Source organism: Idiomarina sp. A28L, from assembly GCF_000218785.1.
Taxonomy (GTDB): Bacteria; Pseudomonadota; Gammaproteobacteria; order Enterobacterales; family Alteromonadaceae; genus Aliidiomarina.
Genome location: NZ_AFPO01000012.1, coordinates 229,569 through 287,239, shown reverse-complemented (window position 1 = coordinate 287,239; position 57,671 = coordinate 229,569). Strand labels below are relative to the sequence as shown.

The 57,671-nt window shown below is 46.2% G+C and carries 54 protein-coding genes (2 of these 54 cut by a window edge); 37 read left to right on the top strand and 17 right to left on the bottom strand.

Translation table 11 applies throughout. The features are described from left to right. Nucleotides 1-1,073, bottom strand: partial view of a malic enzyme-like NAD(P)-binding protein gene (locus A28LD_RS05915; protein ID WP_007420161.1) — the 5' portion only. It extends 172 nt beyond the left edge of the window; the window shows 1,073 of its 1,245 coding nt (coding positions 1-1,073); it begins with the start codon at nt 1,071-1,073; its stop codon lies off the left edge, out of view. 293 nt (nt 1,074-1,366) lie between these two features. Here A28LD_RS05915 and A28LD_RS05910 point away from each other — a divergent pair, with 293 nt between their 5' ends. From A28LD_RS05910 to A28LD_RS05885, 6 genes are all read left to right on the top strand, one after another. Further along, nucleotides 1,367-2,359 (top strand): class I SAM-dependent methyltransferase, encoded by a 993-nt coding sequence (locus tag A28LD_RS05910; RefSeq protein WP_007420160.1) that lies wholly within the window; start codon nt 1,367-1,369, stop codon nt 2,357-2,359. Nucleotides 2,360-2,599: 240 nt separating this feature from the next. Then, nucleotides 2,600-3,427, top strand: coding sequence for a DUF6689 family protein (locus tag A28LD_RS05905; protein WP_007420159.1), 828 nt, complete (start codon nt 2,600-2,602; stop codon nt 3,425-3,427). Nucleotides 3,428-3,433: 6 nt separating this feature from the next. Continuing rightward, nucleotides 3,434-4,267 (top strand): FHA domain-containing protein, encoded by an 834-nt coding sequence (locus A28LD_RS05900; protein ID WP_007420158.1) that lies wholly within the window; start codon nt 3,434-3,436, stop codon nt 4,265-4,267. A 94-nt stretch (nt 4,268-4,361) separates the two neighbouring features. Further along, complete coding sequence (locus A28LD_RS05895) at nt 4,362-7,622, top strand: serine/threonine-protein kinase (RefSeq protein ID WP_007420157.1); 3,261 nt, start codon at nt 4,362-4,364, stop codon at nt 7,620-7,622. Next, complete coding sequence (locus tag A28LD_RS05890; protein ID WP_007420156.1) at nt 7,576-8,277, top strand: sensor histidine kinase; 702 nt, start codon at nt 7,576-7,578, stop codon at nt 8,275-8,277. The genes A28LD_RS05895 and A28LD_RS05890 overlap by 47 nt, the downstream gene beginning before the upstream one ends. Then, nucleotides 8,274-8,927, top strand: a complete 654-nt coding sequence (locus A28LD_RS05885; RefSeq protein WP_007420155.1) for a response regulator transcription factor — start codon at nt 8,274-8,276, stop codon at nt 8,925-8,927. The genes A28LD_RS05890 and A28LD_RS05885 overlap by 4 nt, the downstream gene beginning before the upstream one ends. Before the next feature lie 87 nt (nt 8,928-9,014). Here the strand turns inward: A28LD_RS05885 and rpmE are convergent, their stop codons facing one another. Continuing rightward, nucleotides 9,015-9,227 carry a 50S ribosomal protein L31 gene (gene rpmE, locus A28LD_RS05880; RefSeq protein WP_007420154.1) on the bottom strand — a complete coding sequence of 71 codons (213 nt, stop codon included), beginning with the start codon at nt 9,225-9,227 and terminating at the stop codon, nt 9,015-9,017. 250 nt (nt 9,228-9,477) lie between these two features. Between rpmE and priA the strand changes: the two genes are divergently transcribed. The 6 genes from priA to hslU all read left to right on the top strand — a co-directional run bounded on the left by priA (nt 9,478) and on the right by hslU (nt 17,274). After that, nucleotides 9,478-11,685, top strand: a complete 2,208-nt coding sequence (gene priA, locus A28LD_RS05875) for a primosomal protein N' (protein WP_007420153.1) — start codon at nt 9,478-9,480, stop codon at nt 11,683-11,685. 159 nt (nt 11,686-11,844) lie between these two features. Further along, complete coding sequence (gene argS / locus A28LD_RS05870; RefSeq protein WP_007420152.1) at nt 11,845-13,593, top strand: arginine--tRNA ligase; 1,749 nt, start codon at nt 11,845-11,847, stop codon at nt 13,591-13,593. A gap of 17 nt (nt 13,594-13,610) precedes the next feature. Further along, complete coding sequence (locus A28LD_RS05865; RefSeq protein ID WP_007420151.1) at nt 13,611-14,201, top strand: SPOR domain-containing protein; 591 nt, start codon at nt 13,611-13,613, stop codon at nt 14,199-14,201. Between the two features lie 282 nt (nt 14,202-14,483). Beyond that, nucleotides 14,484-15,272, top strand: coding sequence for a hypothetical protein (locus A28LD_RS05860; RefSeq protein WP_007420150.1), 789 nt, complete (start codon nt 14,484-14,486; stop codon nt 15,270-15,272). A gap of 118 nt (nt 15,273-15,390) precedes the next feature. Then, a complete protein-coding gene (hslV, locus tag A28LD_RS05855; protein WP_007420149.1) occupies nt 15,391-15,930 on the top strand; it encodes an ATP-dependent protease subunit HslV in 540 nt (179 codons plus the stop codon). Between the two features lie 3 nt (nt 15,931-15,933). Then, a complete protein-coding gene (gene hslU / locus A28LD_RS05850; RefSeq protein ID WP_007420148.1) occupies nt 15,934-17,274 on the top strand; it encodes an HslU--HslV peptidase ATPase subunit in 1,341 nt (446 codons plus the stop codon). A 56-nt stretch (nt 17,275-17,330) separates the two neighbouring features. Here hslU and A28LD_RS05845 read toward each other — a convergent pair whose 3' ends face one another. Further along, nucleotides 17,331-19,217, bottom strand: coding sequence for a diguanylate cyclase domain-containing protein (locus A28LD_RS05845; protein WP_007420147.1), 1,887 nt, complete (start codon nt 19,215-19,217; stop codon nt 17,331-17,333). Beyond that, nucleotides 19,214-21,280: a putative bifunctional diguanylate cyclase/phosphodiesterase gene (locus tag A28LD_RS05840; protein WP_007420146.1), complete on the bottom strand. Its 2,067-nt coding sequence runs from the start codon at nt 21,278-21,280 to the stop codon at nt 19,214-19,216. Before A28LD_RS05840 ends, A28LD_RS05845 begins: the two co-directional genes overlap by 4 nt. 202 nt (nt 21,281-21,482) lie before the next feature. On the opposite strand from A28LD_RS05840, the gene rraA reads away from it, so the two are divergent. Beyond that, a complete protein-coding gene (rraA, locus tag A28LD_RS05835) occupies nt 21,483-21,968 on the top strand; it encodes a ribonuclease E activity regulator RraA (RefSeq protein WP_007420145.1) in 486 nt (161 codons plus the stop codon). Between the two features lie 8 nt (nt 21,969-21,976). Further along, a complete protein-coding gene (locus tag A28LD_RS05830) occupies nt 21,977-22,999 on the top strand; it encodes a formimidoylglutamase (RefSeq protein WP_007420144.1) in 1,023 nt (340 codons plus the stop codon). Between the two features lie 11 nt (nt 23,000-23,010). On the opposite strand, the gene hutI is transcribed toward A28LD_RS05830, so the two are convergent. Continuing rightward, nucleotides 23,011-24,246: an imidazolonepropionase gene (gene hutI, locus A28LD_RS05825; protein WP_007420143.1), complete on the bottom strand. Its 1,236-nt coding sequence runs from the start codon at nt 24,244-24,246 to the stop codon at nt 23,011-23,013. A gap of 136 nt (nt 24,247-24,382) precedes the next feature. Between hutI and hutC the strand changes: the two genes are divergently transcribed. The 3 genes from hutC (at nt 24,383) to hutH (ending at nt 28,394) form a co-directional block, all read left to right on the top strand. Then, nucleotides 24,383-25,090 carry a histidine utilization repressor gene (gene hutC / locus A28LD_RS05820; protein WP_007420142.1) on the top strand — a complete coding sequence of 236 codons (708 nt, stop codon included), beginning with the start codon at nt 24,383-24,385 and terminating at the stop codon, nt 25,088-25,090. A gap of 63 nt (nt 25,091-25,153) precedes the next feature. Next, nucleotides 25,154-26,827 (top strand): urocanate hydratase, encoded by a 1,674-nt coding sequence (gene hutU / locus A28LD_RS05815; protein ID WP_007420141.1) that lies wholly within the window; start codon nt 25,154-25,156, stop codon nt 26,825-26,827. A 40-nt stretch (nt 26,828-26,867) separates the two neighbouring features. Next, on the top strand, nt 26,868-28,394 hold the full coding sequence (hutH, locus tag A28LD_RS05810) for a histidine ammonia-lyase (protein ID WP_007420140.1): 1,527 nt from the start codon (nt 26,868-26,870) through the stop codon (nt 28,392-28,394). Between the two features lie 78 nt (nt 28,395-28,472). Here hutH and A28LD_RS05805 read toward each other — a convergent pair whose 3' ends face one another. Next, entirely contained in the window at nt 28,473-29,420 is a 948-nt protein-coding gene (locus A28LD_RS05805; RefSeq protein WP_007420139.1) for a bifunctional GNAT family N-acetyltransferase/hotdog fold thioesterase, read from the bottom strand. Nucleotides 29,421-29,564: 144 nt separating this feature from the next. On the opposite strand from A28LD_RS05805, the gene A28LD_RS05800 reads away from it, so the two are divergent. From A28LD_RS05800 to trhA, 7 genes are all read left to right on the top strand, one after another. Next, nucleotides 29,565-30,635 (top strand): virulence factor BrkB family protein, encoded by a 1,071-nt coding sequence (locus A28LD_RS05800; protein ID WP_007420138.1) that lies wholly within the window; start codon nt 29,565-29,567, stop codon nt 30,633-30,635. A 1-nt stretch (nt 30,636) separates the two neighbouring features. Continuing rightward, complete coding sequence (gene dtd, locus A28LD_RS05795; RefSeq protein ID WP_007420137.1) at nt 30,637-31,074, top strand: D-aminoacyl-tRNA deacylase; 438 nt, start codon at nt 30,637-30,639, stop codon at nt 31,072-31,074. A 140-nt stretch (nt 31,075-31,214) separates the two neighbouring features. After that, nucleotides 31,215-31,427, top strand: coding sequence for a DUF2061 domain-containing protein (locus tag A28LD_RS05790; RefSeq protein ID WP_007420136.1), 213 nt, complete (start codon nt 31,215-31,217; stop codon nt 31,425-31,427). A gap of 33 nt (nt 31,428-31,460) precedes the next feature. Beyond that, nucleotides 31,461-32,264: an SDR family NAD(P)-dependent oxidoreductase gene (locus A28LD_RS05785; protein WP_007420135.1), complete on the top strand. Its 804-nt coding sequence runs from the start codon at nt 31,461-31,463 to the stop codon at nt 32,262-32,264. A gap of 142 nt (nt 32,265-32,406) precedes the next feature. Beyond that, entirely contained in the window at nt 32,407-32,703 is a 297-nt protein-coding gene (locus A28LD_RS05780) for a YqaE/Pmp3 family membrane protein (RefSeq protein ID WP_007420134.1), read from the top strand. A gap of 169 nt (nt 32,704-32,872) precedes the next feature. Then, nucleotides 32,873-33,133, top strand: coding sequence for a DUF3081 family protein (locus tag A28LD_RS05775; protein WP_007420133.1), 261 nt, complete (start codon nt 32,873-32,875; stop codon nt 33,131-33,133). A gap of 163 nt (nt 33,134-33,296) precedes the next feature. Beyond that, nucleotides 33,297-33,941: a PAQR family membrane homeostasis protein TrhA gene (gene trhA / locus A28LD_RS05770; RefSeq protein WP_007420132.1), complete on the top strand. Its 645-nt coding sequence runs from the start codon at nt 33,297-33,299 to the stop codon at nt 33,939-33,941. A gap of 54 nt (nt 33,942-33,995) precedes the next feature. On the opposite strand, the gene A28LD_RS05765 is transcribed toward trhA, so the two are convergent. From A28LD_RS05765 to typA, 4 genes are all read right to left on the bottom strand, one after another. After that, the gene (locus A28LD_RS05765; protein ID WP_007420131.1) at nt 33,996-34,211 is read right to left on the bottom strand and encodes a TIGR02450 family Trp-rich protein; all 216 of its coding nucleotides are present in this window, start codon (nt 34,209-34,211) and stop codon (nt 33,996-33,998) included. A gap of 57 nt (nt 34,212-34,268) precedes the next feature. Continuing rightward, nucleotides 34,269-34,532 (bottom strand): type II toxin-antitoxin system RelE family toxin, encoded by a 264-nt coding sequence (locus tag A28LD_RS05760; RefSeq protein ID WP_007420130.1) that lies wholly within the window; start codon nt 34,530-34,532, stop codon nt 34,269-34,271. After that, nucleotides 34,519-34,752, bottom strand: a complete 234-nt coding sequence (locus A28LD_RS05755; protein WP_007420129.1) for a ribbon-helix-helix domain-containing protein — start codon at nt 34,750-34,752, stop codon at nt 34,519-34,521. Before A28LD_RS05755 ends, A28LD_RS05760 begins: the two co-directional genes overlap by 14 nt. Nucleotides 34,753-35,050: 298 nt before the next feature. Beyond that, nucleotides 35,051-36,886 (bottom strand): translational GTPase TypA, encoded by a 1,836-nt coding sequence (gene typA / locus A28LD_RS05750; RefSeq protein ID WP_007420128.1) that lies wholly within the window; start codon nt 36,884-36,886, stop codon nt 35,051-35,053. A gap of 203 nt (nt 36,887-37,089) precedes the next feature. On the opposite strand from typA, the gene A28LD_RS11935 reads away from it, so the two are divergent. The 9 genes from A28LD_RS11935 (at nt 37,090) to A28LD_RS05705 (ending at nt 48,044) form a co-directional block, all read left to right on the top strand. Next, entirely contained in the window at nt 37,090-37,788 is a 699-nt protein-coding gene (locus A28LD_RS11935) for a DsbA family protein (RefSeq protein WP_007420127.1), read from the top strand. Between the two features lie 312 nt (nt 37,789-38,100). Further along, nucleotides 38,101-39,510, top strand: coding sequence for a glutamate--ammonia ligase (glnA, locus tag A28LD_RS05740; RefSeq protein WP_007420126.1), 1,410 nt, complete (start codon nt 38,101-38,103; stop codon nt 39,508-39,510). Between the two features lie 122 nt (nt 39,511-39,632). Continuing rightward, nucleotides 39,633-40,742 carry a nitrogen regulation protein NR(II) gene (glnL, locus tag A28LD_RS05735; protein WP_007420125.1) on the top strand — a complete coding sequence of 370 codons (1,110 nt, stop codon included), beginning with the start codon at nt 39,633-39,635 and terminating at the stop codon, nt 40,740-40,742. Beyond that, entirely contained in the window at nt 40,739-42,184 is a 1,446-nt protein-coding gene (ntrC, locus tag A28LD_RS05730) for a nitrogen regulation protein NR(I) (RefSeq protein ID WP_007420124.1), read from the top strand. Before glnL ends, ntrC begins: the two co-directional genes overlap by 4 nt. Before the next feature lie 206 nt (nt 42,185-42,390). Then, nucleotides 42,391-43,086 carry a response regulator transcription factor gene (locus A28LD_RS05725; RefSeq protein WP_007420123.1) on the top strand — a complete coding sequence of 232 codons (696 nt, stop codon included), beginning with the start codon at nt 42,391-42,393 and terminating at the stop codon, nt 43,084-43,086. Between the two features lie 2 nt (nt 43,087-43,088). Beyond that, nucleotides 43,089-44,462, top strand: coding sequence for a sensor histidine kinase (locus A28LD_RS05720; protein WP_007420122.1), 1,374 nt, complete (start codon nt 43,089-43,091; stop codon nt 44,460-44,462). Between the two features lie 95 nt (nt 44,463-44,557). Then, entirely contained in the window at nt 44,558-45,700 is a 1,143-nt protein-coding gene (locus A28LD_RS05715; RefSeq protein ID WP_007420121.1) for an alpha/beta fold hydrolase, read from the top strand. A 12-nt stretch (nt 45,701-45,712) separates the two neighbouring features. Further along, complete coding sequence (locus A28LD_RS05710; protein ID WP_007420120.1) at nt 45,713-46,177, top strand: tRNA (cytidine(34)-2'-O)-methyltransferase; 465 nt, start codon at nt 45,713-45,715, stop codon at nt 46,175-46,177. 190 nt (nt 46,178-46,367) lie between these two features. Next, nucleotides 46,368-48,044 carry a hypothetical protein gene (locus A28LD_RS05705; RefSeq protein ID WP_007420119.1) on the top strand — a complete coding sequence of 559 codons (1,677 nt, stop codon included), beginning with the start codon at nt 46,368-46,370 and terminating at the stop codon, nt 48,042-48,044. 61 nt (nt 48,045-48,105) lie between these two features. On the opposite strand, the gene pyrE is transcribed toward A28LD_RS05705, so the two are convergent. Next, nucleotides 48,106-48,750, bottom strand: a complete 645-nt coding sequence (pyrE, locus tag A28LD_RS05700) for an orotate phosphoribosyltransferase (RefSeq protein ID WP_007420118.1) — start codon at nt 48,748-48,750, stop codon at nt 48,106-48,108. Continuing rightward, complete coding sequence (rph, locus tag A28LD_RS05695) at nt 48,750-49,463, bottom strand: ribonuclease PH (RefSeq protein ID WP_007420117.1); 714 nt, start codon at nt 49,461-49,463, stop codon at nt 48,750-48,752. The genes pyrE and rph overlap by 1 nt, the downstream gene beginning before the upstream one ends. 218 nt (nt 49,464-49,681) lie before the next feature. On the opposite strand from rph, the gene A28LD_RS05690 reads away from it, so the two are divergent. Beyond that, nucleotides 49,682-50,545: a YicC/YloC family endoribonuclease gene (locus tag A28LD_RS05690; protein ID WP_007420116.1), complete on the top strand. Its 864-nt coding sequence runs from the start codon at nt 49,682-49,684 to the stop codon at nt 50,543-50,545. 71 nt (nt 50,546-50,616) lie between these two features. Here A28LD_RS05690 and A28LD_RS05685 read toward each other — a convergent pair whose 3' ends face one another. The 5 genes from A28LD_RS05685 to A28LD_RS05665 all read right to left on the bottom strand — a co-directional run bounded on the left by A28LD_RS05685 (nt 50,617) and on the right by A28LD_RS05665 (nt 54,597). Further along, a complete protein-coding gene (locus A28LD_RS05685) occupies nt 50,617-51,867 on the bottom strand; it encodes a type II toxin-antitoxin system HipA family toxin (protein ID WP_007420115.1) in 1,251 nt (416 codons plus the stop codon). Continuing rightward, on the bottom strand, nt 51,864-52,169 hold the full coding sequence (locus tag A28LD_RS05680; RefSeq protein WP_007420114.1) for a helix-turn-helix domain-containing protein: 306 nt from the start codon (nt 52,167-52,169) through the stop codon (nt 51,864-51,866). The genes A28LD_RS05685 and A28LD_RS05680 overlap by 4 nt, the downstream gene beginning before the upstream one ends. Before the next feature lie 414 nt (nt 52,170-52,583). Then, on the bottom strand, nt 52,584-53,471 hold the full coding sequence (locus tag A28LD_RS05675; RefSeq protein ID WP_007420113.1) for a nucleotidyl transferase AbiEii/AbiGii toxin family protein: 888 nt from the start codon (nt 53,469-53,471) through the stop codon (nt 52,584-52,586). A 28-nt stretch (nt 53,472-53,499) separates the two neighbouring features. Beyond that, on the bottom strand, nt 53,500-54,024 hold the full coding sequence (gene abiEi / locus A28LD_RS05670; RefSeq protein WP_007420112.1) for a type IV toxin-antitoxin system AbiEi family antitoxin: 525 nt from the start codon (nt 54,022-54,024) through the stop codon (nt 53,500-53,502). Between the two features lie 84 nt (nt 54,025-54,108). Next, nucleotides 54,109-54,597 (bottom strand): hypothetical protein, encoded by a 489-nt coding sequence (locus tag A28LD_RS05665; protein WP_007420111.1) that lies wholly within the window; start codon nt 54,595-54,597, stop codon nt 54,109-54,111. 217 nt (nt 54,598-54,814) lie between these two features. Between A28LD_RS05665 and fic the strand changes: the two genes are divergently transcribed. The 3 genes from fic to A28LD_RS05650 all read left to right on the top strand — a co-directional run. Then, nucleotides 54,815-55,906, top strand: a complete 1,092-nt coding sequence (gene fic / locus A28LD_RS05660) for a protein adenylyltransferase Fic (RefSeq protein ID WP_007420110.1) — start codon at nt 54,815-54,817, stop codon at nt 55,904-55,906. A 45-nt stretch (nt 55,907-55,951) separates the two neighbouring features. Next, on the top strand, nt 55,952-56,248 hold the full coding sequence (locus A28LD_RS05655) for a hypothetical protein (protein ID WP_007420109.1): 297 nt from the start codon (nt 55,952-55,954) through the stop codon (nt 56,246-56,248). A 201-nt stretch (nt 56,249-56,449) separates the two neighbouring features. After that, nucleotides 56,450-57,671 carry the start of a DUF3427 domain-containing protein gene (locus A28LD_RS05650; protein WP_007420108.1) on the top strand. Its footprint extends 1,931 nt past the window's final position, so only the first 1,222 of its 3,153 coding nucleotides appear in the window; its start codon is at nt 56,450-56,452; its stop codon lies off the right edge, out of view.

Here is a 57,671-nt window from a genome sequence, read left to right as displayed (position 1 = left end):
TCAGGAACCGGCTCTTGGGCCAATTCACGAATGGCAGTTACGGCGGCAAGCTTCATTTCATCGTTAATAGCGCTGGCGCGAACATCTAAAGCACCCCGGAAAATAAACGGGAAGCACAACACGTTGTTCACTTGGTTGGGGTAATCCGAGCGGCCCGTAGCCATAATTAAATCATCACGCGTGGCATTGGCGATGTCAGGGTGAATTTCCGGGTCGGGGTTAGAGCAGGCAAACACCACAGGGTTGGGCGCCATCAGTGAAAGATCTTCAGCGCTGAATAAATCTGGCCCTGATACCCCCACAAATACATCAGCTCCGGTAATCACATCTTGTAAGGTGCGTTTGTCGGTGTTGTTGGCAAATAGCTGCTTATATTCATTTAAATCAGAACGGCGAGTATGAATAACCCCTTTCGAATCAAGCATGTAAATGTGCTCGCGTTGTGCGCCACACTTAATGAGTAACTCCATGCAAGCAATAGCAGCAGCACCGGCGCCCATGCAAACAATTTGTACGGTAGCAATATCTTTGCCTTGAATCTCTAAAGCGTTCAGCAAACCAGCAGAGGTAACAATAGCGGTACCATGTTGATCATCATGAAATACTGGAATATCACAGCGTTCAATTAACGCTTGTTCAATCTCAAAGCACTCTGGGGCTTTGATATCTTCAAGGTTGATACCACCAAAAGTGCCGGCAATACTGGCTACGGTGTTGATGAAATCTTGAGTAGTACGATGAGTAACTTCAATATCAATCGAATCAAGGCCAGCGAAACGCTTAAATAATAGAGCCTTGCCTTCCATTACCGGTTTTGAGGCAGCTGGGCCCAAATTCCCGAGCCCTAAAATAGCAGTGCCATTGCTGATAACCGCAACCAAATTACCTTTTGCCGTGTAGCGATAAACATCATCTGGATTTTCCGCAATAGCACGCACCGGCTCTGCTACACCGGGGCTATACGCCAAGGCGAGGTCGCGCACGGTTTCAGCGGGCTTGGTAAGTTCAATACTAATTTTTCCGGGTGTAGGTAACGCATGGTAATCAAGTGCTTGCTGACGAAAATCGCTCATGTGTTATGTAATCCATTTTCTGCATCAGAATGAAGTTAAGGCTATTGAAGTTGGGCTATTTCATTAAATTATTACTACAGCCTAACATTGCTATTTGGAAGTGTAATGGGTTTCCTACGTTAAACAAATCTTACCTTTGCAGTTTGTGCGCGCTTTGCCTTGATTTATAGCCGTTTGAACACGAAACGGCTTCAGTGTTTTACCCATTTCGAGTATCGTATTTGCCATTAATCATACTGAAGTGTCGTTATTTTAGAACTTCACAAAACAACCAGCGGTAAAGAGATAATATTATGAATCATTGGAGTAACCATTGGCTTCTCTCGCGCACAGTGAGCAGTTTTTCCGAGGGCGAAATCGGCCGAACTTACGCACGCGATGTAGATAATTTTTGGTTTCAAAATTTGGCGTTTCTGGGCAAAAACGCGATTGTTGTTGATGTGGGTTCAGGCAACGGTGCGGCGGCATTAACGATTAGCGAGTGGGCTAAAAAAAATGGCAAAAAGTGGCAAGTGCATGGTGTTGATCTTGCTAAAATCACGCCAGTAAAAGCATTGGCAGATAAGCCTGAAATTAGTAAACAGCTAGAAGCTATCACTTTCCATACTGAAACCGATATGCTGAAACTGCCGTTTGCAGATAATTCAGTTGATTGTATTGTTAGCCAGTTTGGCTTTGAATATGCCGATAGCGAGGCAGCATTAGCTGAAGCGTTACGGGTGTTAAAGCCAGGTGGCAAAATAGTAGCCATTGCGCAGCATAAAAAATCGCAGTTGATTAAAGAAGCGGGGCAAGGTGCGGAAATTTTCCAGCATATTTTAAACACTACTCCTTTGTTCCTGCAGGCTGATTTAATGTTGCGTTTAGCTGCGATGCAAATGGAAAAGATGACATTTGAAGAATGGCAAAAGAATCAAGCTTGCTTAGCTTCACGGCGTACTACTGAATGGATTATGCAAACTTTAAAAGAGAAGTTTAATAAACCCGAAGAGCACGTGTGGTTAAATGAAATATTTGGCCGTGTGCTTGAGTTGATTAACTACGCCACTACTACCGAAAAGGCCACGCAAGCGGCTGAGTACTTAATGATTTCGTTTAACATGCTGCAAGATCATCGCCTACGCTTAATCGACCACAGTGAAGCTGCGTTAACGGCTGCAAATGCTAAAAAGTGGGTAAAAGCGGCAGAGAAAGCAAAAGCGAGTGCAGAAGTTGCCGAATTTAATGCCGGCGATCAGCTATTTGCTTGGCAATTTATTGCCACAAAGCCTAACGTAGCAAAATAAGGGTAAATACCTAAAAGCGTTAAAATGTTGCTAAAAACCTCGATTTCACCTTAGAAATCGGGGTTTTTGTGTAATTTAGAGGGGAAACCCCTATATCTAGATTTACCTTCCATTGCCATCATCTTTACACGAAGCGCAGGGTGCTTCGCATAAAAATTCTGCTCGCCAAGAAATAATCAACGCAATTCGAAAAGTGATGTTTGAGTTGATATTCCTGGCTTGATGATGAGGAAGGTAAACATGTTTAAACATCTAATAGGTTTTGCCGTTGCTGCTACTTTAATGGTGCAGCCGGTGCTTACAAATAATGCTAGTGCAAACGAAATCGAATATAGTGCTAACCGAATTTCAGCAGATCTAGTGCTCGATAATGGAATGGATCTGCAATTATCCATTTCCTTCGCACAGGCCATTGGCTTGAACGAAGATAACGTTAACCTCACAGTGCAAGCGCTCGATCCAAACGATCACCGTATTGTAAATCGGCTACCTGATAACTTTAATATGTGGGCAGTAGATAGTTTTCCGGTGCTGATTTCTGTGCAGCCGCGTAAAGATAAAGGCTTTAGTTTTTCTGGTGAAGCTGAAATTGAGCTCTATACTCAGAGCATCGAGTATGCAGATAACATTCGCTTATTCCGTTCACACGCAGGCGGTGAATTTGAAGATATTACTACGTTAACCGCGGCAGGTAGTTTGCGTGCACGCGGCTCTACGGGGCACTTTTCAGATTTCATCTTATTAGTTGATAATCGTGATGGGAATTTAGTTGCAGCAGCAAAAGCGCGCGATTTAGCCAATTATCTGTATAATCATGTTTTTAGTATGGAAGACCAATTTGGTAATGAAGTACAAGCGCTTACTCGGAATATTAATGAGCACGTGCAACAAGGCCGTTATCAAGCCGCCGCATCAAATTTGAACAATGTGCTGCGTAAACTTGAATCGGCGCATGGCAATTCAGTTCCGGGTGTATGGCGCTCAAGCGGCGATATCGAGAATGTGCAGGGTGAATTAATCACCAAAGCGCGCTCACTTCGCTTCACTCTAGGTACATTGCTAAGGTAGTTACTTATGCCCCTAAGGTTACAACTGTTTTATCCAGAACAGCCAGCGCAAAGCCACGTGCTTTTCGAAGGTAAAGAATATTTACTGGGCCGTTCTGAAGAATGCGATATTGTGATTAATGAGCAGCAAGTATCTCGTTTTCATGCACGCATCACTTCGAAAAATGGGGTGTGGGAATTGCATGATCACAATAGCCAAAACGGTTGTTTTTCTGAAGGGCAGCGGGTGCGTTCTATTGCACTTGCACAAAAAGCTGAACTTATTCTGGGCGGCATTAAATGCCGCCTAGAACAGGTTGAGCATCGGCAAATCACCGCAGAAAGTAGTTTCAGCCAATGGCGAAATAAATACTTATCGGCGGCGGCAGAAAAAATGCTGCAAGAAAGTGCCCTTTCGAATCTGTTAAATTCGGCTACTGAAACCTTAAGCACCATTTTATCCAGTGATAGAGCGGCGGTTATCTTCCTCGATGATGAAGGTGATATTTGTAACTGCACTGGTTTTCCTGAATGGATGGCGGCTGAGAGCTTCACTGGTAGCCGCACGGCTATTCGGCAAGCTATTTCAGCAGGCGAACCGGTTATTCTCTCATCAGTTGCCGATAACCCTATCATTGCCAAAGCTACGAGTGTAATTCACAACTCGATACAAGCATTGTTGTGTTTTCCTGTGCGCTACCAAGATCAAGTGGTAGCGGTGCTATATGCTGATAGCGCGCAAGAACACCGTGCATTTCTTGATACAGATTTGGTGATTGTGCGTTCATTTTCGCGGCAATTATCGATGGCGTTACAGATTCAAGATATCGAACGGCGTTTACATCGTGTACAGGCGATGTGATTTATTTACAAATTATCCTCCTAGAGCTTTGCATAAATAACACTGGGAGCGGTATCCTTAAGTTATTGAATTAGGATACTTCCGGAGAACATTTGTGATCTCAGGCTCAGATTCGGCCAGCGCACACCCTAATCGCGATACATCATTGTTAACACCTGCAGATGCACTGCCTACGGGAACAGTGTTGGCTGGGCGTTTTCGGGTGGTAAGTACGTTAGGTGCTGGTGGGCAAGCACAAGTTTATCAAGCCAGAGATGAGATTCTTGGTACCGATATTGCTATTAAGTTAATAGCCCCTCGGAATGCCCTAGATATCAACCAAGTGCAACGCTTACGCCAAGAGGTTTTAATGGCGCGTGAGCTTAATCACCCAAATATCGTACGTGTTTTTGAGTTTTACCAAGATGGTGAGTGGGTTTTCTTCACCATGGGCTTAGTGAGTGGCCGCTGCCTCGCGGAGCTTATTCATGAAGGCGTCAAGCGCCAACAAGTAGAACTATGGTTGAACCAGTTGTTACTGGCGTTGGCAGCTTGCCACGATGCGGGTATTACTCACGCAGATATCAAGCCTGAAAACATTGTGGTGGATGAACGTGGCAATATAATTCTGCTTGATTTTGGCATCGGCCAAACCAATATTGGTAGCCCTGAAGCCCGCAAGAATGAGCGCAATGAAGCCGCTGAAAAAACCAATAGCACCTTATTTGCTTCGGGAGCGAAAGATTTTTCCGCCAGCACTGGCTACGCTGCCCCAGAAGTTACTCAGTTAGGAAAACGGGGAAGCCATAGTGATTGTTATAGCTGTGGCCTTTTGCTGAAAGAGTTACTTGGAGCTACTTCTATTCGGAAATGGCATCTCGGTGATTTGCTTTGGTATTTAGAGTGCAAACAAATTGCCGGGAAACTCAGTAAACCATTAATTCACCAGAGGCTTTCGATTGCTGGTGCGCAAAAACGCCTTCTTAACCCTTCGAAACCAAAATTAGCTTTCAGCCTTGCCGTACTCGTTTGTGTACTTTCGCTAGTAGTTTATGCGGTTTGGCAACAAGCTAATGTTGAGCCGCCGGTTATTACCGCAGAGCCCGAAAGAACAAGCCGTGTGGCTATTATTTACAGCCCAGATAACGATACCTTGGCAGGCTTTGCAGAGCTTATGCGCCTTCACCTTATTAGCCAAAGCGATATTGATGTGATTGAGCAAAATCGGGTTGATATATTAATGAGTAACCTCGGTTTAAGGCCTTTTGGCCAGCAAGAGCACCGCAATCGTATTGCGCAGTTGGTGAACGCCGATGTGCTGGTATTGTTACAAACCATGCAGCTACCGGTGGGTGAAGAAGTGCGCTTGCAGGTAGTGCTGGCAAGTATGCCGGGCAACCGAATGTTTGGCGCGTTTCAGGGCACTCTTTCAAACGAGCTGCTGCCGCAAACACTCGAACAATTATTTACCCATATTGATACTCAGCTGGCGCTACCGCCGCGTGAACTCATTGTTCCAGTAGAGGAGCTACAGCGGGTAGAGCCGGTGTTGCGTGCGTTGCGGCAAGGGCGGAACGCTGAAGCCGAGCAATTTATAAATTCGCTACAGGCAGAATGGCCAGATTTTGCCGGCGGTTGGTTAGCTGGCGCACGCTTGGCGGTGAACCGTGGCGAGCTGCAACAGGCACGTGAGCAACTTCAGCGGCTATTTGAGCTTTCTGAAAATGATGAATATTGGCACCTAGAAGGCCGAGCTCTGCAAGCGGAAATGAGTGATGATATTAATGGCGCGATTGCGGTAGTGGATCGCCTCGTAGAGTTATTCCCAGGGCGCGCCACATTATTAGATAGGCGCGCCGAGTTAGCTACTTGGGATGATGATGCAGAAACGGCTATCAACCTGTATCAGCAAGCATTAATAATCGACCCAAGTTCGGGTGAACGCTGGTTCGAGTTGGCACGCATTCGGATTATTCAAGGGCAAATTCAGCAGGCGCTAGATAATGAGCTCCTGCAAGCACTGATCAAGTATCGACAACAGGAAGATGTTCGCGGCCAAGGCACGGTATTAAATGCTTTCGGAGTTGCTTACTTACGCTTATCCGAGGCTGGGCAAGCGGCCCAGTATTTTACCCAAGCGTTACAAATACGTACGGCTGAGTTCGACCCGAATGGTCGGGCCGTAACTCTAGCAAATCTCGCGAACGCTTATGCGCTGCAACTCCGATACAACGAAGCAGAGGCTGCACTGGCAGAGGCCTCCTTACTCTTTGAAGCAAACAACGATCGGTTAGGTTTGGCCCAAGTTGAAAACGAATGGGGCATATTGCTGGAAGAACAGGGGCGCTATCGTGAGGCTCTCACCCATTACAGCAATGCTCTCGATTTACGTATTGCTACCGGTTATTCGCGCCAGCAAGCCGAAAGTATCAACAACGTTGCTTATATCTATTACGTAATGGCGGAATATAGCCAAGCTGAAATATTTTGGAATCAGGCTGCTACGTTGTTTTCCCGAATTGGCGATGAATCAGGGTTGGCGCGCACAGAGTTGAATTTAGCGAATCTGGCGCTTACTCGCGGTGAATATAATAAGGCTACTCAAATTCTTTCTGATGTGTTGGAAAAATCCCAAGGCCGCCGGCCAGAAGAAGAGTTGGTTACACAATTTTATTTGAGCCATCGAAACTTCTCTTTAGGGGCTTGGGAAACAGCCACTTACAACAATCAAGAAGCGCTGCGTATTAGTGAATTAACGAATAATGTTCGTGGTATCGTGGAAGTTCGCATTTGGGGTGCAGAAATGTGCTTATATTTTGCGGATAGCCAATGTATGGATGAGCATCTTGAAGGCTTAACACCTTATATTGAGCAGTTAAATCAAGAACAGTTAGCCTTGCGCGATTGGATAATTACTGCAAAAGCTATACTTGAGGGCGAAGTTTCTACCTCGGGAATCACAGCATTTTGGGCGCGTTTCCGCAAACAGCTTTTGCCGGTGAAAACCGAATTACGGGTGTTGTTATCGGTTCTTGAATTAAGCCCTACGGCCCGCGATAGCTGGCAGTGGCAACGTGTACGTGAATTGAGTACAGCAAGTATGTATAAAGAGTATTTACGTGCTCATTATTTACAAGCGCTACAATTTAATGATGAAAATGCGCGTGAACAACTGCGTAGAACATTGCAAAGTTACCCGGAACACTGGCGTAATCATCTGTATTATGAGATTTTTGATGATCTTGGTTCCAAGCGCAGAGCAGAACAATTACAAGAAGCGCTTTACCAGCATTTGACTCAACCACAAATTGAGGTCTACCAAGCTACATATGAACGAACCGAAAGCTCCGTTCGCAGAAGAAGTACAAACCCTTAAACGCAACCAACAAGAGTTGCGGCAGTTGCTGTTAGAAGAGCAAGATACCCTGCGTGATCTTGCACAACGGTTGTGGAGCCAGCAGGAAGCCGAGCGAGCCCGATTTTCGCAAGAGCTACATGATGGCGTAGGCCAGTTACTTACGGCACTTACTCGCAGGTTAGAGCAATCTTCTGGTGAATTTGAAGGGGCCGAAGCGCTATCGGAATTGGCGGCGCAGGCACTTGCCGATGTTCGGCAACTTTCACGGCTAATGCGCCCGCGTATTCTCGATGATTTAGGCCTAGCTGCTGCGCTGCAATGGCTAGTGCGCAGCCTTTGTGAAAGCGAACCTTTGCAGGTAGATCTGCAAATTGATATTGAAGAAGAACCCACAAATCATCTAGCTATATTGGTTTTTCGTATCGCCCAAGAGGCGTTAACCAATGCGGTACGCCATGCACAAGCATCGCATATTAGTGTATATGCTAGCCGAGTTGGCGATACCCTAAGGCTAGATGTTATTGATAATGGTCACGGATTCGAGCTCAAAGCAATAACCCCCGGAGTGGGCCTCGCGAGTATGCGAGATCGAGCGGCCGCTTTTGCGGCCGAATTGGAGATTGAATCCCGCCCCGGCGGGGGGTGTCATTTGAGTTTATTGGTACTGTTATGAGTTTACAAGAAAACAAGATACGCATTGTTATCGCCGATGATCATACTTTGGTGCGCCAAAGCATTGTGCAAATGTTACTTCAGCAAGGTGATTTTGAAGTTGTGCAAGAATGTGAGGATGGCCAGAGCCTTGTTCAGGCCGCTATTCAACAGGCACCCGATGTTATTTTAATGGATATATCAATGCCCAAAATGAATGGTTTGGTGGCAATTGATAAACTGCTCCATACCCGCCCCGAAGCGCGAGTGCTTGTGCTTACCATGCATGATGAGCTTGAATATATGCATGCGCTGCATCTTTCTGGGGCGCGTGGCTATGTATTGAAAGAATCGTCAACTGCGCAATTGGCAGAAGCGATTCGTATTATTCATAAGGGCGGTACTTTTTTCCCCGAAGCTCTTACGAAATCGCTAGCTACGGGCAAAGGCAGTAGCGCCGATGAGCATTCTATTTTGAATAATATTACGCGCCGTGAGCGGGAAGTTTTTTACCTTGTGGTGGCTGGGCGCACCACCAAAGAAATTGCGGTGCTGTTGGATATGTCACACAAAACTGCAGAAAACCACCGGGGCAAGATTCTAAACAAAATGCAGGTATCGAACACTGCTGAGTTAATTCGCCTAGCGGCTAGAAAAGGGTTGTTAGAATAAGATAGAACTGGAGTTAATGAATAAAAAAAGCGCCATTCTAACGAGTGGCGCTTTTCTTTCAGCTTTGGCACTATAAATCTAGGTAAATTACTTAGATTTAAGTGAACCGAAACGTTGTTTGAACTTATCAACACGTCCGCCAGCATCCAGAGTTTTCTGTTTACCAGTGTAGAACGGGTGACACTCAGAACATACGTCGATGTGGAAGTTTTCACAACGCGTTGAACGAGTTTCAAAAACGTTACCGCACGAACAGTTTACGGTTACGGCTTTATAATCAGGGTGAATACCTTGTTTCATGGGGGTTACCTCAGTTGAAGGCCGCATCGCCATCCGTGCTTTCCACGAACACCACGCGCTTGTTAATAAAATTCGTACTTAAATCTAATTTAAGGACGCGGATTCTAGCGCAGAGCTGGCTAAGGATCAAGCAACATCGCAGGTTCATCACTTGCAAACCTGTAATGCGTTACCCTTTACGCAAAAAGCGTGCTGGCGCTTCGGCAAAGTTTTGTTAGCATAGAGCTTCATTCAATGCGCGTGGAAACTTGTGCCTACCTTTATTCGTATTGCCTTACCCGTTCCATTACGGCGAAAGTATGATTATGTGCTTGCGCCCGAACAACCGCTACCGCCGGTGGGTAGCCGGGTGCGCGTGCCTTTTGGTTCGCGGGAAATGGTAGGGTTTGTAACGGCAAACGATATTACCCCAGAAATTGAGGCTAGCCAGCTTCGCGAAGTGATCACGGTTAGCGATTCGGAACCGCTATGGCCAGAACCGTTGTGGAAATTATTGCTGTGGGCGGCAAGTTATTATCATCACCCGCTCGGCGAAGTGTTAGTTCATGCTGCGCCTATCGCAATAAAACAAGGCGAGCCACCGAACTATACGTTGGTGCGCCGGTATCATTTGAGTAGCGAGGGTGAGGCCGCCGAAGTAGCTAGTTTGCAACGCGCAAAGAAACAACAACAGTTGTTTGCCGCATTAAAACGCGGGCCAATGAGCGCTGCAGCCATTCGGCAACAGGAGTTTAGCTCGGCAGCATTAAAAGCATTGCAAGATAAAGGTTTAGTAGAGGCGCAGGATTGCAAACCCAGTTTTAAACCTTGGGGTGGGGAACTGTGTGAACAACCCCATGCGCTGAATAAAGAACAAGCGGTAGCAGTAGGCGCTATTTTAGGCTCGGTGAATGATGCCAAAGCCAATGTTTGGTTACTCGAGGGTGTTACCGGTAGCGGTAAAACCGAAGTGTATTTGCAGGTAATGGCTGAAGTGCTTGCGGCGGGTAAGCAAGTGTTGGTGCTAGTTCCAGAAATTGGCCTTACTCCGCAAACGGTGGCCCGTTTTCGCAATCGGTTCCAAGCACCAGTGGTGGTGTTGCACTCGGGGTTGAGTGATCAAGAACGTTTACAAGGCTGGCTGCAAGCCCGCGATGGCCATGCAGGTATTGTGCTAGGTACGCGTTCGGCAATATTTACACCGATGAAAAACCTTGGCCTGCTTATTCTTGATGAAGAACACGATAGTTCGTTCAAGCAACAAGAAGGCTTTCGTTACAACGCCCGCGATTTAGCCATTAAACGCGCCCACTTGGAAGGCTTTGGCGTTATTTTAGGTTCGGCCACCCCTTCGTTAGAAAGTTTGGCAAATGCGCGTAGTAAGCGTTACGCGCACCTCACCTTGGGTAAGCGCGCTGGCTCTGCATTGCCTGTGAAAAGCGGTGTAATCGATTTAAAATCGCAGCGCTTACACAATGGGCTTTCCGATCAGCTGTTAACGGTAATGCAAAAGCACCTCGATGCGGGCAACCAAGTGCTGTTGTTTTTAAATCGGCGCGGTTTTGCCAGCGCGTTGCTTTGCCATGAGTGCGGTTGGATAAGCGATTGCCATCGCTGCCAAGCGAACATGACAGTGCATCAACAAAGCCATACTTTGCAGTGCCACCATTGTGGTGCTCAGCGGCGCATTCCGCGGCAGTGCCAAAGCTGTGGAAGCACGCAATTGATAACTCGAGGTATTGGTACAGAACAGCTCGAACAAGCAATTCAAGAGCGGTTTCCGAACTACCCGGCTATCCGCATTGATCGGGATAGCACGCGCAAAAAAGGCCAGCTCGAAGATTACCTAGAGGCGGTTGCTCGGGGCGATTATCGCATTCTTATTGGCACGCAGATGCTGGCAAAAGGGCATCACTTTCCCGATGTAACTTTAGTATCGTTACTTGATGTTGATGGTGCACTGTTTAGCGCCGATTTTCGCGCGGCCGAGCGCATAGCTCAATTGTATGTGCAGGTATCGGGCCGGGCAGGTAGAGCTAGCAAAAAGGGTAGTGTGTTATTACAAACGCATCATCCAGAACACCCGTTAATTCAAGAGCTTATTCAAAACGGCTATAAAGATTTTGCACAAAGTGCTTTGTTAGAACGAGAGCAAGCAATGCTGCCGCCGTATGCCGCAATGGCGTTATTCCGAGCTGAGGCGATTGATAAGCCGGCGGCAGAAGCACTTTTGCAAGTGATTAGTGATAAGCTACACGCAAGCATGAGTAGTGAAATACCGGAAGTAACGGTGATAGGGCCGATGCCTGCGCCACTTGCTCGCCGAGCCGGCCGTTTTCGCTATCAGCTATTGTTACATGCCGCCGCACGAGCGCCGTTGCATGGGCTGCTACAGCAGTGTTTACCTGAGCTTGAAAACTTAGCTGAGGCAAGAAAGGCACGCTGGACATTGGATATAGATCCACAAGAATTTATTTAATTTCACTATTTCTGTAACTATCTCAGTAACTATTTTAGTGAGAAAGCAGCCGATTAGCCCAGATGCTGGTTTTTTTTCCAAGCCCAAGCGATTAAACTATCGGGCTTATGTTTATCCCCTATTGTTATTGAATACGCGTTATTTAAGGTTGTGAGAACCATGAAACAGCAGATAGAAGAATTATTGCACGCTGCAGTAGCTGCATTGATAGCCGCTAAAAGTATTCCGGCCGATGTACAACCGCGCATTCAGCTTGATCGCCCGCGTGATAAATCTCATGGTGATTTCGCAACGAACTTAGCGTTAATGTTGGCAAAACCAGCAAAGCAGAACCCACGGGCGTTAGCCGAAGCTATCATTGCAGCCATTCCTGAAAATGCAGTGATTGGCAAAACCGAAATTGCCGGCCCGGGTTTCATCAACTTTACCGTTGATCGTTCGCAGCTAATTGCCCAACTTGAAACAGCGTTTGCCGATAAGCGTTGTGGTGTGCCATTAGCAGAAAAACCACAAACTGTTGTAATTGATTATTCATCACCTAACCTTGCCAAAGAGATGCACGTAGGCCATTTGCGCTCTACCATTATTGGCGATGCGGTAGCGCGTACATTAAGCCTACAAGGCCACAAGGTTATTCCACAGAATCACGTAGGCGATTGGGGCACCCAGTTTGGTATGTTGCTGGCGCACATGGAAGATAGCCTGCAAGAAGCGAGCTCTGATGAACTGGCGTTGAGTGATTTAGAAACTTTCTATAAAGCCGCAAAAAAACGCTTTGATGATGAAGAAGGCTTTGCCGATAGAGCGCGCGCGTTGGTAGTAAAGCTGCAATCTGGCGATGCCTACTGCAAATCACTTTGGCAGAAATTTATTGATACATCGTTGGCGCATTGCCAAGAGGTGTACGATCGTTTGGGTGTGCAACTTACCCGCGCTGATGTAATGGCAGAATCAGCCTACAACGATGATTTAGCTAAGGTGGTAGTAGATCTGCGTGAGCAAGGTTTATTGGTTGAAAACCAAGGTGCTCAGTGTGTGTTCTTGGATGAATTCAAAGGCAAAGAAGATGAGCCTTTGCCGATTATTGTGCAGAAGAAAGATGGCGGTTATCTGTATGCTACAACCGATTTAGCTGCGGTTCGCTATCGCGCCGGAACTTTGGGTGCAGATCGCGTTATTTATGTGGTAGATGCGCGCCAATCGCTGCATTTCCAGCAAATATTCACCCTTTGCCGTAAAGCCGGTTATGCCAGTGAGAGCACCAGTTTAGAGCACTTAGGTTTTGGTATGGTTTTAGGCAAAGATGGCCGGCCATATAAGAGCCGCGATGGTGGTGTTACTAAGCTTGCCGATTTACTGGATGAATCAGAGCGCCGCGCAGCTGAACTAATTGCAGCGAAAGGCACTGATTTTAGTGCGGAAGAGCAAGCGAATGTAGCTCGAGTTGTAGGTATTTCTTCTGTGAAATATGCTGATTTATCGAAAAACCGCACCAGCGATTATGTGTTTGATTGGGATACCATGCTTTCATTCGAAGGCAATACAGCACCCTACTTGTTGTATGCCTACACTCGGGTAAATAGTATTTTCCAAAAGGCTGGTTTAGCATTGCACGAAGTAAGCGGCGCAATTCAACTACCAACTGAACAAGATGAAACCCTTGCTAATAAGTTGGCGCAATTCCCAGAAATTATTGCTTCGGTAGGTAATAAAGGCATGCCGCATTTCTTGTGTGGTTATATGTTTGAATTGGCGGGTGCATTTTCTTCGTTTTACGAGGCCTGCCCAATCTTGAATGCCGACGATGAAACCATAAAGCAAAGCCGATTGAAGTTAGCCGGGCTTACTGCGCGCATTCTTGCGCAAGGCTTAGAGTTGCTCGGTATTGATACCCTTGAACGAATGTAATGGAGCGGAGCTAATTTATGGCGGTTGATTACGCCAAACGCGGTGCACCGAAAAAGAAAAAGCCAGCGGCGAAAGCAAAGCCGGCTGCGCGTGGTGCTACCCGTAAACCAGCAAATCGAAAAGGCGCGAAACCAGCCGTGCCTGTTCGCGCCTTGTTGGTTACCCTGGCCGTAATTGCACTGTTTGTGGCATTTCTTTGGTTCTTAAAAAATGGCGATGCGCCAGAGCCTGCAATCGATGATGAAAGCGCCACGGTTTCAGCACCGGTATTAGAGCCACTACCTGAAGTTCCTGCCGAACGTTGGCAATACATTGAAGAGCTTGAAAGCCAGCAGCTGGAAGTAGAAGTGCCTGAGCTTGCGGAATCACGCCGGCGCCTAATGCAATGCGCTTCGTTCCGAAGCCATGCCGAAGCCGATACGCTGCGCGCCAGAATCGCAATGGCTGGTTACGAATCACAAATACGCGAAACCACTGGCAGCAATGGCCGTTGGTTCCGCGTTATCCTAGGGCCTTTCGATAACCTACGCGATGCCCAACGCACCAACAACCAACTCCAACGCACCGGTATCTACGGTTGCCAAATTTGGCTTTGGAACCTTGATTAGTGTTTATATCCATCCAAGTTGATGGGTATAAACAAACGTGGTTGCGGTAAAAATTCCCCCGCCAGATAACACTTAAAATAGTGCTAATTTTTTAACTAGTGCTATGTTTAAATTTCACTGAGCCGCTTTTTTGACGGTGCACGCTCCAGTATTAACGCTTCGTTGCTCCTCGTGGTAGAGGTTTTCTGTGGATCGATTTGCTTTTAAATAAGCATGGATATCGCACATGTTCGTATGGACATTTGCGGGTTGCAGTAAACTATTCTTATCAAGGGGTGCAGTATGCGTCGCTTATCTCTCGTGCTCGTTTTCGTTGTTGGGGTACTCACAGGCTGTTCTTCAGTGAGCTTTCCTATCGATGATGCAACGGGGCAAAATAACTTTGGTTACCATCCGCTAGATCCGCTCCCTGTGCATGTGGGTATTCCACAAGGGGAGGTGTTAAACGCGCTGTCTGATGAAACGATGCGGCTCGCTATCGGTACTTTTACTCAAGAAGGCGGCTTATCTTTCGGGCCTGCGAAGCTAGGAGTGCAAGGCAACAATTATGTAGTAATCCTCGATTACATAAAATTCAGCACCGATTCATTGCCCGTTTTAGTATCGAGTAGCCCTGTTGATGGTAAGCGTGTAGCCACTTTGGTATCTGAGGGAAACGAGGAACTTGCCACCAATGTAGTGCCGGTATATATCGGTGTAGGGCTACGTTTAACCGCTAATATCTATGTTAAAAAGGGAGAGCTTGATCTTTCAAGCCTGTTTGCCCTTGGTGTTGCCGCTAGGGCAGAACAAGTTTCCGGCACACTGATTATCCAAACGTTAGGCGTAAGTGGCCAAGAAATTTCGAGTTTAATTCCGATGCCGAGTGAAATTAGTGAATCGAGTATTCAGAATGCGATGCTCGCGTTGGCATCGATCAAGGTGAAAATGTACGATGAGAATACTCAGATTACCCCAAGAGTTGTTGGTGTTTACAACAATTTAGGCGGTGGCCAAACAACCATAAATGGCTTTATCTCTTCCCTTTTACAACGCCCAATCGTTTTCCCAAGGCAGCCTGCAACCGAGTAATTCGGCTAGCAAAAAGAGCGAGGGTTTGCATAACCTTCGCTCTTGCTAGTTCCTTCACTCTTGAATTCACCGCGCGCCGCCCCTATCTACTGTGTATAACCGATAAAGAGGAACACAGATGACTACAATCGTTTCCGTTCGCCGTGGTGATAAAGTAGCTATAGGTGGCGATGGGCAAGTTTCATTAGGCAACACTGTAATGAAAGGTAATGCTAAAAAAGTTCGGCGTTTATACAATGGCAAAGTGATTGCTGGTTTTGCCGGTGGTACCGCCGATGCCTTTACTCTGTTTGAGCGCTTCGAAGCAAAGCTTGAGCAGCATCAAGGTAACTTAACCAAAGCTGCGGTTGAGTTGGCCAAAGATTGGCGCACCGATCGTATGCTGCGCAAACTAGAAGCTTTACTGGCCGTTGCGGATAAAACAACATCACTCATCATTACCGGTAACGGTGATGTGGTGCAGCCTGAAAATGATCTGATTGCTATCGGTTCGGGTGGGCCCTTTGCGCAATCTGCGGCACGTGCCTTGCTAGAGAATACTGAATTAAGCGCCCCTGATATTGTTGAAAAGGCGCTTACCATTGCCGGTGATATCTGCGTGTATACCAATAGCCATCAAACAATAGAAGTGCTCGATGCCGAGCCCGCGAAGGAGTAGAAGATGTCGAATATGACCCCACGGGAAATTGTTGATGAGCTGAATAGGCATATCATTGGCCAACAAGATGCAAAACGGGCGGTATCAGTTGCCTTGCGCAATCGTTGGCGTCGCATGCAGCTCGATGATGAGTTGCGCCAAGAAGTAACGCCGAAAAATATTCTGATGATAGGGCCAACGGGTGTTGGTAAAACTGAGATTGCGCGGCGCTTAGCTAAGCTTGCTAATGCACCCTTTATTAAAATTGAAGCCACTAAGTTTACCGAAGTAGGTTATGTGGGTAAGGAAGTAGATTCGATCATTCGTGATCTTACGGATACCGCCGTAAAGCTAATGCGTGAACAAGAAATGGCACGTTTGCGCCACCGCGCCGAAGATGCAGCGGAAGATCGTATTCTCGATACCTTGCTTCCGCGTGCGAAACGCAACTGGAACGATAGCGAAGCGCCTGCCAATGAAGATGATCAGCAAGCAACTCGGCAAAATTTCCGGAAAAAGCTTCGCGAAGGAAAACTTGATGATAAAGAAATAGAAATTGAAATTTCTATGTCGCAGATGGGGGTTGAAATTATGGCGCCCCCAGGCATGGAAGAAATGACCTCGCAGCTACAAAGCATGTTCCAGAACATGGGCCAAGGGAAAACGAAAAAACGCAAAATGAAGATTAAAGATGCGTTTAAGCAGTTGATTGAAGAAGAAGCTGCGAAGATGATGAACCCGGAAGAAATCAAAGAAAAAGCGATTCAATCGGTAGAACAAAACGGAATCGTGTTTCTTGATGAAATCGATAAGATTTGTAAACGCGGTGATAGTAGCGGGCCTGATGTTTCGCGCGAAGGTGTGCAGCGTGATTTGTTACCACTAGTGGAAGGCACAACGGTGAATACTAAGCACGGTATGGTAAAAACGGATCATATTCTGTTTATTGCATCCGGTGCGTTTCAGATGTCGAAGCCTTCTGATTTGATTCCTGAATTACAGGGCCGCTTGCCGATTCGGGTAAACCTACAAGCGCTTACTACTGAAGATTTTGTACGCATTCTTACCGAACCTAATGCTTCATTAACGGTGCAATACAAAGCGCTGATGGCTACTGAAGGTGTAAGTGTAGAGTTTAAAGAAGATGGCATTCGCCGCATTGCTGAGATTGCTTGGCAAGTGAATGAGAGAACTGAAAATATTGGTGCTCGCCGCTTACATACGGTGCTCGAGCGGTTAATGGAGGAAGTATCCTTTAATGCTTCCGATTTAGAGGGCACAACAGTTGTGGTTGATCGTGAGTATGTGAACAAATACTTGAACGAGCTAGCTGAAGATGAAGATTTAAGCCGCTTCATTTTGTAGGGCGCTCATCAACATCAACAACAGAGAACACGCGGGTGGCCTGCATTGAGCTTTTCTTAGCTAATGCAGTTTCCACCCGCTTTTTTTGCTTCATAGAGCTGTTTATCAACGGCGATAATATTTGCTTCAATCGTTGCGTTGGTATCTATTAATTGCATACCAAAGCTTATGGTTAAGCGTTTATTAGCACAATGTTCATGTGTAATATTTAAAGCAAATACAGCACTACGCATGGCTTCTGCTAGTTTCTCGGCTGCTTCTTGATTCAGCACATCAGCCAGCACGGCAATTTCTTCGCCGCCATAACGGTATACTCTAACGCCTTTAAAGCTGTTTAAGCATTTCGCAACAGCCTTGAGTGCCTCATCGCCAGCTTGATGGCCGTAATTATCATTGAATGGTTTGAATTTATCTAAATCACCCAGTAAAAGCGCAGTAGGGGTTTCTAGCGGGTAGGCGCATATTCTTGCAATATCTTTATCAAATGCTCTGCGATTTCTCAGCCCGGTAAGACCATCAAGATGTGCCATTTTTTCAAGAACCTCATTGGCCGCTGCAAGCTGGGCGGTACGGTCGGTTACCAATTGCTCTAAATTTTGCTGATGTGCCAATAAGCGCGAAGCCATAGTGCGAAACGATCGAACCAATAACCCAACTTCACTTCGCACTTGGTTTTGCAAAAGCTTACTAGAAATCACTTCTGAATAGTTTTTATCGCCAATCAGCATTGCCATCTCGGCTAATTGCCGTAAGGGCTTAGAAATGTGCCGGCTCACCAACCAATAAACGATGAGCAGAACAAACAGTAGTAAAGCAATTGTGGCTACTAATATGCGCAAGGGCCCTTGTAAGGCTTGTAGTTGTATTTTTCTGTAAGGATAAAGCGTAACGTGCCACCAATCTAAGCCTGTAATCCTCTGGCCAATTAAAAGTTCCCCTGGCAAGGCATTACGTAAAACAAAATGATCGGCATCGGCGCCGTTAGCTTCAATCAACTGATATATTTCTGCATATTCGGGATTACTGAGTTTATCGACATCAAGCACACCGCGTTGCTGGTAGCTTTCAGCTAGCGTTTCAGGCGAGGCAACGAGTTGGCCGTTGGCATTAAACAGCATGCGTTTATCGGTATCGCTTTGATAGTGAATCATGCGTTGGATAATCGCGCTTAACGCCACATCATGGCTGGCATTAATCAAATGTTGGCCTTGAAAATCAACGGGTTGCTGATAAGTAATGGTCCAATAACCGGCCGATAAATCATAGTAGAGCCCAGTCCACCCGGATAGGCGCTCGGGGTTATATTCTTGCAGCGTTGATTGCACTACTGAAAAATCGGTAACAACTAAATCGGCAGCCGCAAGCAAACCCCATGGGTGAGTTTGTGAATACACCAACAGGATATTCTCAGGCATTGATATATGAGTGTTCGCTACTTTTTCTTGCCAAGCTGGAGCGAGTTCGTTGAGAACATATTGAGCAATAGTGGTTCGCCCTTTTAGTTCATCAGAGATTCCGCTTTGGCGAGGCCCCGCAAAAACGGTAATATTTTCGAACCAAGTTTCATTTTTAGCAATACCATCATAAAACTCGGGTTGTAGCCGGAATACGCCGGGTTCTGTTTCGCTATACCAGCTGTCAAAACGTTCTTGAAATCGAGTATCGCCGATAAATTCTTGGTAACGCTTGAGAAAGCTTTCAGCCAAAATACTCGCCGATTGCTCGGCTGCTCTGAAGTGCTCGCTTTCGCTGGCTAAATGTCGATTTGTATCTTTGATGAGCGTGGTGATGAGCTCTTCTTTCGCTTGCTTGTAGGAAAAAACAAAACCGATGGTGGAAATGATTAACACCATGAGTAACGACCAAAAACTGATACGTACCAATAGATACGTGGTGAGCCTGCGGCTGAAACGTACTCGGCGATTATGCAAAGGGTTTTTCATCGTGAACCCTCCCATGCTTCTTTACCGGAATCTCGGTTATGAGATATCCATTTTCGCCAAAATTCCTGCAGTAAACCGCGTGATTTCTCTTCGTTTACCGGTGGTGAGAAGTAATAACCTTGCACGCTATCGCAATGCATTTCACTCAGGAGTGCGAACTGCTCTGCGGTTTCTACGCCTTCCGCTACAATTTGCTTGTTTAGCACGTGGCTTAATTCGATTAAGGTGCGCACTATGGTGGAATCTTCACTGCTGGCCATGATTTCGTTGATAAAGCTGCGATCTATTTTAATTTTATCTACTGGCAACTTGCGTAAGTAGGCGAGCGAGGAGTAGCCCGTGCCGAAATCATCGATAGCCACACGAATGCCCATTTCACGCAACCGATTAAGCACGTTCAGGCCGGTGCTAATATCCGACATAGCTACGTTTTCCGTGATTTCTAGCTCAATATCGCCGGCTTTTAATTGGTATTCACGGTATAACCGGCGCAACTTATCGGTGAGTTCGGGTTGTTGGAAATGCCGCGCCGAGAGGTTAATCGCAATCGGCAACACCTTTTCGCCTTGTGCTCGCCAGCGTGAAATCAATTTCGCACAATGCTTCAGTACCCATTCATCGATATCGCAAGACATGCCCAATTGTTCTACGAACGGCAGAAAATCATCAGGGTTGAGTAAACCTTTGGTGGGATGTTGCCAGCGCAACAAAGCCTCAAAACTACTTAAATATTGAGTGCGTACATCGTAAATGGGCTGCAAGTGCACCACGAATTCATTTTTCAGTAGTGCTCGGCGTAAATCCGGTTCCATATCCACAAGGCGAATGTAATTATCATCCATACCTTCTCGATACATCATAATGTTGTGGTTATCAGGCAGTTTAGCGTTGGCCAGGGCGATATTTGCTTTACTCAACAAGCCTTCTGCTGCAACACCCTGCTGTGGGTACCGTGATATACCAATACTGCACTTCACATTGAGGTTTTTATTATCGATGAGTAATGGTTTGTGAATAACGTTCTGTATTTCATTTGCCATCGCTGTGGCTTTCTCGCGGCTGTGTAAGTGATCATACATCACCACGAAAACATCGCCACTTACACGCGCCACCGCAAGCGGTTGCTCGGGCAAGTTTTTTAGCCTATTGCTGAGCTCTACCAGCACGCGATCGCCGCCGCGTAAGCCAAGTGTATCGTTGATAGCTTTAAAGCGATCAACGCCAATCATAAACAAGGCTAGTTCTCGGCCATCGCCACGGCAAGAATCGATAAATATCGGCATCTTCGACATCAACTCATCGCGGTTTTCGATGCCGGTTAGGGCATCGTGGCGGTTCATGTATTCTGCTTTTTGTAGTGCATCAATGGCTTTGTGCCGTTCTGATTCCAGCAGCCAAATGGTGATACCCAGCATAGCGCAGGTAAGGAATACAACATTCATAAGACCCGTAAAAAGCCACAACACTTCTGAATTTAATGCCGTACTATCAATCAATAACAGGCTCACCAACATGAGGTTTTTGGCGCTTTGTAGGAAGAATGCAAACGCGATTAAGCGTGGGCCCATGGTAGGTGTTGAAAGTTTATAAATTACCGCACCCACAACGCCAAGCGTGATGCCGGAAATTAAATACAGAACTGCATCACGGAAAAAAGGTTGCCATACTAGTGGATCATGGCTTGGGCCAATAGTGCCATTTGAAACTAGAGCAATAATCAAGCAAACACCGTATATACGCCAACGAACTCGGCGTTTGGGCATCGAATTCATAGTTATATCGAATACGCCGAGCGCTAACAGGCTCAAGGCAAGATACATAAAAGTTAGGCTAAGGGTGTCAAATTGCGCTGTTGCCCAAGAGGGCAAGGATATCCAAGTAGCGTGTTGAATGAGTTGGCAAGCGGAGCTTAAACCAAACCAGATTGCAGCAAATGACCAGAAACGCAGGTATGCCCTTCGATAAACACGATAATAGTGCGATAACAGCAGCGCAAAGCCTAAAACCATTAGGCCTTGCCCAGCAAAACTTGCTCCAAGGACAGCTGTATCGCTAAAGGGCATGCAGTGAGATCTTATAATTATTATCGAAGTGTTGATTTAACGGGTTTTTGCGCAAAAAATCAACCTTATCGGCGCTAAACTCCGCAGTTCAGCAAATAGCTAGGCCAGTAGAGCAAAGGGTTCTTTCACCCATGCTGTTAAAGGTTTATACTGAGCGCTACTTAATACTCATGGCTTTTCTAATGCCGCAGGAGCGTTTCTCATGGAATACAATACCTCGGAACTTTGTGATTTATATGCTGATCAGATCGATGTGGTTGAACCAATGTTTGCAAACTATGGTGGCCGTTCGTCGTTTGGAGGGCAGGTGGTTACCGTTAAATGCCACGAAGACAAAGGCCTGATCGAAACCGCTCTAGAACAACCGGGTGCCGGCAAAGTTCTATTAATCGATGGAGGTGGTTCGTTACGCCGCGCATTGATTGATATCGCAATTGCTGAGCTAGCTTTAGAAAATGAATGGGAAGGTATTGTTTGTTACGGCTGTGTGCGCGATGTTGATTTGATTGAAGATCTCGATATCGGTATTCAAGCCATAGCCTCTATTCCTGTAGGCGCTGATATTGCTGGTATCGGCGAAACAGATATCGCCGTGAACTTCGGTGGTGTAACGTTCTTACCCGAAGATCATATTTACGCCGATAGCACCGGTATTATTTTATCTCCAGAAGCTTTGGATATTGAGTAATTAGTTTCATGCCTGCAAAGCCATTGTCATGGTTGCCGGTAAACCCCGCAGCGTGGGTTCGCCCACGCGCTGGTGAAACCCGCATTGGCGAATCAATACAAGCCTTAGCACACATAGATGCCTCAGCGTTACCGTTGGGGCGTTTTGCTATTTTGGGTGTGCCGGAATCAATAGGGCCGCGGGCAAACCTTGGCCAAGGTGGCGCTGAGCTTGGTTTTGCTGCCTTTTTACAGCAATTTCTCAATATGCAGGATTCCGGGCGTTTAGCCATTGAACAAGTGGTATTGGCTGGGCAAATTGATTGTGGTGATGTTCAGCAGCAATCGTTGGCGCTTGATGCGAGCAAAGCAAAAGATTTAGAGCAACTGCGTGAGCTATGCGCCGAACTTGATAAACGTGTTACCGCTGTAACAGAGATACTCTTTAAGCAAGGCTATCAGGTAATTTTGATTGGGGGTGGGCATAACAATGCATTGCCGTTGTTACAATCATTAGCGATTAGCAGCGAGCAATTTGTAGGTGCGGTAAATCTTGATCCGCACGCTGATTTCCGGCCATTAGAAGGCCGCCACAGTGGTAATGGTTTTAGCTACGCATTCGAAAAAGGCTACCTCAAGCACTATCACGTAGTAGCGTTGCACCCTGCAAAAAATTCTCGCGCTACCCTAGATCAATTAGCCGCTGCAGGTGCTACATACACTTCAGTGCAGGATATGGTGGGCGTAAAAATGCACCGTGTGGTGCAGCCGATTCAACAAGAAGTTGCTACATGGCGGGTGCCATTTGGTATCGAGCTTGATGTTGATTCGATTATGCAAGCACCCGCTAGCGCCTTTAACTATTCAGGTGTGAGCTTGGCAGATGCAATGGTGTTTATTCGTGATTTAGCCAAGCTTAGTACGTGCCGTTATTTACACTTGGCGGAAGCAGCACCGGCCTGCCACCCTATGGGCATTGAAGCCGGCAACAAAGCAGCTGGTCAGATCCTTAGTGAGTTAGTGTTCACTTACCTCGAATCCTACACTCCGTAATACCGCCAAAACTAAACTGCTACGCCTTCTATCCATAACTGCGCCAACGGGTTAATGCCGAACTCGTAGCATATTTGCTCGGGGCTAGTTAAATTCCACAGAGCAATATCAGCCCGCTGGCCAACTGCAAGCTGGCCCTGATTATGCTCACCTAATGCTCGTGCGCCGTTGCGGGTAACTCCGAGCCACGCCTCTTCGGGGGTAAGCCGAAAGAACGCACAGGCCATGTGCATCATTAAGGGTAATTGCAGCAGTGGCGAAGAGCCGGGGTTGGCATCGGTGGCAATTGCAATTGGCACACCGGCATCGCGTAACGCTTGCACTGGTGGTAATTTGGTTTCACGCAGGAAGTAAAATGCGCCGGGTAGCAATACTGCCACAGCACCCGATTTCGCCATCGCGGCTATGCCTTTTTCCGATAAATACTCTAAATGATCTGCAGAAAGGCCGTGATATTCGGCCATAAGGGCTGTTCCATCCTGGTCGCTCAACTGCTCGGCATGAATCTTTACCGGTAACCCGTTTGCAGACGCAGCTTGAAATACGCGCTCGGATTGAGCTCGGCTGAAACCGATGTTTTCGCAAAACACATCTACGGCATCAACAAGGTTTTCAGCCGCGGCAGCAGGGATAATTTCATTACATACTAAATCGATATAGCCATCGGCGTTATCTTTGAATTCAGGCGGCAAAGCATGAGCTGCTAACAACGTTGTGCTTACTTTTAAAGGTAGTTCATTGCCAATTCGGCGCGCCACTCGCAGTTGTTTTAATTCATCTTTGAGGCTCAAGCCATAACCCGATTTAATTTCTATATGGGCCACACCTTGGCCAAGCAGCGCTTTTGCCCGCGGCAGGCTTTGCGCGAAGAGCTCGCTCTCACTAGCTTCGCGTGTGGCCTTCACGGTAGCAAGAATACCACCACCCGCTTCAGCAATTTCTTGGTAACTTGCACCATGTAAACGCTGGCGAAATTCGCCAGCGCGAGAGCCGGCCCATACTAAGTGAGTATGGCAATCGGTAAGTGCAGGGGTGAGTAATTTTCCTTCCCCATTTATTTGCGGAAGGCCCTGATAGGCTTCGGGTAATGCACTGCTAGTGCCCAACCATGCAATTTTACCATGCTCTATCACCACACTTGCCTGCGTAAGCAAACCTAAATCGGCGGCGTTCATGCGCGCTGCGGTAATTGAATGAATAACGAATGCATTTTGCTCGGGCGTGGTAACCGGAATGCTGCTTGGCATAGAAATTCACCTATTAAAGCGTTCTCTTCAAATGCATCTATTTTAAGCCATGACGATGCGAAATATGAGAAAGCGTTTGATTTTTAAATTAAGTAACTGGTAATGTATATACAACATTCCAAAAAGTCCAATAATCATGGCTAAATTTGCAACCATTAAAGAATATATCTACAAGAAAATTGAATCAGGTGAATGGCCCGAATACCACCCGGTAAGCTCGGAAAACGTGTTGGCCGAAACCTTTTCAGTAAGCCGAATGACAGCGCGAAGGGCGTTGCAAGAGCTTTCTGAAGAAGGCTTGGTAACCCGCACCCGTGGTTCTGGTACCTTTGTAGCGCCACTAAAATCACAATCAGCGTTGTTAACAATTCGCAATATCGCCGATGAAATTCGCTTGCGGAATCATCGTCATCACGCTGTTGTGCAGTTGCTTGAGCGTGTTCCAGCACCCAATAGCATAGCGGCTGCGTTGCAATTAACTGCAGGCGCAGAAGTATTGCATTCGGTGATTACTCATTTTGAAAATGGGCAGCCAGTGCAGGTAGAAGATCGCTATGTGAATCCAGATCTTGTTCCAGAATACCTAGAACAAAACTACACCCAATGCACACCACACGAATATTTGTGCGAAGTAACACCGCTTACCGAAGCTAGCCACTTAATTGAAGCTGTGTTGCCTTCAGCGCAGTTGATGAAGTGGCTTGAGCTTGATGAGCCTGAACCGTGTTTGCAGATACAGCGCCGAACTAGTGGGCGCGAAGGCGTGGTAAGCCAAGCAACGCTTACTCACCCTGGATCTCGTTTCCGCTTAGGCGGCCACATGACATTTAAAACCTCGCATTAGAAGTGCATGGCGGCGGCAGCGTGCTGCAAGTTGTGTATGCGAGTAATAGAAAGGAAATAAGCAATGAGCTTTACCCGAATTGATAAAAGCCGCGTTATTCGAGCGGCGCGCGGCAGCGAAATTACTGCGAAAAGCTGGCAAACTGAAGCGGCAAAACGCATGTTGATGAATAACTTAGATCCAGAAGTAGCCGAGCACCCTGCTGGCTTAGTTGTTTATGGTGGCATTGGCCGGGCAGCGCGAAGCTGGGAAAGCTACGATAAAATTGTAGAGGTGCTAGATCGGTTAGAAAGTGATGAAACGTTATTAGTGCAAAGCGGTAAGCCAGTAGGTGTATTTCCTACTCATGCCGATGCTCCTCGGGTATTAATTGCGAACTCGAACTTAGTGCCACAGTGGGCAAATTGGGAGCATTTTAACGAGCTCGATAAACAAGGCTTGATGATGTACGGGCAAATGACAGCGGGCTCGTGGATATACATTGGTTCGCAAGGCATTGTGCAGGGCACTTATGAAACCTTCGGCGCGGTTGCCCGGCAACATTTTGCTGGAGAAGCGGCGGGCAAGTGGGTGCTTACTGGCGGTTTAGGCGGAATGGGTGGTGCACAACCGCTAGCGGCCACTATGGCTGGCTTCAGCATGTTGGCCTGTGATGTTGATGAAAGCCGCATTGATTTTCGTTTGCGTACTCGTTACGTAGATGAAAAAGCAACCGATTTAGATGATGCGCTAGCGCGTTTGCAAGCGGCTAAGCAAGAAGGCCGAGCGGTTTCTGTTGGTTTGTTGGCGAACGCTGCCGATGTTTATGCGGAATTAGTAAAACGTGGTGTAACGCCAGATGTAGTAACCGACCAAACCTCAGCGCACGACCCACTCAATGGGTATTTACCGCAAGGCTGGACTATGGAAAAAGCAGCCGCCGAGCGTGAAAGCAACTCACAAGGGGTGGTGAAAGCCGCCAAACAATCAATGGCAGTGCAAGTAAAAGCTATGTTAACGATGCAAGAGCGTGGCGCTGCAGTTTTAGATTATGGTAACAACATTCGCCAGATGGCTAAAGATGAAGGCGTTGCTAATGCCTTTGATTTTCCTGGTTTTGTTCCTGCTTATATCCGCCCATTATTTTGCCAAGGTATTGGCCCATTCCGTTGGGTAGCGCTTTCTGGCGACCCGGAAGATATCTACAAAACAGATCAAAAAGTAAAAGAGTTAATGCCAGATGATACCCACCTGCATAACTGGCTAGATATGGCTCGCGAGCGCATTGAATTCCAAGGTTTACCCGCGCGTATTTGCTGGGTAGGGCTGAAAGATCGGGCACGTTTAGGCTTAGCTTTTAATGAAATGGTGAAAAACGGCGAACTGAAAGCGCCTATTGTTATTGGCCGTGATCACCTCGATTCTGGTTCAGTAGCCAGCCCGAACCGTGAAACCGAAGCTATGCTTGATGGCTCCGATGCGGTTTCTGATTGGCCATTGTTGAACGCATTATTAAACACAGCAGGTGGCGCTACTTGGGTTTCGTTACACCATGGTGGCGGCGTGGGTATGGGCTACTCACAACACTCAGGTGTAGTGATAGTAGCTGATGGCACCGATGCTGCGGCCAAACGCGTTGGCCGCGTACTTTGGAACGATCCAGGCACTGGTGTAATGCGCCATGCTGATGCAGGTTACGATATTGCGAAAAAAGCCGCAAAAGAAAGCAACCTCGATTTACCTTCGCTCGATAACTAATACTAGATAACTAGTGTTCATAAATAATGGAAGTATGCCAATGAGCTTCAAATTAAATATTCAGCCGGGGCAATTAACCCTACCAGAACTTCGTAAGGTTGATCGGCAAGCGGTAACCCTTTCATTGCCAGAACAGGCGTATCGTGATGTTGAGCGAGCGGCAAAAACGGTAGCCGATGTGCTGGCCGAAGGCCGTGTTGTATACGGCATTAATACTGGCTTTGGTTTGCTTGCAAGCACTCGTATTGCACCTGAGCAACTTGCAGATTTACAGCGCCGAATTGTGCTTTCGCATGCTGCGGGTGTGGGCAAAATGATGTCTGATCAAGTAGTGCGGTTAATGTTGGTGCTAAAAATCAACTCGTTAGCACGCGGCTATTCTGGGGTGCGCCCGGCAGTAATCGATTTCCTTATTGCGCTGGTAAATAATGAAGCCTACCCATGCGTTCCTGAAAAAGGTTCAGTGGGTGCGTGTGGCGATTTAGCACCGTTAGCGCACATGGTGCTGCCATTGTTGGGTGAAGGTGAGTTGCGTATTAATGGCGAACGTATGCCAGCAAAAGATGGCCTAGCTAAACTGGGGTTATCGCCTATCGAATTGGCACCTAAAGAAGGCTTGGCTCTACTGAACGGCACGCAAGCTTCAACGGCTTTAGCACTGCACGGCTTGTTTGCGATTGAAGATGTATTTGCGGCTGCCACCTTAGCGGGTTCTATGACAGTAGAAGCGGCTTTAGGCTCACGTACGCCATTTGATGAACGTATTCACATTGTGCGTGGGCAACCGGGGCAAGTAGCCGTAGCGGCAGAACTGCGCCGTATTTTGGCAGCAAGCAGTGAGATTGGTGATTCGCATACCAATTGCGGCAAGGTACAAGACCCGTACTCATTGCGTTGCCAACCACAAGTAATGGGCGCGATTTGGGATCAAATGGGCTATGCCAGCGAAGTGCTTGGCCGTGAGGCGAACGGTGTTACTGATAATCCGTTGGTGTTCCCAGATGATAACGATATTCTTTCCGGTGGTAACTTTCATGCCGAGCCGGTAGCAATTGCTGCTGATTTACTCGCTATTGTATGCTCGGAAATCGGTTCGCTCTCTGAGCGCCGTACTGCTTTGTTAGTAGATAAGCACCTGAGCAACTTGCCGCCATTCTTGGTTGATAATGGCGGTATAAACTCTGGCTTTATGCTGGCGCAGGTTACCGCCGCTGCATTGGCTTCTGAGAACAAAACTTTAGCGCACCCAGCTTCGATTGATAGTTTGCCTACTTCAGCTAATCAAGAAGATCACGTTTCTATGGCTACATTTGCAGCGCGCAGGTTGCAAGATATCTCTGAGAACGTGGCCAATATTATTGCCATTGAATTGCTCGGTGCAGCACAAGGTATGGATTTCCGCCGGCCGTTGAAATCCTCACCAGTGTTAGAAGAAGTGCATGCAGCAGTGCGTGGAAAAGTGGGCTTCTATGATGAAGATCGTTATTTCGCTCCAGATATTGAGGCTATCTATCACTTAATTCGCGGTGGTGAACTTACTGATTTGGTAACGCTAAGATTAAGTTAACGGTTAAATTAACGAGTAAGTAAGATAAACATGAATGCTGTTCATATTAATTTCGAAGTAAAATGAACAGCATTCACGTTATTTGTTGTTTTCGCCTTGCTCGTTATTTTCACGAGGCGCGAGAACCACATACTCGCCTTTAAATTCTGCTCCAGCTAAATCGCCATCACGCACGATAACGCTCATATTAATGCGCGCGTTCTCACCATTTTCTAGTGGGCTAAAATCACCCTTCATTTCGTTTAAATAAGCCACAGCTCGTGGTTCTTTAATCACGGGTTTGCGGTATTTGATATTCCCTTCAGCTAACACAATGGCACCAGTTAAACCTCGCTCGCGCAATTGCAATTGCAACAAGCCCCAGCCGGTAAGCGTGGCTAATGTATATAAACTTCCGGCAAACATAGTGCCGTGAACATTAATATTTCGGGAAAGTGGTGCGCGTAGTTCAATACTGCGGCCGGTGTATTGATAAATACGAATATCCATCGCTTTGCTAACCGGAATTTCATTGTGCCAAGTTTTTTGTAATTCACCACACCACGTTGGCCGATATACGATGTGATTTACCGGATCTAATAGCTTAACCAATTGATGCTCGGCCATAGGGTTATCAACGGTATTACCTTCTTCCTTTATCTCGTAACCACACTTTAGGTAAAAGCCCAGCGTAGTATCGCGGCTGCGGATAATTACCCGTTTCGCACCTTGCTGGCGAGCGAGCAGCTCTAACGATTGTACGAGCAAAACGCCATGGCCTTCGCCCTGATATTTTGGCGCCACTACCATGAAACGTATCTGTGCTTCTTCGCTACTATTGAAGTGCAGGCGGCCTATACCCACAATGTTATTATCGGCATTAACCAACATACGGTGTTGGCCTACTTGATCGTATTCATCCTTTTCAGAACCCGGGGGGCGGCGAAATGGTTTGCGCAGTACTTGATAGCGCAAAGCATAGTAAGCGTCCCACTCTTGCTCCGTAGTAGGTGTAGTAACCTGTAAGTTTGTAGCCCGTAAATTCATAACTGCCCTTAATCAAAAGCGGATAACGAGATTAAAGTAGCTTTGTTACAGAAGCAAGGGCGAAGCGCTGGCATAAATGTACGACTTGTCGGAATTCAACTACCCTGCCACAATGAGTGCAGTTGTATTTATATAGGCAAAGGCATGAGTAACGAAAAATCAGATAGTGAAGAAAAGAAGCCAGTTCGAAAAAGGCCTGCAGCAAAGCCGAAAGCTGCCGTTAAAAGTAAAAAAACCGAGGCAGTGAAGCATGAGGTTTCGCCTATTGATTGGCAGCAAGCAAAAGAGCGAGTGGCAGGTGCTGCAAGCACCAGCTATGCTTTTTTGCGCCACTTTTTAAAGCGCTGCAAAGATGACCGTATCAATGTAATGGCTGGCCACTTAACCTATGTAAGTTTGCTTTCGCTAGTGCCGTTAGTAGCGGTTATATTCGCGATTTTTTCCGCGTTCCCTATGTTCGAATCGCTTCGGGAAACCGTTGAAACCGCTATTTTAGCAAACTTAGTGCCTACCAGTGGCGAGGCCATACAAGAATACGTGAATCAGTTCGTTGGCAATGCCAGCCAAATGACAGCGATTGGCGCAATTTTCTTGTTTGTGGTGGCTATCATGTTGATATCTGCCATTGATCGCGCCATGAACACTATTTGGCGCGTGCACAATCGCCGCCGCACCATTATCAGCTTAGCAGTGTATTGGATGGTATTAACCATGGGCCCAATTCTGGTGGGTACCGGTATTGGTTTAAGCTCTTATCTGCTTTCTATGGCAGCATTTGCCGATGATTACGTTGGCGGATTACGCGCTACGTTGCTTATGTTGTTCCCGTTTTTCACCACAACGGTTGCTTTTTTATTACTCTACGCCATGGTGCCGAACAAAGTTGTAAAATTCCGCCATGCTATTTGGGGTGCAGCCATAAGCGCTTTCTTGTTTGAAATAGCCAAACATGGCTTCCGTGTGTACTTACAATATTTCCCTTCTTATGAATTGATTTATGGTGCGTTAGCTACCATTCCTATCTTGATTGTTTGGGTATATTTATCGTGGAATATCATTTTATTTGGTGCTGAAATCACCGCTAGTATCGAAGAATTTTTAGGTGAAACTAGTGAGGAAGTTCCGGCTGACGAAGTAAGCGATGAGCGCGCAAAAAAAGGTGTGCCGATCGATGATGTATATGCAAAAGATAAGAAAACAGAAGTAGAAGGTTAGCATGATTGGATTGATTCAACGGGTAAAATCAGCTCAGGTAGAGGTTGAGGGCGTTACCGTAGGTAATATCAAGCAAGGCATTTTGGTATTACTCGGCGTAGAGAAAGCAGATACCGAACTGAGCGCCGAGCAGTTGGCCAAACGTATTGCGAGTTATCGAATTTTTGCCGATAGTAACGATAAAATGAATTTAGACGTTCGCGATATCAAAGGCGAAATATTGGTAGTTTCTCAGTTCACCTTAGCGGCGGATACACGCAAAGGCCGCCGCCCGAGCTTTTCTTCGGCTGCCACACCGGCGCAGGCCGAAGCGCTCTATGAGCATTTTTGTAAAACATTGCAAAAAGAAAATATACCGGTAGCTACCGGTATATTTGCCGCCGATATGCAGGTTAGCCTGATAAACGATGGGCCGGTAACCTTTAATCTAAGCACATAATTGAGCGTATCGTTTACCCTTATCGAAATTTCCCACTAGCGCTTTAAATGAGAACTGTTATCATTTGAGCCTTGAGATAAGAAATTACGTAGAAGCATTTGCGTTTGCGTTGTTAAGTTTCTTTGTGGGAGGAACGGATCATGAAAAAAACATTCACCTTCGCCATAGTGCACTTTTTTGTGGCCTTCACCGTAACTTGGTTAATTACCGGTAGCTTTGTGCTTGGTGGCCTAGTTGCTTTGATTGAACCTGCGGTAAATACCGTAGCCTACTTCTTCCATGAGAAAGCATGGCAGAAGTTTGGTTCAGAGAAACAAACTTCAAACCAAAAACAAGCTACCTTATCGGTGTAAGTAACGCAGGGTGTTCCTGCGAGGAAGGTAGGAATGCAAACAATTGCGGTATTCGGTGCTAATGGCGGCCTTGGCCAAGCGCTTATTCAAGAGTACTTGATCACAAACCCTGAAGGTTGTGTGATCGCGGTAGCGCGGGGCGAATGCCCGGAAACACTCTTTAATTGGGCCCAAGCTGAGAATTTTTCGCTGGTGGAAAATGATAGTGGAAAAGAAATTGCGCCATCGCCGGGCAGCTTACTTTGGCAACGAAGCCCACTAAACGAATCTTCTTTACACGAATTGTTTGCCGGCTGGCAGGCGGCTGGTATCCAATTATCAGGGGTGCTTTCTACTATCGGCTGGCTGCATCAAGAAACCGAAGAGCACGGTAGCTGGCAGCCTGAGCGGCGTATTGAATCATTAAACGAAGCACAGCTGCTTGAATACTTTCGGGTAAACGCCATACTCCCAGCTTTAATCCTTCAGGGTGCTAAACCCCTTTTACCTAAAAAAGAACCTAGTTTTGTTATTCAACTTGGCGCCAAAGTAGGTAGCATCGGTGATAATCAACTTGGTGGTTGGTATGGTTATCGTGCCTCGAAAGCTGCACTGAATATGCTTTATAAAACCGCCGCTATTGAATTCAAACGCACTCACAAACAACTTTGTATTGGGGTTATACATCCCGGAACTACCGATACCGAGCTTTCGAAGCCGTTTCAAGAACGCCTGCCTGCCGATAAACTCTACAGCGCGGCGGAATCAGCTGAACGCATTTGGGCAGTGATTAACGCATTAAGTGCTAAAGATAGTGGGGGCTTCTGGTTCTGGGATGGCGAACCGCTACCTTGGTAAAGGCATGTAGAACGTTGAACACCCTATTGATGGATATGGAATAAGGGGCCTAAAACCTTGCTGAAACTAGCGATATAGGCGATGCTATCAAGCTAAATGGTTATAAATAAAATAATAATATTTTTCGAATAAGGGGTAACAAATGAATTATCTTTTAGCTGTTGTGCTGCCACCTGTTGCAGTTTGGGTGTCGGGCGCTCGTAAACACGTTTGGTTGAGCTTAGCGCTTTATCTAACTGCATTATATTTACTGCGTATTGCATCAAGTGGCGAAGTTCCTGGCGCCTATGCAGGGGCTCCGGTTATTTATGTTGCCGCGATCATTCATGCATTTATTTTCACCCATCGGCACTACCAAAAAACCAGTGGCCAAGTGCATCCTCACCGCGGTTCAGCGGCACAATCACAAGAAACGCCAAAAAAACCAGAAGAGAAGTGAATGTGAGGGCAAAAAAGCCCGTAAAGTAACAAAAATGCGTGCTCAAACTTAAGAGTTAAAGCGTTTATTTGCTGCACAACAGTGTTTTCGGTGTTGCAGCAATCACGATTATGGTTGCTGCATTTTTGCACTATAATGAGGCGTAATTCACAACCCAAATGGGGGCACTATGAAAAATGATATTAGCGTTCGAATGATTCTTTCTGTGTTCGAAAAGATAACTGATCACGGCACCGCGAAAGATGATCGGCACGAGCTAGAAGGTGTTATCGGATTTACAGATCATGATGGTTACACGGTTTTCCTAGAAGATCATAAAGTTAAGTTGCGCACTGGCTTTCATAATACTTATCACCTTGATTATGAATCAGCTCGTGATTATGAAAACTTTATTAAGAAACTTCAGCATATCGAAAACAACTACGATTAACCGTAATAACTTTAAACCAATATGTTTACTTGAACAGGTAATATAAAAACTTAGGCTTACACGTGTGCGCTGAATGTGTTTTAATAAACCCCTTAAGGTTTTTGAACAGCTAACGTTTTTGAACAGATGATGATTTTGCACAGATAAAGTGAAAGGGGTGAATATGAGTTCAGCTAAACACTATTCGGTGGGTGAAGAGATAGCGCATGCTGTAAGCCATGGTATTGGCATCGTGCTAGGTGTTGTAGGCCTAGTTGTTATGTTATGGCTTTCTTTTGAATACGGTGATTTTTGGCATGTTTTAAGCGTTTCTATTTACGGTACCTCAATTATATTACTGTATTCCGCCTCCACTCTTTATCACGCCATTACTAACCAAAGCGCCAAGCGTTTTTTCCAGCTAATGGATCATGCGGCTATTTTCTTGTTGATAGCGGGCACTTACACTCCATTTTTGCTGGTAAACTTACGCGATTCCTGGGGTTGGCCGCTGTTTATCGTTATTTGGAGCATTGCCATTGGTGGCGTGTTCTTAGAAACAATGAAGAAGAAACGGATTAAGTGGCTATCGCTTAGTTTGTATTTAGGCCTAGGTTGGTTGGCCCTGGTAGCCATGAAGCCAATGCTTGAGCATGTGAATACCATTGGCTTATCGCTATTGCTGGTTGGCGGTTTGTTATATTCGTTCGGTGTTATCTTTTATGTGCGTAAGCAAATGGTTTATCACCATGCTATTTGGCATTTATTCGTGCTAGCCGCCAGTGTGGCGCATTTCTTTGCAGTTATTTATGGTGTGATATTAGTGTAGGGTAAGGTTCAAAAGCACGTTTTTAAACAGTGAGTAGAAGTGGAATTCAAGTGTTTATGCCCAACCTTGAACCCACTTCTCTTCGTTTTTAAGTTCGTTCCAATCAATCGAATATTCTTTATTCGAGAGTACCGATTCTACTACGCACGAAATCACTGAGCCATCTTCCTCGTACTCAACTTCCGATACTAAGAAATGCTTCTCGCGATTGATCGGCTTTACCGCCGTCCACTTACTGTTGGGTAATTTAGCTGGATTTATTTGGTTCATGGAAACCTCTTAATAATCTTCGAATTCAGAGTTTTTCTATTTCACAAACGTAAGCTTTCACCCGCTTTTATATTCGCTTGATCGATGCCCTACTTTAATAACGCTGACAACTAGTGTTGTGTCCCGTATCTCATAAATGATTCGATACATCCCTTGACGAACTCGGTACTTATTATCAGCTGATAACTTGATGCAACCTTCACCTCGCGGGTTGATGGCAAGCGCGTCTATCTTAGCCAATATCTTCTTAACATCACTTTTAGGGATACTGCGAAAATCTTTAGATACTGAAGCTTTGAAAACAATTTCATATCTTGCCATGAGCTTTCAACTCATTGATCAAAGTTTCATAACTTACCTCGGGCTCTGCAACTCGTTCGGCAACTGCAGCCAAATCCTGTTGATCTTCTTTGATAAGTAAGCGTACCGCTTCATCAATAATCTCAGAAACAGAACTCTCAGTTGATGCAGCCCGCAACTTCAGTGCTTGATGTATTGAGGGATCAAAATAAACCGTTGATCTTTTAGATAGCAACGCCATGAGACACTCCTATGATAAACCCAATTAACACTATAGCGTTAAAACGCCAATTATGTCGATTAACTAATATCTATATATTAAATCGATGTGGTATCTATAGCCGCTAGTAAAAACACTTCAGGGAGTTAACAAATAGTGAGAAATTCGAAGTGTATCCATAAAAAAGCCCCAGCTTAGATTAAGCTAGGGCTTTGTGTTGGCTCAGGAAGGGCTCTTACGATCCTTTCCTTATACGAAGAAGCTTACGCTCCCTTCGTTATTAGAAGAAGCTTACGCTCCCTTCGTTATTAGAAGAAGCTTACGCTTCTTCGCCACCAGTGCGTGAATGGCGTTTACGTTCGTTTTCAGTTAAGAACTTCTTGCGAACACGAATCGATTTTGGCGTTACTTCTACCAATTCATCGTTATCGATGAACTCAAGCGCGCGCTCAAGCGACATTCTAATTGGTGGCGTAAGCGTTAACGCTTCATCGGTACCCGCTGCACGAATGTTGGTAAGCTGCTTACCTTTCAAACAGTTTACGGTTAAATCGTTTGAACGGTTATGAATACCAATGATTTGGCCTTCATAAACTTCATCAGCGTGCGAAGCGAACAAACGGCCACGTTCTTGTATGTTGAACAGGGCGTATGCCAATGCTTTACCTTGTGCGTTTGAAATCAATACACCGTTAACACGTTGGCCAATTTTGCCACCTTTGTGCGGGCCGTAATGATCAAATGCGTGGTATACCAAACCAGTACCTGAAGTGAGTGTCATGAACTCAGTTTGGAAACCAATCAAGCCACGGCTAGGAACTATGAAATCGATACGCGTACGGCCTTTGCCATCTTGCTGCATATCGGTCATTTCTGCTTTACGCAGGCCTAACGCTTCCATTACAGAACCCTGATGCTGTTCTTCAACATCAACGGTTAAGGTTTCATACGGTTCCATTTTCACATCGTTTTCATACTTGATGATAACTTCCGGACGCGAAACCGCTAATTCAAAACCTTCACGGCGCATGTTTTCGATCAATACACCTAAGTGCAATTCACCACGGCCTGATACACGGAATTTATCCGGGTCAGCCGTTTCTTCAACACGCAACGCAACGTTGTGAACTAATTCTTTTTGTAAACGCTCAAGAATCTGGCGAGAGGTAACATACTTACCTTCTTTACCAGCAAACGGCGAGGTGTTTACTTGGAATGTCATGGTTACCGTTGGTTCATCAACGGTAAGTGGTGGCAATGGATCGTTATGGCCAACTGCACAAACGGTATCGGAGATTTTTAATTCACCTAAACCGGTAATCGCACAAATATCACCTGCATGCGAAGAATCAACTTCCATGCGATCCAAACCTAAGTAACCAAATACTTTACCAATTTTACCACTACGCGTAGAACCATCAGCACCTACTACGGTTACTTGTTGGTTCGGGCGCACCGTACCACGGCGAATTCGGCCAATACCGATAACGCCAAGGTAGCTTGAGTAATCAAGCTGTGAAATTTGTAATTGCAGCGTGCCATCGATTTCGGCAACCGGTGGCGCAACTTCGCGCACGATGGTTTCAAACAACGGATCCATGTTGCCGCTTTGCACGTCAGATTCAAGTGAAGCAAAACCGTTTAATGCAGAAGCATAAACGATTGGGAAATCTAGTTGCTCATCGGTAGCGCCAAGGTTTACGAACAAATCGAAGATTTGATCCACAACCCAATCAACACGCGCGCCTGGGCGGTCAACTTTGTTCACAACCAAAATAGGGTTCAAACCGTGTGAGAACGCCTTTTGAGTTACGAAACGAGTTTGTGGCATTGGACCATCTACAGCATCAACCAACAGTAATACAGAATCGGCCATTGAAAGTACGCGCTCTACTTCACCGCCGAAATCAGCGTGTCCTGGGGTATCCAGGATGTTGATGTGGTAATCGCCCCAGTTGATCGCAGTATTTTTTGCGAGAATGGTAATTCCGCGCTCTTTTTCAAGATCGTTCGAATCCATGATACGTTCTTGCTGTTCGCCCCGGCTCTCTAAAGTGCCAGATTGTTGCAGAAGTTTATCAACCAACGTAGTTTTGCCATGGTCAACGTGCGCGATAATTGCGATATTGCGAATTTTTTCAATAGCTTTAGACATAAAACTGTATTTTAACCTGTGGTGAAGGCCATCGGGCCATAGGGTGGCGGATCATACGCTGATTTCACTGAATAAAAAAGCACCGAATGGAAAGCAGACCCATATTTAACGAAAAAACTACGTTTTTTATAGCAGGAAGGCTATGCTGTGGCTCTAATGCGCACAAAATAAATTTTTTATTAAATTAATCATAGGAAGTATTTATGACAGAACGAGGTTTATTCCGCACAGTTCGCGCTGCACTCATTGCAGGGGTGGCTATATTCGCCATTTCCGCCTGTGGTGGGGAAGCGCCAGCACCAAGTAGTACAACTGAATCTGTTCCTGCAGCAGGCGCGGTAGCTGAATCGCGCACTTTTGCCGAGGGTGATTACTTCCGTGTTTTAGAAAACCCGGTACAAACAGATCGCACAGAACCGTTTATCGTTGAGTATTTTTGGGCCGGTTGCCCAGCATGTCAGCGTTTTGAACCTATTATTCAAGGTGTGAAACAAGCATTTCCAGAAGCGCCGGTAGTTCGCCTTCACGCGGTATTTAATCAGCGTTGGGCATTAGATGCGCGAATCTATCATGCAGCAAGTGAAATTGCGGGCCGTGATGTGGGTACTGAAATGTTAGGCTTTTATCAAAGCCATGCCCCTGATTTGCCAGATTTCGCTGATTTATCGGTATTTTTCCAACAACAAGGTTTAGATGAAGAGGCCGTGTTTGATTTAGCCGATAGCCCAAGCGTGGTGAGTATCATGGAGCAAACCTTCAATGAGATGCAAAGCAACGAAATTCCGGGTGTTCCTGCTGTAGTGGTTAATGGCCGCTATTTGGTGAAGAACCCATTACCGGAAGATATTCAAAACCAAGAAGATTATAACCAGCTCATTGATTATCTATTAAGCTTAGATTAATTGAAAAAAAACGCACCAATACGGTGCGTTTTTTATGTAGCAAATACCTATTGCACTACATTGGTGCAATGAAGGTGTGATTTTGCCTATTATAGAGCAGAAAACCCCAGTTCAAGCGGCATGCTCGTGGTATTCACACGCCGTTATGGTTTTACGAATTTATTTTTTAAAGTGAAAACATGTAGTTAAGAAACGGTTTGCGATCTTGGCACAAGCTTTGCTACATGTTAAAGCTATTAGATACGCATTAAACAACGATTTTATTTAAGTAATACGTTTTGTATTCGCAGCACACTAACCCGGAGGCAAATAATGTCTATTCAAGCGGTGATGGATTTAATTGAAGAGAATGAAGTACGTTTTGTTGATTTGCGCTTTACCGATACCAAAGGTAAAGAGCAACACGTAACCATTCCGGTTTCGCAGATCGATGAAGATTTCTTTGAAGATGGCAAAATGTTTGATGGTTCATCAATTGCTGGCTGGAAAGGAATTAATGAATCAGACATGGTATTGAGCCCAGATACTGAAACCGCAGTAATGGACCCATTTTCTGACATTCCTACGTTAATTGTGCGCTGCTCAATTTTGGAACCAGATACACGTCAAGGTTACGATCGCGACCCACGTTCAATTGCACGCCGTGCCGAAGAATACCTAACCTCTACCGGTATTGCCGATACCGCGTTAATGGGCCCAGAGCCAGAGTTCTTCTTGTTTGATGATGTGCGTTTCCACACCGATATGAGCGGTTCTTTTTACAAGATTGATGATATCGAAGCAAAGTGGAATTCAGGCACTGAATACGAAGGCGGCAATAAAGGCCATCGCCCTGGTGTAAAAGGCGGCTATTTCCCTGTGCCACCCGTTGATTCTACGCATGATATGCGCAGCGAAATGTGTGAAGTAATGGAAGAAATGGGCTTAGTAGTAGAAGCGCATCACCATGAAGTGGCAACCGCTGGCCAAAATGAAGTGGCATGCCGATTCAACACATTAACGAACAAAGCTGATGAAATTCAGATTTTTAAATATGTAGTGCACAACGTTGCCCACGCTTATGGCAAAACGGCTACTTTTATGCCGAAGCCATTAGTAGGTGATAACGGTTCGGGTATGCACGTACACATGAGTTTAGCCAAAGATGGTAAGAACTTGTTTGCCGGTGATAAATACGGCGGCCTTTCGGAAATGGCACTGTATTACATTGGCGGTATTATTAAACATGCGCGGGCAATTAACGCTTTCACTAACCCAGGAACTAACTCTTACAAGCGTTTAGTACCAGGTTTTGAAGCGCCGGTAATGCTAGCTTACTCGGCTCGTAACCGTTCTGCATCGATTCGTATTCCTTTGGTTTCAAATCCTAAAGGCCGCCGCATCGAAGCGCGCTTCCCTGATCCAATTGCTAACCCGTACTTTGCATTTACAGCATTGTTGATGGCTGGCCTTGATGGAATTCAAAACAAAATTCATCCTGGCGATGCCATGGATAAAGATTTGTATGATTTACCACCAGAAGAAGCAAAGGAAATTCCAACCGTAGCAAGCTCGTTGGAAATGGCGCTAGATGCATTAGATAAAGACCGCGATTTCTTAACCGCTGGTGGTGTTATGAGCGACGATATGATCGATGCTTACATTGGCCTCAAGCGCAAAGAAGTTGAGAAGCTAATGATGACAACGCATCCGATTGAATTTGATATGTACTATTCTTGCTAATTTAGAATGAATAGGCGCTGCGTATTTGAGTTGTTCTCATTGCGCAGCGCACCATTCTGGTGCAAAATCTCCATTGCACCAAAACATTCTCGGTGCGCTATAACCATATCACTGAGGTTCATATGTCGGCTGCCAATCCTGTATTGCATGAAAACATTAACCATGAGCTTGTAGATCAGCTCACCAGTGCAGTATTAGTGCTCGATAAAAATCTTCACGTTTGTTTCGCCAACGCGGCAGCCGATGCTATTTTTTCTGGTAGCTCACGGCGTTTGCTCGGCGCGCCCCTTGAAAGCCATTTACGCTATAGCAGCTTCGATCTTACCTTATTAAGAAACATAGCGCTTAACCAGCAAAGCATATCGGATAGCGATGTGAGCTGGGTTTTTCATGATGGTAAATCAATAACCATTGAGTTGAATGCATCTATTGCGGCTTTCAAAGGCTTAGATACCGCGATTTTGATTGAGTTGCGGCAAGTAGATCTGATTCGGCGTATTAACCAAGAGCAAGCGCAGCAGCATCAGCGAGAAGCCGCACAGCAGTTAGTGCGTGGTTTAGCGCATGAAATTAAAAACCCGCTCGGAGGAATTCGTGGTGCCGCTCAGCTTTTGAATGCTGAACTACAAGAGCCGGAGCAGCGCGAGTTCACACAATTAATAATGGCGCAATCGGATAGATTACGAAACCTTGTAGATAGGTTGCTTGGCCCAAACCGGCCCAGCGCTCGCAGCTACCAGAATATTCATGCGGTATTGCAGCAAGTGCTTGATGTAGTTTCTGTGAACAAACCCGAGAACCTGAGTATTTCGAAAGATTACGATCCTAGCCTTCCTGATTTATATATTAGCGCCGATCAAATAGAACAGGTGTGTCTTAACTTACTGAGTAATGCACTTGATGCGCTTGCTGATCAAGATGGCGAACGGCAGCTTTTGGTGCGCACACGGGTAAGCCATCAAGAAACAATCTACGGGAAACGCTATCGCCAATGTGCCTTAATATGTGTGCAAGATAATGGCCCCGGCGTTGCGGCTGAACTAAAAGATACATTGTTTTATCCACTAGTAACGGGCCGCGAGGGAGGCACGGGCTTAGGCCTTTCCATAGCGCAATCATTAATTCATCAGCATGCTGGCAAAATAGAAGTGAGTAGCCGTCCGGGGCACACGGAATTTACGGTAGTGCTGCCCTATCTTGATGACAATGCCGAAGAAGGAGCTCAAGGATGACACGAAGTGTTTGGATTCTCGACGATGATAGCTCGATTCGGTGGGTTTTGGAGCGAGCCTTTAAAGGTGCAGGTTGGCAGCCTCGGCTATTCTCAGAGCCCAAGTTTTTCCTTGAAGCTTTAACCGAATGTGGGGCGCAAAAGCCAGCATTGGTGCTTACCGATGTGCGTATGCCAGGCATGGATGGTATGCAGGTATTGCAAGAAATTCGCCAGCAATTTTCAGAAATGCCGGTAATTGTAATGACAGCGCATTCAGATTTAGAAAGTGCGGTAAGAGCATTTAAAGGTGGAGCCTTTGAATACTTACCCAAACCCTTTGATCTCGATGAGGTAATTGCGATTGCCGAGCGGGCGATTAAACCGAAACATAGTGAGCAAACCGAGAGTTCGAAAAAGGTGCCAGAGAACGCGGACAACGACACCGGTATTATTGGTGAATCGGCGGCGATGCAAGAGGTGTTCCGCGCGATTGGCAGGCTCTCGCGCTCGAGTGTTTCGGTGTTGCTTACCGGCGAATCGGGCACGGGTAAAGAATTAGTGGCAAAAGCTTTGCATGATCATAGCCCGCGGGCCGAACAACCTTTTGTTGCGCTGAACATGGCGGCAATTCCCGGTGAGCTAATTGAATCAGAACTGTTTGGGCACGAAAAAGGCGCGTTTACCGGCGCTCAAAACCGCCGTGCCGGCCGCTTTCAACAAGCCGATGGTGGCACGCTGTTTCTCGATGAGATTGGCGATATGCCACTGGCGGTACAAACCCGCCTGTTGCGGGCTTTAGCCGAAGGGCAATTTTATCCGGTGGGTAGCCATCAACTGGCAACGGTGAATGTTCGCGTTATTGCGGCAACCCACATTGATTTGCGCAAAGCAATTGATGAGGGCCGTTTTCGGGAAGATCTCTACCATCGGTTGAATGTTATTCACTTACAGCTTCCAGCATTGCATGAACGGCGCAGTGATATTCCAGCATTGGCGGAACATTTTTTAGCGTCGGCTGCCAAAGAGCTACAAATGCCGCAAAAGCGATTAACACCAGCGGTTATGCAGCGGCTACAACTAGCAGCTTGGCCAGGTAACGTAAGGCAACTTGAAAACAGCTGCCGCTGGATAACCGTAATGGCGAGCGGCGATGTTGTTGATGTTGATGAACTGCCGGCTGATTTGCAAAGCGAAAACGCAGAATCAGAAATTATCGCCAACGAGCTATCAACGGCGGCGCCCGATACTCAGCAAAACTGGCGAAAGGCCCTAGAGGCGGAATTTATGCGAGCGCTGGATGGCAGCGATAATGAGCGCTGCGGTGTATTGTTTGCGGAAATCGAGGATTTAGCGATTGATACTGCGCTTTTGCAAACCAAGGGCCATCGGCAACAAGCGGCAGAACGTTTAGGTTGGGGAAGGAATACGCTAACGCGCAAGTTGAATAAACGAGGCGATTAATTGACCAATAGTAATTAAATTACAGAATGAAGCGTATTATTTGCGTGCATCTATACTGTAAAGGGAATGCAAAGGCGCTCGCTTCTCACTGTGTAAAGGGTAGATTGTGGAAATGTAAAGATTGTAAAGACGTTTCCATTTTCAAGGTTAGCCGGCAGAACCCGAGCTAACCCAACATCGTAAATACTACGAAAGGAAGGTAAATTGTGGTTCATGTTCTGTTGATAGATGATGATGCTGATTTAGGCGCAATGCTCACGGATGTGTTCGCCAGAGAGGGGATTCGTCTTACCGCAGTTGAGGACGGCAAAATTGGCCTAGATACCGCAACTGAGGGTTCCTTTTCGTTAATCTTACTCGATATTATGTTGCCAGGAATGGATGGTTTGCAGGTTCTCAAGCAGCTGCGCCAAAGTGGTATTGAAACCCCTGTACTTATGCTTACAGCCCGGGGTGATGATGTTGATCGTGTTGTAGGTTTAGAGCTCGGTGCCGATGATTACCTGCCCAAGCCATTTTATCCGCGCGAACTTATTGCTCGCGTAAAAGCGTTGTTGCGCCGCAGCAAGGGCGCGGATTCAGCTAAGGTAATAGAAACCATTCGTTTTGCTGGGTTCGAACTGGATACCGTTAACGCAGTGGCTAATTGCGATGGCGAAAAACTCACGCTTACACCTACAGAATTTGAGGTGTTGCGCCAGTTAGTAACCCACCATGGCCAGTTAGTTACCAAAGAAAGCTTATCCAATCATGTTTTAGGCCGCCAGTTAGGGCCTTTTGATCGTTCCCTTGATGTACATATTAGTAATGTACGGAAGAAATTACCGGCCCACCCAGATCGTATTCAAACGGTACGTGGTAGAGGTTACCGCGTAATGGAACCAGAAATCTTGGAAAGTTAACTATGCTGCAAAGCCGTACGCGCTGGTACCAATCACTAACGATCAGATTACTCGCAATATTTTGGGCCTTAATCCTGCTTACGGCGATTGCCGCATTCTCAGTAGTTCTTTATTTTTCACGCCCGCCGGGGCCTACGCCCATGGCGGCAGATTTTCAGCGTGCGCTTGCACCCATTTTGCATCATTCCTCAAGCGTAGGAATGATTCAGCCTGGCCGCTTGTTGGTGGGTGATTACCGTGTGGTTGCCGTGGATAGCCCCGATAACAGTGATATCGAATATATTCCTGGCATGAGTCAAACCGAAGTGGGCGCTGCATTTGATATTTTGCAAAGTAATGAACCGCTTCAAGTTATCCTTGAAGAACGCACTTATGCGGGGCCGTTAGAAAGTAGTGCTGGCCGAGTAGTAATGAGCCGCTCGGCAACGAGCGAAGAACTTGCTGCGTTGGTTGCTTATGAAGATCAAACATGGATGCCGAGGTTAATTTTGCTCTCTATCGGTGCTTCCTTCTTAGGCGCATTGATTTTAGGTTGGTGGTTTGTAAGGCCATTAAAACGATTACGTAACGCCACTCGCGAAATTGCCGCTGGCTCGGCTACACCCAATTTAGCAAGGTTGCCTGAACGTAACGATGAGCTCGGTGAGTTAGCACGAACAATGCGATCAACGGCCATCGAGTTGGCCAATTCTCGTGATGCTCAGCGCCGCTTACTGAGTGATGTTTCTCATGAGTTGCGTTCGCCGTTGGCGCGATTGCAAGTGGCCCTCGATTTAATGGAAACCGAAGAACTAAAAGCCGATCGCAATTACGTGCAGCTAAACAAAGATATTTATCGGTTAGGCTCAATTATCGAGAGTATTTTATGGCTTTCGCGCTTAGAAAATGGCCTTGATAAATTAGTAAAGGGGCCGGTTGATATATCCGATATGCTCGTAGAACTTCGCAGTGATTTATATTTTTTGCAGTATGGCAAAGACCAAGAAAGCTGGGATGGCAGGCTGCAGTTGCCGAAAGAAAAAATTCCTGAACTCGAAACCGATGGTGTTTTATTACGCCTAGTGCTAGAGAACTTAGTGCGTAACGGTTTTCAGTATGGGCCTGAAAATGGTTCGGTATCGGTGGAAGCGGAAACAAATAATGGCTGGCTCGAAATCACCGTGCATGATGAAGGCCCGGGTGTGCCAGAGGATAAGCTGAAAAAAATGTTCGAACCTTTTTTCCGAGCGGACCCTTCGCGCCACCATGGTGCTGGTGTTGGCCTAGGTTTGGCACTGTGCCAACGCGCTACAGCGGTGCTTGATGGCCACATTAAAGCGATAAATCACCCTGCCGGTGGCCTAGCGGTTACCGTAAGCCTACCCATCACGAATTAATCACTTATCCTTGTGAAAAAACCGCGCTAGAATAGTGAAAATCTATCTTACAGCGTAAGGTAGCTATTATTTTATTGAATTCATAAGGATAGCGCATGAGCGAGATGGCCAGTAAATATGCACTTGCGGTGTTAAATCGCCGCCCAAAAGATACCCACAGTGCATGGCTGGATTGGGCTCGCGAAGATCTTCATGAGTTTTATCGGTATGCCGAGCATGGAGAGTTTCGCAGCAGCGATGGCCACGAAATTCGCTATGCTCTATTTGAGAATAAAGAGTTGCCCGAAGAAGCGAATGCTTCCACTGTTGTAGATCCGCTAAACGATCCAACCGATCAATTTGTTGCCAGCCTAGCAAAAGCTAATGAACAAGCGCCAGAACCAAGCCGGGGCTGGGTAGTGATTTCTCCAGGCAGAATTGAATCTTATTTAAAGTATCAAGAAATCACCCTTGAGTTGGTGGCTGCTGGTTATTCGGTTGCCATGATTGATCATCGTGGCCAAGGCCATTCTTCTCGGCTTACCCATCATCATCAACATGGCCATGTTGATAACTTCGTTGAGTATGCGCATGATTTTGCCGAGTGGGTGCAATTGCTGGAGCCGCGAATAGGTAATCAGCCTGCCTATATAGTATCGCATTCGATGGGGGGCGCGATTACAGCACAATATTTGCAACAGCTTGCCGGTAGCGATGAGTATCCGTTTAATCCGTTTCAGAAAATCGTTTTTTCATCACCAATGTTTGGTATTCAAACCCGGCCTTTCCCATTTTGGGTAGCGAAACCACTCACTAAATTTTTAGCGTATATCAATAGTATTTTTGCGCCCAAGCGGCCTTGGTATGCACCCACCACTGGCGATTACGTTATGCTTCCGTTTGCTGAAAACTTACTTACCCAGAGTGAAAGCCGATATTCTTGGTTCAGCCAAATGTATTCAGATATGGAAAATATTAAGGTGGGTGGCCCCACCAATTATTGGGTGGCCGAGGCGATTATGGCGGCACGCCAAGTTGTTTTAAATGCGGATCGAATTGAAATTCCGGCTTTAGTACTACAAGGCACGGAAGATTTAGTGGTGGCGCCAAAACCACAGCATGAGTTTGTAAATCGGTTGAAACATGAAGCGAGCAAATTGATACAAATCGATGGGGCTCGCCATGAAATTTTGGTTGAAAGCGATGTGATTCGTGAACGGGCCATGAACCAAATTTTGCAATTTCTGCGCGCAAAATAAAGGAAGGTATCGATGTTTCACATTGTATTGTTTAACCCGGTTATGCCGGCGAATACCGGTAATGTAATTCGCTTAGCGGCGAACAATGGTTGCCGGCTGCATTTAATTGAGCCTTTGGGTTTTGATTTTGAAGAAAAAAAGTTACGGCGCGCTGGCCTCGATTATCATGATCTAAGCCAAGTAGAGCGTTACCCTAATTTTGCTGCGTTTGCGGAAAAGTTTGCAGGGCATACGATTTATGCCATTACCACCAAAGGCACGCGTAACTATACCGATGTGCAATTCCAATCGGGCGATGTATTGCTATTTGGTTCAGAAACATCGGGTTTAGCACCCGATGTAATGGCCCAAATTCCTGAAGTTCAGCGCTTGCGTATTCCCATGATGCCGAATAATCGCTCGTTAAACTTATCGAATTCGGTTGCGTTAGTAAGCTATGAAGCATGGCGGCAACACGATTTTAGTGATGGAATGTAATTCGCACTCATTCCCCCTTTCTATTTATAAATCCGGCAAAGAAACTTAGCGGCGATTGCATACTCAAATGCGTTATACTGGTGCTCTTGAACTAGAAGCATCATATTATCATTGCCACATGGGCAGTGCCGAAAACGTAGTAGCCTGAAATGGCTTAAAAGTAGGCAAGAGCAACGAAAGGTAAAACCCAATGAGCAGTATGTTAAAAGCAGTATTCGCCGCTGTGAGCCTTGGTTTAGTGTTTAGCAGCCCAAGTTTAAGCGCACAAGCGGCAAACAACGGTTCAGCCGAAAACCCGCAGTGGAACCTAATGCTTACCGGAAGTGAATTGCAGATATGTTCGAGCATGAACTCTGATTACTGTAATTCCACAAGCTGGATAGAAGCCAACGAAATGCGCACCGCGCGTTTATTCCAACTTACCGATGTGCGCCGCCGCGAAGCTTTGCGCCAAGCCATTTGGCCGCGCGCGCGCAGTGGTGTTCGAGAAGAACTCGATGTTGCTCTTCGCGAAATGGTGGATTACTTCGGCCGCGGTGTGGTGCCTGAGTATCGCTTTGTTGAGCGCTTGCGCTCACGTGCCTATTTAGAATTAATTATGCGCCTTTCGGAAGCGGAATATGAGCGGGTGCTCGATAACTTAGAAATGCCGCGCTTAGAAGGCCTTGATGAAGTTGTAAATTTGGCAGAAAACAAAGATAACAGCGGCGAGTTTATTGCTGAATTTGTACAAATGGCCGAGCGTATTAAAGGCTCTAAGCCAACCATTTTGGTGGTTACCGCCGGCGAACGTGATAGTTTCCGCGCCGTAGATAGCCACGTGCAAGCATTTCAACAAGCCGGTGCCAATGCGCGCTGGTTGCCGCTGGATATAGCGGTAACGCAAGCGCAGCTGAATGAAGCTTGTGGCGAGCTCGAGCCATTGCGCCGTGAGTTGAGTGGTAATTATGATCGCGATCGCGTAAACCCAAGCCGGCATGCCGAACAATTAGCGTTTTGTAACAATGAAAGTGCAGCTGCCGAGCTTTTAGCCAGTGCCGATGGGGTTTTCTTCACCGGTGGTAGTGCTAACCGCCTACGCAATACCTTATTGCCAACGGGCGAGCCAATTAGCGCGTTGCAGGCATTACGCAGCCGCTTTAACGAAGGTAAATTAGCGGTTGGCGGTGCAGGTGAAGGCGCGCAAGCATTAGTAAGCGCCAATATGATTACCAACGGCCATAGCCGTGAAGCGATGAGCGTTGGCTCACGAGCCGCAGCAGCACCGCCAGTGGGTTGTGATTTTGATAACAGCTGCCCACGGGGTTTAAACCCGAATTCACTTACCTACGAACCGCTTGGTGGTGTTGGTGTGTTCCGCGCTGGAATTGTGGATACTGATGTTGGCCAGCGGGGCCGCGAAGTTCGAATGTTACGTGTAGCCGCCGATACAAATACCCCTTTAGCGATGGGCATTGATCGCGATACCGCAGTGTTCATGAATTCCCGTAATGGCGTGTTTGCCGTGCGCGGCTCGAACAGCGTGTTCTTTGTGGAAAGCGCCCAAGGCACCGAAAGCATGATAGCGGCAACTTTCCATTACCTGCGCAATGGCAGCATGGGGCGTTTGGCCGGTAGCCGTGTGGCAAGTGTGGTAATGGCACAACAGCCAGAATTCTTCCCAGAGAGCACCACCAATCGTTTCTTGGGCGATACTGGTATTGCCGATAACGTAGATGTGGCTTGCCGAGGCCCGAAACAACTTCGTTTGTTACAAGAGCGCTATGTGTTAATGATGCAAACAACCGAAAATAGCGAACTAGAACTTAGCCGAGGCCGCTGCCAAATATTCAATGGCGTGATGGGCGTGGCAATTCAAGAGCCGTAAGCCTTTGCTTGAATAAAAATGCCCGCAACGATTGCGGGCATTTTTGTATTCGCTGAACAAGTTAGCTAATACCGTAAGTTGCCCGATACTCCTGCATTTTAGCGAGCATATCTTCGTTGCCAGGGCGTTCCGATAGATATTCGATAATATCGCCCAAGGTAACAATGGCAATAACAGGCGCTTTGTAATCGCGTTCAACTTCTTGAATCGCCGAAAGCTCGCCACGGCCTTTTTCTTGCCGATCAAGGGCTATCAGCACACCCGCTAAGCTGGCGCCATTTGCTTCTACGATATCCATCGATTCACGAATAGCCGTGCCCGCGGTAATTACATCATCAACCAGCATAATCCGGCCGTTTAGCGGCGAACCTACTAAACTTCCGCCTTCACCGTGGTCTTTTTTCTCTTTGCGATTAAAGCAATACGGCACGTCTTTTTGACAGTGTTCATACAGGCTTACTACCGTAGCGCTGGCAATTGGAATGCCTTTGTAAGCAGGGCCAAAAAGCACATCGTAAGCAATATCTGAATCTTCCAGAGCCGCGGAATAATAGCGGCCTAAACGCGCTAAATCAGCGCCGGTGTTAAACAACCCGGCGTTGAAGAAGTAGGGGCTAGTGCGCCCCGATTTCAGCGTAAACTCACCAAATTTTAATACGCCCTTACCGAGCGCAAATTCAATAAATTCCCGTTGATACCCTTTCATTAATTTAGCGCCTCTTTCTGGTGATCGTTCAGCTCCCGAATCGCATGCTTCGCCAGCTCAACCATGCTGTTCATTTCTTCAAAACTAAACGGCTCTTCTTCGGCCGTGCCTTGAATTTCAATGATTTTGCCGGTGTCGGTCATTACCACATTCATATCAGTATCTGCGGCTGAATCTTCTGGGTAATCCAAATCAGCTACCGCTTCACCTTTATAAATACCAACAGAAATAGCGGCTACCATGCACTTCAACGGGTTGCCTTTTACCGCGCCTTTTTTGCGCAGATAATTAATAGCATCAACCATAGCAACACAAGCGCCGGTAATCGAAGCTGTGCGCGTGCCACCATCGGCCTGAATCACATCGCAATCTACGGTAATGGTGTTTTCGCCAAGCGCACTTAAATCAACCGCGGCGCGTAATGAACGCGCGATAAGCCGCTGAATTTCCATTGTACGGCCACCTTGCTTGCCACGAGCCGCTTCGCGATCTGAACGGGTATGAGTAGCGCGCGGTAACATGCCATATTCAGCGGTTATCCAACCTTTGCCCTTACCTTTCAAAAAGCGTGGAACGCCTTCTTGAACACTGGCGTTGCATAAAACTTTGGTATCACCAAACTCAATCAGTACGCTGCCTTCGGCGTGTCGGGTGTAGTTCCGGGTAATAGTTACCGGGCGAATTTGTTGTGCGGTACGGCCACTTGGACGCATGAAAACCTCTGCTGATTGTAGGAATGGAGGGCATAAAACAGCCTCATTATATGCTTTTGCGGAAATTTTCGCTATGCCGCTAGGTTTTTAAGATAAGCGGGCCGTGCATTATTCATAGCTATGGTTATACTTACACCCGTTCAGCAGCATTAAGCGACACATAATGGCGTGGAACTGCCGAACAAAGTATTTATAACGCTTTGTTTATAAGGATAATTATGATTTACAGCATGACAGCTTACGCCCGCGAAGAAGTAAAATCTGAATGGGGCACTGCGGTATGGGAATTGCGCTCGGTAAACCAGCGCTACCTCGAAACCTACTTTCGTTTACCTGAGCAATTTCGTGGTTTAGAAACCAATTTACGCGAACGCTTACGCAAACAGCTGCAACGGGGCAAAGTAGAGTGTGGCTTGCGCTTTACAGCTAATGCCGGCGCTAACACCGAATTGCAAGTAAACGAAAACTTGGCGAAAGCGTTATTACGTTCAGCTGAATGGGTTCAAGAACAAGGCGCTCGTGCTTCTATCGACCCACTCGATGTTCTGCGCTGGCCGGGCGTTTTAGAAGCCGCAGAAGCAGATATGGATGCCATTCAACAGGCATTGCTAGAAGGGTTCGAACGCGCGCTAGCGGCATTTATTGAGCACCGTGCCAGCGAAGGCGCCAACATGCGCAAACTAATCGAAACCCGCCTCGAAGGCATCAGCGATGAAGCCAGCAAGGTTCGCGCTAACATGCCAGCGGTACTCGAATGGCAACGTGAGCGCCTAGTAAGCAAATTCGAAGAAGCGAAAATCGATCTTGATTCCGATCGCCTTGCCCAAGAAATGGTATTGCTCGCACAAAAAACCGATGTAGCCGAAGAGCTCGACCGCCTCGATTCCCACATCAAAGAAACCCGCGGAATGCTCCGCAAAGGCGGAGCCTGCGGCCGCCGCCTCGATTTCATGATGCAAGAGTTCAACCGCGAAGCCAACACCCTCGGCTCAAAATCCATCAACAGCGAAATCACCAACAGCGCCGTTGAAATTAAGGTTTTAATTGAGCAGATGCGGGAGCAGATCCAGAACATCGAATAATTTTAATGGTCTAAATCGACTTGCAGATATTTGATACTTTCACTTGAACTTATAACTGGGATACTTCGCAATTAAACGTTGAAAGCCGACGCTTTCATTGCTTGCTCGGCTCGGCTGATCCCTATCCGTTTAGCAACGGCTTGCCATTGCTTCACCGCATATAATACGTCATCGTGAATTTGCGTGGCTTGGGTTTGAGAAAGTCGGAAGAAATCTTTTACGTCAAAGGCTAATTGGTAGTCTAAAGCGTTGTCTGCATCGGTAATATTTAGGTGCAGGCCGTGCTTACCCACTATCGGGTTTAAATCATAAGCCGGTGATAACTTCCAGCCATTCTTTGTTAATAGAAACCCATGGTTTCGCAGGTGATCATCCGTGTTGGACACCGCAATATTAAATACAATACGACGCCATAACTGTGCTAAATCTGCTTCCGTTTGTGCGCCTTGAGTGGAGAGAAACTCGGCAATTTCTAAGTAGCTGGCGCCTTGAGATTGCTCTCCATCATAGTATTGAAGCTGTGTCATGGCCGATGAAAAATGGAGCCGTTGATTACCGTTGCGGTCAAACCGTTTTGTTAAAAAGGTATGATGCTGTGAGGAAAACTGCCTAATCTCACTTGGAAACATATCAACACCGGCCGCCAAAGCCAATTCATAACAGACCATCTCCCACGCCCCCACGTCATGGGTATCATTTAAATTAGGGAATTTGGCAATCCACAAAAGGCCTTGTTCATCTGTCACACAAGCCTTGGGTCTTGCACCACCTAGTGATGAGCCTGGAGAAATCAGCATTTTCAACCAGCGGTAATACTCGTCACTGTCGATGTTATCGTCTTTTTCAATCTGCATTGCTGCGTGCTCTAGTTCTCGCAGAGAAGCCATCGGCGGCGCAGCAAATTCAGAATTGTCGTCCAAAAAAGCATCCGAACCTGCTCGCTTAAATCGAATACCACCCATTCGGTAAGAGTCATGTACGCCGAGCAGGTAATCCAACTCGTTTAATCGACTTGTTGCTCGAATGCCTTTGCGCGCTTCAATGGCCGCACGCCGTTGCATTAGGATACGTCCCCATCTATCAGGTGATGAATCAAGAAATGCACGGAAGTTTTTATCGGCTTCATCGCTGTAGAGTTCGCCAGAGTGAAGCGTCAGGATTGGATCGATTTGCAAGCGATAGGCTGAGGTTAAAAATGCTTTATCGTAGGCAAAACTAAATACGCCACCTCGGTTTGAGTCGCTGTAAGTAAGCTGCCCTATTAGCAAAGGCGGTTCAATTGGCTGCCAGTCGGCATAGACTTCGACGATTTCACGGCTCATCTTGAACCTTCCAGTAATTTTATGTTTTGCAGCTTGATGCCAACTTCGTCATGAGAGGCCATTTCTGCAAAATTACTCTCCATTCCCAATACCGCCATGACCTTCAAGTAAGTGCCTATGGCAACGCCCGGATCACCGGCGAAGACTTTGTTCACGGTTTTATGATCAAAGCCAGTACGCTCACACAGCAGCTTTTTAGTAAAACCACGTCGTTTCATCGCCAACAGCAAGTCTTCGCCAAAATGAGTCAGGATTTTGCGCTGCTTTGGAAACAGTACATTGTGTAAATCACGTTTAGCCATATTACCAACCAAAGGGATTATAATCCCACTATTCAACCAATAATGAGAATATAGTCCAACCTTGAAATCTAAGCAACTCTAACATGAAAAACATAGGACTAAATTCCAACTTTTATGCATATAATTGGATTAATATCCTACTTTTTAAGTTTTGCTTGCGCGTTGGCCAAGGCGATGATGTGAATCCCTGAATCCCTGAATCCCTGAATGCCAAAGGCCACCAAATCACACTTTTCTGCGCGTAAAAGTGTGAAATGTAAGTTAAGTACTCATCAGTGTATTTTACTGAACGGGGAAATGCAGCGGCTAGAGGTCTACACAAAGTTACTTTATAGGTAATGATTTGTAGACCTTTGAAATCATTTTGTCCATCTAGTTAAACAGGCCCAGTTTATGAAATTCGAATATTCAAAACTAGCTCATATTAAATGGATTTTTTGGTTTGCCATCATGAAGTAACTCAGACGCGATGGCTTTTACCTCACCCTGAACGTATGCCCAATACTCTGGGTTATCTAAGGTTCTTTCTTTAATTTGCTTTGGGATAAAACGACTCATTTCCATATTGAAGTCATCGTGTACTTCCTCCTCCGACATTAGCTTAGTTAACGCAATAGACAGCGCCTGTCGAAAGTCATCTGTTTGCTTGTGTCGGGCGTTGAGTTTCTTTTCAACCAATACCTTGGATAAATCAATTCCGCGCTGCTTAATCCAAACAATATCCCAGAGATCACGAGGTTTAACACGCCTTGCTCGATACGCTAACGCGATAAGCTTATCGGCCAGTGTTTCTTGTAATGATTGAACAGGAACTAAGATGCCTTCAGTCGGCACAACAATGTCGTAATGATTGATTAACGGACGCTTTTCGATATCGAATGAGGGTATTGCGCAGACGTCAATATGCATTTTCTGTCTTGGTAAATCAGGACGATTAGGCTCTTTCACGATACTAATCTTCCACGAAACAGTATCCCCTTGCTGTTCGCCAGAGGGCTTGTTTACCCAAACTTCAGTTTCATACTTATTTTGAATATAAGTCTGTAGCTCGGACTCCAACCCCTCAAAATCCGATGGTTTGAAGTCATGACCACCGTTGAAGTCAAGATCTTCTGACAACCTGCTGCTGTTGTAACACATGCGTAAAGAGGTGCCGCCAATAAAGGTTAATCGTTGCATAACGCCTTGCTTGATCAGCACGTCCATAATGTCATGATGCAAGATTTCTTTTTCTATCACGGGCGTAACTGCTGCATAGTCAGGGTTTGACTGTACGATTTGGCGAATTTGTTGTTTCAGCATAATTTATCTCCTACATGCTCCCCCATACTTAGCTCTCCAACATATGTAGATTACGGCGGCAGTGTTTTAGGTCTGCAACCGCTTGCTCTTTAAATGCGCGATACATTTTGATGTCGGGGTCATAATACAAATTAGGAGCGATTTGATCGACGGACCTTTTAGTATGGGTAAACTCGATCACGCCATAAGGCGTATCAAAACATCCACTTCGACCTTTAGTCACCACCGTGATCCTGTCCATCACAATTTGCGAAATATCGCCGGTATAACTGAGCTGGCTTTCTAAGCTGATGTAACTCAATACGCCACTGCGTAACTTTTTGATGATTTTATAAATGGCGGTCTCGGGCTCAGGGGGGGTAATCATACTTTCATAGAAACCTTTCGCCACCCGTCTTAGCAAGCCCTTCTTAACGCTATCTACTAGGAATTTTCTGAAAGCGGGGCTACATGGCACACCCAACATAAAAGCCAGCTCAGTTGCACTGTGAACGCCTCCGCCAGCGCGAACCGCTTTCGCGAATACGTTTAGTAGCTCATCAGATTTTGCCATGGGTCTACACTAAATTACCAAATAAGTTATTTAGTGTAGATCTGTTATTAGGCTTGTGCAAGGTGCTGGTCTACACAACAATTATCAAATTGGCTTGTTGAAAGCGCGAAGTTGAATATTCGCGCTTTCAGGTAAAGCCTTTTTAAACTCTTCCATTGTTAGAGACCAATTATAATCAGCACTTATCACTAGCTGTGAGTTGTTATGATCGTTCACTATAGAAATCGAGTAGCGATGCGATTTGGTAGAAGTGCCGGTTAATGTTATTTCGGTTTCGGGATATGAAGCTAAATCAAATGATGTATTTTCCCCAATGATCTGATTATCGTTTATTAAAACGACGGCAGTATCGTCGATTTTTTTAAATCGTTTTACAGCTCTTATTGGTTCAATTGGAATTGATATTATTCCAAAAATCGAAAATGCAATCAGAAATTCTCGCGGTATTCTGAAGGTCCACTCTTCTACAAAAATACTTCTCAATAAAAGAATGGTTAAAATAACTAACCCTAGTCCGTATACAATAAAATTTACCCAAACTAGTCGCTTTGTTTTTATCCCTATAATTCCCATCTACCCCTCAACTCCTTTTGTAACAACAAAATGGACACTCATTAGTCAAGCAACCGCCGGCTTGGTTCCGTATGGCTGGGTTTGTGCGAACGGATGAGTAACTAACAATGTATCGAAGAAATGCATAAAAATCGACATGAAAACTTGTCATGTCGATAATAACGACATAAACTCATGGCATAACCTAAACGTGTCGATTTATTCAGGATTTTTAAACATGATTTGGTATGCTGACCGTCCCTATAATCAATTACCTTTGTTGCCGCCGGAGCACGAGCTATTAGAAACCAAACCCGTGCTCAAAGCCTGTATAGCTGCCCGGGCAGCTTTAGCTGAGTTAAAAAAGGCTGGAGAACTGATACCTAACCAGAGCATGTTGATCAATTTATTGCCTCTACTTGAAGCAAAGGACAGCTCTGAAATTGAAAATATTGTCATTACGACAGATGAGCTTTTTAAATATGCCTCGGAAGATAAAGCTGCGGACCATGCGACAAAAGAGGCATTACGTTATCGAACGGCTCTCTACCAAGGCTTTATTCAGTTAGAACAAAAACCACTTTGTACGGCAACGGCTATTGAGGTGTGTAGCACGTTAAAAAATTTACATATGGATATTCGTCAGATGCCTGGCACTATCATAGGCAATCAGACAACTGGGGAAGTTGTTTATACCCCGCCAGTGGGGGAGTCGGTGATTCGAGATCTCTTAACGAATTGGGAACACTTTCTTCACGAGGAAGATGATCTTGATCCCCTAATTAAAATGGCGGTGAGCCACTATCAGTTCGAAGCGATTCACCCTTTTTATGATGGTAATGGGAGAACCGGTCGGATTTTGAATGCTCTCTATCTCATTGAACAAAACTTACTAACCCTGCCGATACTTTACTTGAGTCGATATATTGTTCAAAACAAACAAGATTATTATCAACTTTTAAATGGGGTTACCAGAGGACAAACGTGGGAGCCTTGGCTCTTGTTTATATTGGAAGCAGTTGAGCAAACGGCTGTGTGGACTTGCGACAAAATCGCAGCAATTAGAGAGCTTATGCAGAGCACGAGTGAGTATGTAAAGGCGCAACTTCCTAAAGTATATAGCCATGAACTGGTTCAAGTTATTTTTGAGCAACCTTACTGTCGGATCAGTAATCTGGTAGAACGCGACATTGCAAAACGCCAGACGGCTTCAGTTTACTTGAAACAGCTATGCGATATCGGTGTGTTGCAAGAACTAGCCTCCGGCAAAGAGAAGCTTTTTATGAATCCGCGTTTAATGGTTTTGATGTCGCAAGACACAAATACATAAGAAGCATTTGAGTAAGATCTGTTGTGTAAGCGGGAGTGAATCACCATGCGAAAATCTGACAAAAAGCTGGAAACTGAAATCATTCGGCGTTTAACCGATGTTTGTGAAGCTATGAAGCCGGAGCTCGAAGGCTCTATTTGGTTAACGCATGAGGTGAATTACCAGCGCTTTCCCGAGAGCCTGATGGTAACTTTGATGTTCAATGATGAGGTATCAGAGCAGGTATTCTTGCAGGAGTTCTCTGTGTTGTTACCGCAGGTGCAAGCCGCGCTGCGGCCGATGCTGAGTAACGAGTTACCAGCCAAACAAATCGAAGCTCGGCGCGAACACCGATTGCATTGATTGCATAAAATCGCTTTGAAACAAATTGTGTATCGTCAAATTTGTTGTCAGCCCATTGAAATTAGTGCGTTCGTGGGTGAGTTAAAACTATGCTACTACATTCATTGATGCACGTTTTTTGAATCGCGCTACTAATTCACACCTCAAACTTGCCCTTCACAAATTTTCCTGGCACTTTAAGTTTCCAAGTAAGGAGGCTGCATGCCAGATTTGCCACAGGGTTTGTATGAGTTACTCAGAACTTCGGAGTTAGGCGAGGCGCTGACGCAGTTTGGCGACCGTGCGGAGCTTGAGAGCCTTAATTTAGAAACCGGTGCACGCCATTTAGCTCATGCTATTACTGAGCAGATTTCCGATATTCTAGCGCAAGTTGCAGAATCGGGTGGCAGCGGTCAAGAGCGCTTACAACGGCAAGTGGAGTTTCTAAACGCACTGCTAGTTCAAGCGCGGCAGCTTGCGCAGGTTGAGAGTGAAGCAAACCCAATAACAAATCCTCCTCAAGTACTCCGGAGTATTTCACCACCGAGCCAAACATTAGAACTGCCAGCCATTGGTCTTGCGCAGCCATGGCTGTTTACTTCGGGAAAAGATTCTCCCGCGCTTTTACATGAGCTACAAAGTGAGCTGAATAGCTGCGATTCAGTGGACATTCTGGTGAGCTTTATTACGGTTTCGGGTGTGCGCAAAATTATCGACACCTTGAAACGCATCACGGCGCTCAACGCGGCGGGGCACTCGCAAACCAAAGTTCGCATTATTACCACCACCTACATCGGTGCTACGGATCAAAAAGCGCTCGATCAACTTGCCGCGCTGCCGAATACCCAAGTGAAAGTATCTCTCGATGGGCGGCGAACTCGGCTACACGCTAAAGCTTGGATTTTTGAACGAGCAACCGGTTTTGGTTCGGCCTATGTGGGCAGTGCAAACCTCTCCGGCGCAGCGCTTATGGGCGGTTTAGAATGGACAGTGAAGTTTACCGAAAGGGGCCAAAAAGCACTTTTTAGCCGCGCCAAAGCCCATTTTGAAACCCTTTGGCAAGACGAAGAATTTCAAACCTACGACCCGCAGAACGCAGAGCATCAACTCGCCCTTAAAGACGCGCTTGTACGCGAGAAAGGCGGGCAATACGAAGTGGTGCAAGGCATCACCACTTTTTTCGATATTCAACCGAAGCCTTTCCAGCGTATTTTGTTGGATCAGCTTGAGAATGAACGCGAGCATAGCCGTTTTAGGAACTTGCTGGTGGCTGCAACGGGCACGGGTAAAACCGTAATGGCCGCGTTTGATTATAAACGCTTGTGTGAGCGAGAGGGTGGGCAACCGCGTTTGTTGTTTGTGGCGCACCGTAAAGAAATACTCGAGCAAGCGTTGAATACCTATCGGCATGTGCTGCGCGACGGTAATTTTGGTGAGCTTCTCT

Bases quoted from the DNA above. Each gene is read 5' to 3' on its own strand.
- rraA (WP_007420145.1), top strand. From the start codon at position 21,483: ATGGAATACAATACCTCGGAACTTTGTGATTTATATGCTGATCAGATC.
- hutU (WP_007420141.1), top strand. From the start codon at position 25,154: ATGAGCTTTACCCGAATTGATAAAAGCCGCGTTATTCGAGCGGCGCGC.
- A28LD_RS05765 (WP_007420131.1), bottom strand. From the start codon at position 34,211: ATGAACCAAATAAATCCAGCTAAATTACCCAACAGTAAGTGGACGGCG.
- dtd (WP_007420137.1), top strand. From the start codon at position 30,637: ATGATTGGATTGATTCAACGGGTAAAATCAGCTCAGGTAGAGGTTGAG.
- A28LD_RS05885 (WP_007420155.1), top strand. From the start codon at position 8,274: ATGAGTTTACAAGAAAACAAGATACGCATTGTTATCGCCGATGATCAT.
- A28LD_RS05830 (WP_007420144.1), top strand. From the start codon at position 21,977: ATGCCTGCAAAGCCATTGTCATGGTTGCCGGTAAACCCCGCAGCGTGG.
- A28LD_RS05905 (WP_007420159.1), top strand. From the start codon at position 2,600: ATGTTTAAACATCTAATAGGTTTTGCCGTTGCTGCTACTTTAATGGTG.
- A28LD_RS05840 (WP_007420146.1), bottom strand. From the start codon at position 21,280: ATGCCCTTTAGCGATACAGCTGTCCTTGGAGCAAGTTTTGCTGGGCAA.
- A28LD_RS05890 (WP_007420156.1), top strand. From the start codon at position 7,576: ATGAACGAACCGAAAGCTCCGTTCGCAGAAGAAGTACAAACCCTTAAA.
- A28LD_RS05680 (WP_007420114.1), bottom strand. From the start codon at position 52,169: ATGGCTAAACGTGATTTACACAATGTACTGTTTCCAAAGCAGCGCAAA.
- hutI (WP_007420143.1), bottom strand. From the start codon at position 24,246: ATGCCAAGCAGCATTCCGGTTACCACGCCCGAGCAAAATGCATTCGTT.
- A28LD_RS05805 (WP_007420139.1), bottom strand. From the start codon at position 29,420: ATGAATTTACGGGCTACAAACTTACAGGTTACTACACCTACTACGGAG.
- A28LD_RS05665 (WP_007420111.1), bottom strand. From the start codon at position 54,597: ATGGGAATTATAGGGATAAAAACAAAGCGACTAGTTTGGGTAAATTTT.
- A28LD_RS05675 (WP_007420113.1), bottom strand. From the start codon at position 53,471: ATGCTGAAACAACAAATTCGCCAAATCGTACAGTCAAACCCTGACTAT.
- ntrC (WP_007420124.1), top strand. From the start codon at position 40,739: ATGACACGAAGTGTTTGGATTCTCGACGATGATAGCTCGATTCGGTGG.
- typA (WP_007420128.1), bottom strand. From the start codon at position 36,886: ATGTCTAAAGCTATTGAAAAAATTCGCAATATCGCAATTATCGCGCAC.
- A28LD_RS05755 (WP_007420129.1), bottom strand. From the start codon at position 34,752: ATGGCGTTGCTATCTAAAAGATCAACGGTTTATTTTGATCCCTCAATA.
- A28LD_RS05910 (WP_007420160.1), top strand. From the start codon at position 1,367: ATGAATCATTGGAGTAACCATTGGCTTCTCTCGCGCACAGTGAGCAGT.
- A28LD_RS05760 (WP_007420130.1), bottom strand. From the start codon at position 34,532: ATGGCAAGATATGAAATTGTTTTCAAAGCTTCAGTATCTAAAGATTTT.
- fic (WP_007420110.1), top strand. From the start codon at position 54,815: ATGATTTGGTATGCTGACCGTCCCTATAATCAATTACCTTTGTTGCCG.
- A28LD_RS05685 (WP_007420115.1), bottom strand. From the start codon at position 51,867: ATGAGCCGTGAAATCGTCGAAGTCTATGCCGACTGGCAGCCAATTGAA.
- rph (WP_007420117.1), bottom strand. From the start codon at position 49,463: ATGCGTCCAAGTGGCCGTACCGCACAACAAATTCGCCCGGTAACTATT.
- A28LD_RS05690 (WP_007420116.1), top strand. From the start codon at position 49,682: ATGATTTACAGCATGACAGCTTACGCCCGCGAAGAAGTAAAATCTGAA.
- A28LD_RS05860 (WP_007420150.1), top strand. From the start codon at position 14,484: ATGCGTCGCTTATCTCTCGTGCTCGTTTTCGTTGTTGGGGTACTCACA.
- abiEi (WP_007420112.1), bottom strand. From the start codon at position 54,024: ATGGCAAAATCTGATGAGCTACTAAACGTATTCGCGAAAGCGGTTCGC.
- A28LD_RS05655 (WP_007420109.1), top strand. From the start codon at position 55,952: ATGCGAAAATCTGACAAAAAGCTGGAAACTGAAATCATTCGGCGTTTA.
- pyrE (WP_007420118.1), bottom strand. From the start codon at position 48,750: ATGAAAGGGTATCAACGGGAATTTATTGAATTTGCGCTCGGTAAGGGC.
- A28LD_RS05800 (WP_007420138.1), top strand. From the start codon at position 29,565: ATGAGTAACGAAAAATCAGATAGTGAAGAAAAGAAGCCAGTTCGAAAA.
- A28LD_RS05865 (WP_007420151.1), top strand. From the start codon at position 13,611: ATGGCGGTTGATTACGCCAAACGCGGTGCACCGAAAAAGAAAAAGCCA.
- hutC (WP_007420142.1), top strand. From the start codon at position 24,383: ATGGCTAAATTTGCAACCATTAAAGAATATATCTACAAGAAAATTGAA.
- A28LD_RS05720 (WP_007420122.1), top strand. From the start codon at position 43,089: ATGCTGCAAAGCCGTACGCGCTGGTACCAATCACTAACGATCAGATTA.
- A28LD_RS11935 (WP_007420127.1), top strand. From the start codon at position 37,090: ATGACAGAACGAGGTTTATTCCGCACAGTTCGCGCTGCACTCATTGCA.
- glnL (WP_007420125.1), top strand. From the start codon at position 39,633: ATGTCGGCTGCCAATCCTGTATTGCATGAAAACATTAACCATGAGCTT.
- rpmE (WP_007420154.1), bottom strand. From the start codon at position 9,227: ATGAAACAAGGTATTCACCCTGATTATAAAGCCGTAACCGTAAACTGT.
- A28LD_RS05900 (WP_007420158.1), top strand. From the start codon at position 3,434: ATGCCCCTAAGGTTACAACTGTTTTATCCAGAACAGCCAGCGCAAAGC.
- glnA (WP_007420126.1), top strand. From the start codon at position 38,101: ATGTCTATTCAAGCGGTGATGGATTTAATTGAAGAGAATGAAGTACGT.
- A28LD_RS05705 (WP_007420119.1), top strand. From the start codon at position 46,368: ATGAGCAGTATGTTAAAAGCAGTATTCGCCGCTGTGAGCCTTGGTTTA.
- A28LD_RS05780 (WP_007420134.1), top strand. From the start codon at position 32,407: ATGAATTATCTTTTAGCTGTTGTGCTGCCACCTGTTGCAGTTTGGGTG.
- argS (WP_007420152.1), top strand. From the start codon at position 11,845: ATGAAACAGCAGATAGAAGAATTATTGCACGCTGCAGTAGCTGCATTG.
- A28LD_RS05710 (WP_007420120.1), top strand. From the start codon at position 45,713: ATGTTTCACATTGTATTGTTTAACCCGGTTATGCCGGCGAATACCGGT.
- hutH (WP_007420140.1), top strand. From the start codon at position 26,868: ATGAGCTTCAAATTAAATATTCAGCCGGGGCAATTAACCCTACCAGAA.
- A28LD_RS05790 (WP_007420136.1), top strand. From the start codon at position 31,215: ATGAAAAAAACATTCACCTTCGCCATAGTGCACTTTTTTGTGGCCTTC.
- A28LD_RS05715 (WP_007420121.1), top strand. From the start codon at position 44,558: ATGAGCGAGATGGCCAGTAAATATGCACTTGCGGTGTTAAATCGCCGC.
- trhA (WP_007420132.1), top strand. From the start codon at position 33,297: ATGAGTTCAGCTAAACACTATTCGGTGGGTGAAGAGATAGCGCATGCT.
- hslV (WP_007420149.1), top strand. From the start codon at position 15,391: ATGACTACAATCGTTTCCGTTCGCCGTGGTGATAAAGTAGCTATAGGT.
- hslU (WP_007420148.1), top strand. From the start codon at position 15,934: ATGTCGAATATGACCCCACGGGAAATTGTTGATGAGCTGAATAGGCAT.
- A28LD_RS05845 (WP_007420147.1), bottom strand. From the start codon at position 19,217: ATGAAAAACCCTTTGCATAATCGCCGAGTACGTTTCAGCCGCAGGCTC.
- A28LD_RS05785 (WP_007420135.1), top strand. From the start codon at position 31,461: ATGCAAACAATTGCGGTATTCGGTGCTAATGGCGGCCTTGGCCAAGCG.
- A28LD_RS05775 (WP_007420133.1), top strand. From the start codon at position 32,873: ATGAAAAATGATATTAGCGTTCGAATGATTCTTTCTGTGTTCGAAAAG.